We start from the raw sequence: 45,144 nt of genomic DNA, 5'->3' as shown, positions 1-45,144 counted from the left end.
AACGACGGGATCGAGGTCATCGCCAAGCCGACCGACCGTCAGCCCATAACCGCCGCCGCCTGACCGGCCCGGCCGTCACCAAAATTTGGCGATAGCTCGGCGGAAGAGGACTACTGCTGCGGCGGTTAGCACGGCGAAAGGCCGAAAGCGAAAGCGTCCGTGCATGAAGCGACACGGCCTGCCCCCTAGCGTCATCAGCGAAATCACAGGCGAGAGTAGCACGAAGTCTAGTGCTGAGTTTGATCCAACGCTTTGAGCAAGGTGTGGAGAAACGCGCTGGCATGGTCATAATTTGCATCCTCGTCCGCTACCGCGCGAGCGCGTGGACCGAGCATGCTGCCGACAAGTTCCGGTCCAGGTGCCTCAATGCGCTCGGACCACTGATCGGGGACGTGATCGGAGCCAGTTCCGCTCGACGTAGATAGCTTCAGCAGCCGAGATGCACGATCGTGCTGCTTATTATGCCGGGCCGCGAATGCATAGAGGGCAAATAAGCTCCGGAAATCATCGCGGGATACTGCTCGCATGAACATTCTCCGACGTGAAAACAACGGTCAGCGAATCACAGTGATACTATGCGCGCTTTTTCGCCGGCAGATATATAACGAAAGTGTTCAGTTGCCCGGCGATCAAGATGCAAGTTAGACCCGGCGGTCGCAAGCTAAACGACCGCCGGGTTTCACCGCGCTGGTATCACCGGGGTACGCTGTCAGTTTTTCTGCTTTTGGCGGCACGTGTCGGTTCGGTCTACGACTCTCATTGCATCAGCAGCTAACTGTTGCGCGGGTACACCGCAGCTCGGCCGCGATGCGGGCTCATTGGAGCGGACGCGGGTGTTGGAGCATTAGCCGGGCACGCATGCTCCGGGGGTAGCCCTGCGGGCTCCTCGCCCGCGGTCTAATTTCTTGTCAACCGTGCTAGCAGCCTGACTGCGTCATTGAAGGCGACCCACGTCATAGACGTGTTGGTCTAGATCCGTCGACACTCGGATTGAGATACTGCCTACGTCCGCCCAGGCGCGAGCTGTTTTGGCGATCTGCTCTGCTTCCTTGAGTTTGGCGAGGATCTCGGCAAGGAAAGCTTTGATGGCAGGTTCTGCATTTTCGACATCATGCGAGCCGTTCTACGAGGATGATCGGCTCAACAAAGCTGGCCTTGACCCCTCCGTTGGTTCGGAACGCCATTGCCATCTGCTCGTTGGAAGTTATTGATTTCCGTTAGTAACAGGAGCCGTCGGAGCTGCGCGCCGTTCAGCAGCGCTTCGAAGGGGGAGCTCGCGCGCCTGGACATAGGACGCAACCACGATCAATCAAGCTTCTGGATCACAATATAGCTCGGAGGCGCCGCGTCAATGAACGGGCCTCTCGACCGCCGCCAACTACAAACCGTCACCGCCGTACCAATCGAGCTCGAGGTTGTGTCCCGCACCTCAACTGCTGCCGGGGGAGAGTCTTGATCAGTATCGCACGCTTCAGAGCAGCCACCTTTCAGGACATCGCTCCACGGTCAGCGATCGAATGGCTCCTTGCCATCGATATAGCTGAACTATCCTAGGAGATGCAACGCTATGGCGTGCCGCGACATAGGCTCCTGAACACCCATCGTCCGAAGGCTGTCGAAGTCTCGCTCGCCGCATTGCGAGGCGCGACCCGGCGCGACCTATCCGTCCGGTCAATCAGTACCTTGCAGCTCGGGCACGATTCCCGTCACGTCAATGTTGTTGCTCATCTTGCGGCCAAATTTGTGGTGCAATCGGTAGAGGGAACTTTAAGCGAGCGAGCGGCGGCCCGGGCACCGGCTCTCGCCCAAAAGCGACAGATCAAAGCCAAATGACTGAAAGTAGCAAGGCACACCGAAGCAACGCATTACCGAGGCGAAAGAACGCCTACCGATCCCCGCACCGGTAACGCCGAAGATCAAGGCGGCTAGAGGAAAAGCCGAAGGAACGATGCCAAGAGCTCTCCAGGAACAACTTGAGCAGGTTGAGCGCGATATCGAATTATACGCGGAATTTGATAAGGCTGAGAAAGCTCGGTTCAATCGCGAGTCATACTTATGGACTGCAGAAGATCGCATCGAGTGGCAGGAGACACAATCTGAAAACGCTCAAAGACTTCGTGAATTACTCGAACAGCGTGACGCTTTGCGCCGGCAGCGACCTGTAAAGTGGCTGTCAAGCGCAGAGTTGAAACTATCATTCTAAGTACGTCCACCCTTCTTAGTCCGACAGTTGCCTGGTCGCTGTTCTGTTGGGATCGGGATTGGCATTGCAGCGGGCTATGTTTTGCCGGCGTCCGCCGCAAGTTTTTTGGCCTTCTCGTTCTCCACCTGCTCTTCGACGAACATGAGGATCATGCGGCGAGTAGCTTCGTCTTTCACGTTCTGAAAGGCTTTGATCAACCGCAGCATCTGAAGGTCTTCGATATTGTTCGGTATCAATTGTTCTCGGGTGAAAGCGCAAGCGTGATGGGGCAGCGCGCGCTTACAATCGATGTGCGCGATCGAAGTGTGCCACAATTCGGGGCCAGTTCTCGGCGCATCAGCCCGCCGCTGTTCACGACATGCCGGCCACGTGGTGCGTTTTCGCGCGGATGGAAGCCGCTGACGATTTAAGGCTTCCGTCGTGCCGCCCAGCTGCGCCACATCGGTCTTTGTCTGTGAAATAACCCTGCGCGGACCGTAGTCGCTTCGGCCCTGAGCAGGCGCAGTCTAAGGCTCTGAAGTTCGGTAAGCTCTGAAACGAGCGTATCGACACGCTGTCTCAGAAAAATGGCCCCATCATATGCGGCAGCTGATTGCTCATTGCACGCCCCTACAGAATACACCTTGATCAAAAAAAGTCAGGAACAATATGCAATAGCGGTACAACCTATGAATTTACATGAGTCAAGCGGCACCGCAGCGACGTGCGCGAACACCTCGAAAAAGCTCCAGCACCGCCTCGTGGCGAATTTCTTAGGCACGGCGGCCAGTGCAATTGACCCGAATTACGCGCTGTCGGGTGTTAGCATTGGTTTGGCTTGCGCCCTCAGGCGCAACCGAGCGGTCTAGCCCTGTCGCTCGCGCTGAGAGCAATCGCGGCAGCGAAAGGAACTTCCTGCGTCTGTCGTGATTGCTGTTCAAACTCAGGGAGAACATCCATGATCAGAAAATCCGCCATCGTGGCATTCGCATGCATTGCTTTGTCCTCACCGGCTTTCGCGCAAGGAGGCGGCGGTGGTGCCGGTGCAGGCGGAGGAGCCGGAGGTAGCGCGGGATCGGCGGCGAGCTCTAGCGTTGGCACAGGCACCTCGTCGAGCACCACTAATTCCGGAGCCTCAGCTCCCTCAGGCATGGGAACGCAGGACACCACGATTGGCGCTAGCCACAGCAATGCATCGCAGAACAATCCGAACGTCCAGCCCCCGACGCCAAACGGAACGTCGCCGGCTGCTGCACAGGCTGAGCGAAACACTGGCGTGGGTCATGCCACCAACGGCTTACCAATCGGTAGTCCCGGCACCGGTACCAGCAACGAAGATCAGAAGTAGCTTGTCCTAAGCACGCAAATCCTGGACTTTCCTGCACCTTTACTGCCCAGTTAGCGACTCGGGTTCGTGACCCTTTGCGCCGCCACCGCGTATGTACCTACGAGACAACGAGCGAAGCTTTTGCGCTGATGCAAAACTCGGTCATACGGTCATCCACCATTCAGGGATACGCCGGGCAAAACAGATCGTTTCATCCTGAAGGGCTGCGAATAGATCAGACAGCCCGCGGCCACTGTGTTACAGCCGGGAATGAAAAAAATCCTCCTCATGTCACTGCTCATCGCGACACCGGCACTCGCGCAGAGCGAACCGCCAGCTCCGAAGGCGCCATTGACCGATCGCGAACGGGTGCAGGCAGATCGCGCGCAGGCGGCCTCGGAGGAGAAGAACGCCCCAACAGCGCGCCCTTGGGACAGGGGTGCGGATGGCAAGCGGCCCTGGGATCGCGGAGCCCAGGCGAAGTAGCGGCCTTCCAGGCAAAGAGCAGCAGTCTTCCGTGAGGGCGAAGTTTCACTCGCTCGCGGGCTCCACAACACCGTTATCGAGCTATCCAGTGCAACAAAGGGGCTGCGGTGCCGTATCGGAAGTTCGCCGCTCAGCGACACGGCTCTACCTGACAGTCACTTCCACTATGATGACCGATGATCCGTGCTGCCTGCGGTTTTCGCCCGACACTGCAATTCGAAATCGGTCAGTTCCTGGGGTTGTGGGGGCTTGGTAGCGAAACGACGGGCCGGCGATCGTCACGATGCCGGCACCCGGCGCCTCCACCAGTTTAACTTCGTCCAAAAGCTGTGTTCTGCCGCGCAGGCCCTGCAGGCATTCGGTCCCGGAGGAAATGGAAATAGTCCAATACACGGTGTCGGAAAGCAGTGCGAAACGCTCCGCGCGGGAAACGCATTCGCCGGCGGTCGCAGCATATGCTTGTAGCCAGCAGCCAGCGAAAAAGCAAAGGCTCGCAGCGCCCGTCTTGGTTTTCATGCGGTCGCTCATCCGATCGTCATCGTTGGATCTGCTCAAGTCGACCTCAAACAAAACCGCCGCCACTGGCTGCCCAGTGCGGCGGCTTATAGTGGAACGCAGCTGCTAGCTAAACGGCTTCGACTCTCACCGAGCGTACCAATACCCCCACCAGCGTCGCGACACGGGTCGTGCTTCCGCCTTAAGCGCCGCGACTTCTTCGACAGAGCGAAGATAAGGGCCGTAAATCGCAGGCGGGTAAACATCATCCCAAAACACGTAACCGGTCCGGACGTCGGCCGCTCGATGATGCGACGGAGCAAGCGCGAGCTCCGCGGCTGGAACGGCGGTCGTGGTCGAAGCGAGGCTAAGGACACCAAGCACACTAAGAGCAATGAATGGAGTAAGGGTACGGACGTTCATTGGATTGATCCCTCTCAAAAAATGGGCGGGAAATAATGCGACGGCTTGCAAAAGGTTGCAAGTGCAACGTTTCGCCGAATGGCTGCGGTAGCAGGCTCGTGGGAGCCCGGAAATGTCACAGCAATGTCAAGATCTATCACGGAGGAGCACAAGCGCCAAGCGTCTCCCGAGCCGCAGAAATTGCTGGCGGAAAAGCGCGCGGCCCTGCGCTTGCGACGCGTCTGAACCCTGTTCTTGAGGGAAGATGCCGGAAAGTTCCCTGTTGTCTGCCGCCCGCAGGGAAGCTGGTCGGTGCACACAAAATGTCGAGAGATGAACAATGTTTCAGCGTTGTGAATCATCATGTCGACACAACTCGCCAGTGAGATTGCATTCAGAACCATTGGGGATGGATTCGATGACTCTGACTGTTGCCTCGATCTTTCTTGCTGGCCTGCTCGTCGGGTACGCGCTGCGTGCCTGGCCTTCGCAAAGGCGCCTCGAAAAATCCTTGCGTGGCAGGTCGCGCGGCTCGGCACCGCAGACCACAACATTCGGACACGCCCGGCGCGCCTTCTAAGTCTGTGTCCGATTCCGGTGGATACGGGCTCACATGATCATCCTGACATTTCACGGTTCGCAAGGGACTCTCGGAAAATGAGTGATGTCGAGAACGATTCGCCGCGCCGGTATATGGTGGATGGCTGCGGGCAACGCGTGCTGGTTGGGCTGACAATTGAGGAGACCATTGAATTCGAGACGCTGGAGGGCTCGACGGCGCGCAGCCTCTATCATGTGCAGGATCCGTGGAGTGAGCGGCACGTCAGCGGCCGGAGTCACCGTGAGGTCCGCTGGCGCGAGTTGTACGCCAAACACGAGCAAGCCTGGAGCGAGTGGATAGCCCAGAGCCGCGCCCGCTCTACTGACGATTCTCGTCTTCTGAACTGACGGGCCAGTCTTGGCCGCCGCCTCAAAGCTTACCTGATGGGATCTGGACGCGCGGCGCTTGCGCTCGCGTTGTTTTGCATTTGCCGGCGAGATCTAGAATGCGAGCACGCGGCTGCCCTGGATCGTCATTAGCGTGAGATTGCCTGTCGCATAGGCACCTGTGTCGATATTGGCTCGATTTGCCAGCAACTCGACGCTTCGCACCGGCGTATGACCGTGCACGATGTACTTGCTGAATTGCTCCTCGCTGTGAAGGAATTCCTCCCGGATCCACAGCAGATCTGCCTCCTGCTGTTCGGACAAGGCCACGCCCGGCCGAACGCCGGCGTGAACGAAGAAAAAATCCCCGCACGTAAAGCTAAGCCGTAGGTTATCGAGAAATTCGACGTGCTCAGGCGGCATCGCACGCAACAGCGCGCGCAGCAACGAGGCTGGCTCATCCCGTTGTACCCCTGGTGTGAGTCCATAGGACATCAGCGTTTGGGCCCCACCAACGCGAAGCCAGTCGTCGAATAGAGAGGGGTCCTCCATAACATTGACCAAAAAAGCTTCGTGGTTGCCTTTCAGGAAAACGGCGTTCCCGCGGCGGCTGCGTTCGATGAGGATGTCGAGTGTCGAGCGCGTATCGGGACCGCGATCGATATAGTCGCCCATGAACACCTCTATCGCATAGCCCGGCCGGCTATTGGCGATATCTGCATCGATGACCCGTAGCATTTGCTCGAGCAAGTGCGCGCAGCCGTGGATATCGGACATTGCGAAAATCCGAACTCCCTCCGGTAGCGTCGGCTTTTTCTTGGGCGGACGAGATCGGAAAAGTGAAAACATGAGGAGCCCAGGTCCAAAAAGCAGTTGACCGAGTTTTGGTGAGGAGGAGTGGGGTTCGAGCCGGTCGAGATGTTACTCTGAAAAGTTCCCGGTGCGAGGTGCGCCTTCTATGAGGTGCACCTTCTATAGGGTCATCGTGAGGCGAACGCGAGCACCGACCCCATCGAGGAGACGCGGAAGTCCAGAGTTTTCGAGAACCGAATTTGTTCCCGCGGTGGCATCTTTTTTAGATTATTTTTGTGGGCTCATTCGTTCCTGGACATAACCTACAATTGATAGCCGCGCAAAACACAAGTGAAAGTTGCCCGTGAATTTTGTCACGTACGTCGGAACTGAGCAAAGGAGCTACGCATACGCTTCTGCGATTGCTAACTAAATATGGCACGACATCAGTGCGTCAAAATATTGCCTACGACAAGTTTGCAACGAAACCGCCGCGAGTACATGCGCAGCGATGAACCTTAAGGCTTACGATGCAAATCGCAGCGCCTAACGCATCAAAAAATCGGCGTCGTCACACAACACATTCCTGCATCGCAAAAATCACGCGTGCAATGCCACAATATCGCTGCGATCACTTAACACGATCTGCCGCGAAGGTCACAATCTTCACGGTCGCGACGAGTATCCTGCGCTTCAAGGATTGCGTCTGCTCCTGGAAGCAATCTCAATTGACATGTAGAGGTTAAATGGCTGTAGCAACGTACGGTTCCGATGATGTCGAGCCAGTCGCGTCAGCGCGTGGCGCCGTTCTGCATCGCCCGTTTCAGGTCTTCATCATTGCGGCCGACTTCCTGCTGATCCTGCTTTGCTATGCCGCGGCTTCCCTGTTCTATAGCGGCATTGTCGGTTCCAGTGCTGACGGTGCGTCGATTGGTGCAGGACTGATCGTAGGCGCAGTGTTTGTTGCGATCGCCTATTTCCATGGAGTGTACGCGACACATCGCTTGCTGAATCTCGTCTGGCAGTTGCGGAAAACTGTCATCATTTGGCTCGCGTCACTGACGATTCTTGCCGTCGCGGCGTTTCTACTGAAGTCGACGGACAATCTCTCCCGCGGCACCATCATCGTCTTTGCCGCTGTCGGAGGCCTCGGACTGGTCAGTCTCCGCTTCGCTTGGCAGCTTACACTCGGCACGAGTTTTGCGAAGGGGCGATTGGTGGATCGCAAGGTTGTGCTGCTCAGCTTAAAGCCGCTTGATTTCACCGCAACCCGGTTCAAGGACCTGCGCAGGAACGGGTTCGATGTCGTGCGCCACTTCGTGCTTGGCAGCGATAACGGCGACAGCGCTTGGGAGAAGCAGATTCGCGACGTCATCCGGCAGTCCGGCACGGCTGACGTCGACGAGTACCTGCTTGCAGTCGACTGGAATGAGCTCCCGATGTTGCCCAAACTTGGGCAACATCTACGCGCGGTGCCCCAACCGATTCGCGTGCTACCAGATAATTCGATCGCCGATCTCGTCTCGCGCCCGTTCTTGCCGGTCAGCGGCACGGTGGCGATCGAAATCCAGCGACCTCCGCTTACCGTGTTCGAGCGCCTGCAAAAGCGCTGTCTCGACGTAGGGGTAGCCTTGTTGGCGCTCGTCATACTTGTACCACTGCTTCTGACAGTGGCCGTTCTGATCAAGCTCGGGTCGCCAGGAGCTGCCATCTTCCGCCAGTCGCGCCGAGGGTTCAACGGCAAGCCCTTCAAGATCTGGAAATTTCGGACTATGACTGTCTGCGAAAACGGGCGGACGATTACCCAGGCCACCAAGCGGGATGCTCGGGTCACCAAGATCGGGCGTTTCCTTCGAATGACAAGCATCGATGAATTGCCACAGCTTTGGAACGTGTTGCGCGGCGACATGTCCTTGGTCGGGCCGCGCCCGCATGCGCTCGCCCATGACAATTACTATGACGAGATCATCAGCAACTACGTATACCGCCATCACATGAAGCCTGGCCTCACAGGCTGGGCTCAGGTCAATGGCTTCCGTGGCGAAACGCCGACCATCGACCTGATGGAAAAGCGAGTGGAATATGACGTCTGGTATGTGAGGAACTGGAGCATTTGGCTCGACCTCAAAATAATGGCGCGGACCGCATCCACTGTGCTGTTCCAGAAGGAGGCCTATTAGCGCCTGCATGAAGCGTATGGAGAAGCAACCAGGATCGTCCGCAGTCTTGCGTTAACCTCGCATTAACTCTTTGCGCCGCCGTCCTAAGTCTCATGTCCCCGCGCCCTCTTCCAAAGTCGCATGATTGCATCACGTAGTGCGATCAGCGGAGAGGCGAGGACAAAAAAGGCTCCCATTGCAAGTGATACGAAGGCATGGCGAAGGGAGGATGGTTCGTCGTGATCGAACCGGTCTTGATGCTTGTCGATCGGCACCGGCGCAAGAGTCTTTCCCGACGCGTCGGGTCGAGAGCGTGACTTGCGGGCAGGAACCACAATCAGCACGAACAGAACGTTGAGCAGCAGCCACACGCTCAATATGATAAGTATCGTAAGCATCAGTCTTACCGAAAAAGCAGGATTGAGCGAGGGTAAAGAATTCCTGGGAGCCTCGGAAGGAAAGGGGACATCGCGGATTAGGGATCGGCCGGCTCGTTCCGGCGCTCTGGAACGAAGCGGTCACGAGACCTTTTATGTGAGTTGCGCCACGGCTACCTTTATCAGTTCGGGCAAAAGTCGGTTACGGCAACAATCGTCGTTTGTGGATTCCGGGCAACTACGGCCTGCGACTAACGCGACGAGTCATGCCTTTGGGCGGAAGCGCTTGGCCGCACGGAGCCGCTCGCTTGGGGCGCTCAGGCCTCAAGGCGGAGCACAATATCGTCAGAAACAGCCGACGAACGATGTCGGCGCAACAGCTCTGGGGCCCTCGACACGCACGCATTCAGGCCCGCATGGTCACGGTGGAAGCATTCGCTCGAGACGAATTGATTGATTGCGCCTGCGATCGAACCAGCGGCTGCATAATTGCAGTGCAAGGAACGAGCCAATTTTGTTGGTGCGGCGCCACAATGTCGCTGTTTTTGGCAAGCAACCTTCCTTCGCAGCCCGCGCGAATCCAAGCTTGGATGGCATCAGTTTGATGCAGGCCACTCGCGTTGTTCTCGCCCTTTTCGCCCAAAATTCGTTGTGTTTGTTCGCTTTTGGGTTCGTGCGGCTATCGCCGTTGAAGTGAAGGGATTCGAGATGCCTGCAACTACGTACGGCTCAGATAATCTTCGCGTATCGACGTCGAACCGCGGCAGCCCACTGCAGAGACCGTTTCAGCTTTTCATCATCGCGGGTGACTTCCTGCTCATCCTGCTGAGCTGCAGGGCTGCGAGCGCGCTCTATCGCCAGTTCATGAACTTGCCGATCGATCCGGATGCTTGGATCGGTGCTGGAGTCATAGTCGGCATTGTGTTCATCGTGGCCGCTTATTTTCAGAGCGCCTATGATAGCCACAGATTGTCGAATACGCTCTGGCAAACTCGCAAGCTCCTCGGCGCCTGGCTGTTCGCGCTCGCGACGCTCGCCGTCCTCGCCTTCCTGCTGAAGTCGGCGTCCGACCTATCCCGCGGGACAATCATCCTGTTCGCAGTGTTGGGAGCGGTCGCGCTCATCACGCATCGCGTGATCTGGCGCTACTGCCTGTCGTCGGCCTTCGCCAAGGAGCGGTTGCTCGACCGCAAGGTCATCCTGCTCAGCCTAGCGCCGCTGGATTTCACCTCCAACCGCTTCAAGGATCTTCGCAAGCACGGTTTCGATGTCGTGCGTCATTTCGTGCTCAACGCGGAAATGGACCAGGACGACAAGGTCTGGAATCAGCAGATCTCGGATGTGATCCGGCAATCGCGCGCCGCCAACGTTGACGAGTACCTGGTGGCAATCGACTGGAACGAGCTGCCGATGCTGCGGAAGCTTAGCCAGCATCTGCGGATGGTTCCGCAGCCGATTCGCCTTTTGCCGGATTTGCCGATCGCGGATCTAGTTTCGCGGCCGTTTCTGCCGGTCGGCGGAACGGTTGCTATTGAGTTTCAGAGGCCACCCCTGACGCTCCTCGAACGGCTTCTGAAGCGCAGTCTCGACGTTGGCTTTGCGTCCTTCGCCCTTCTGATGCTGGCGCCGCTCATCATCACGGCCGCGATCCTGATAAAATTGGATACGCCGGGTCCGATCGTCCTTCGGCAGTCGCGTCGCGGCTTCAAAGGCAAGCCGTTCGAGATATGGAAGTTCCGCAGCGTGCGCGTGACCGAGAACGGCTTCGCGATCACGCAGGCCACGAGGCACGACTCGCGGGTCACTCGAGTCGGACGCTTCTTGCGCAAGACCAGCATTGACGAGCTGCCCCAGCTCTGGAACGTGCTGCGAGGCGAGATGTCCCTGGTCGGACCGCGCCCGCACGCGCTGGCCCACGACAGCTACTACGACCAGCTAATCAGCAAATACGCCTGCCGCCAACACATGAAACCCGGCCTGACCAGCTGGGCCCAGGTCAACGGCTGGCGGGGCGAGACGCCCACTATCGATCTGATGGAGAAGCACGTCGAGTGCGACGTCTGGTATGCGAGAAATTGGAGCATCTGGCTCGACATCCGGATTATTTTTCGGACCGCAGCAGCGCTGATGTATCAGGAAGTCTAGGAGTCCGTCCCAGATAGGGATTGCGATGGGCATTTGATGCAGGCTCTCCGGCTCGGGTTGCGGTTGCGAGGGTGAACAGCTTCAGTAGGTTGTGGGCGGTGCAGATCATGGGGCCCACCCACCACACTGCGCACCGCGCTCAACCGCGCAGTGCCGCAAGGAACGAGGCATCGATCGATCCAATAGCGTCTTCCAGGAAAGCCTTCCCGAGATTTGATGCCCGCCGATAAGCCGACACGAGTGCCCATTTCGACTCATGCCGGCGGGTCAAGATAAGCTGAACGTCGTTGCGTACCAGGTCCTTGACGTCTGGAATAGCAAGCGCATCGAAGCGGCTCGCGATGTCGATCCGCACTGGCATCAACCGCGTGTCGTTTGGCGCAATAAAGTACGCCATCTTTAGCGCCTCAACCACGACTGGGTCGTGCGGGTCGCGCTGGGCTCGAAGCAGCGCCAGCGCCAACCAGAGTTCAGGATTGTAAGGCGAGATTGATAGTGTCCGGCTGACTCTGTCGACGGCATCGGCGTGCCCCGTCGATCGTACGGTCGCCGGCTTTTGCTGGCCTGACTGGATCGCCTGCAGCGCGGCGATCAAGGCATGATTGCTCTCCAGCTCCGATCTGAAAGGAGAGAGTGCTGTCAGCAACGAGGGCACGTCACCAGTCCAGCGCGAGCTGATCCTGGATGCATCGGCAGGAAATGTCGCGCGCTCCAACGCCGTCGCCTCCGCTATAGCCGAGACGATGGCGTGGGATCCGATGATCAGCGCCAACGCAGTCAGAAGAATGCGAAATTTGCTCGAGGAGGTCATTTCTGATCGACTAAGTTACTGTAAAGACAATCTTATGGCGCGGGCAGGCTGCCCCTAGCGGTTGGCGCCGCTGGTCCGACCCGCAGATTGTGCAAGCCCAAGTCCGACCATCACCGACACGATGGTTTGGATCGTGCGGCTTGAGAGGCTTGTATCGAGGAAGCTCTCGCAAAGTACAACCAGAACGCCGGCTGCGGCCGCGGCCGCAAAGAAGAAATCGCGCCCTCGCCGAACGGCGCCGCGAAAAGTGACGAAGAAGAGCTGGGCGGCGAAGCATGCCAGGATCACAATCGCAAACCGTCCTGACTCAATAGCCACCAAGATCGCGGTGGAAGGAGGTACCGCCGAGGCGGCGGCGCCAAACTCCTGATAGGCTGTCGAAGTCAGCCCAAATGTCCCGACGCCGTTTCCCAATATCGGTGCATCAAAGAGCAGGTGTTTTGCCGGTGCAACCACTTCAGCAGGGAGCCTTACGAAACCGAGGAGATCCAAACCAGCGGATCGAGAGTGCGGCACCGCCATGAGGCCGGCGACTGCTGCAAGGACTGAAAACAAAATTGCCGATGGCCAGGAGCGAAATCCCAAATGGCGAACAGCGGCGATGAAAACGAGGACAGTGAGCCCCCAGCCAGTGACCGCCAACAAGGCGCCTCGTTCCAGGGCCGACATTGCGGCAAATGCCGCGGCCATTCCGAATAGTCCGGAAAGAACCCCGATCCACAACTGAGTCGAGGCCGGGTTGCGGATGTCCTGTTGGTGCAGGTGGCGTTCGAGTGCCCTGGCAACGAGCGCGCCATTTGCCAAAACTGCCAAAGCGGCTGCTGCGGGAAACGGGCTCGTAGCCGTGCCTGTTTCGGGAATCGTTCCGCCGAACAAATCAAGTCGGCCGAGCAGGACTTCGACCGACATGAAAGTCGTTACCACGCACAATACGATCAGGATCGTGTCGGCCCTTTGGCGATCCTTGGCGATGATGACGGTCGACACCAGCAGCGCCATGTCGACCAGATAATGAAACAGACTCTGCAACGTCGCACCGGGATCAACGCTGATGCGGCCCGGTAGCGATGGCTGGTTCAATGCGATCGAAGTCGCGGACCAGATGGGGTTTGCGAGCAAAAAAGTAGGCACCGGAACAAGTTGCAAAGCCATCCAGATGACCGGAATCAGGAAAACCGGCAAAAATTGCTTCAGCGATTGCGCGGCAGATGTGCCGGATTCCGGTCCTCTTACCGCAATGGCCAACATCGCGGCAGTAACAAGCGCAACCACGTGCCATGCAAAGATGCCGTTTGCGTTTGCCAAGATCGGAGTCGCAGCCAATAATGCGATTAGAACGCAATGAGCAATCGATAAACCGTGAGACTTTGAAGCGGAAAGTGAGTTCATCGTGACAAAGGCCGGACGTTGCTGGCTAACGCACAGCGGAGCATGCGACGGCAACGCCGTCTTGCTGACTGCGATGATTGTTGACAGTGTGAATCATCGCCAGTCGGCGGCACGCCAATCTGGCCAAACGCAGTCAGTTTGCAGGGATTGATCGGCATGAAAGTTCTGTCGTCGGCGGAATTATCGAGCGTGGCAGTTGCGCTGCAAGTAACCTAGAGCCGTAGCCAGTCCTGCGATCGGCACCGCTCCACGGATAGCAGTTGGCGGAGCCCCGATTTCGACCGAAAGCTCGTTTGCGTTCTGCCAGTCAATGGTAGCAAGCTTCGCAGCGTCGGCGGGCAGTAGCAATGCCAAGCCGCCCTGGATCACAGATGCTTGGAACTCTGTACGCTTTTCTCCTGCTATCAACGTCACGTTCGGTCGCGTCGCGCGGGACAGTGGTTCGAGAACGATGAACACAACTTCGATACCGTCCTGCCCGCATTGCAGGTTCAGGCCTGCAAGGCGCGTATCCGACTTGGCGCTATCGACGACATGCATCACTGAGATGGCATCGGCGCCGCCGTCAGGATTTTTGCTCTTCACCAATCGCCATCCGCCCTCCAGCTGTGTCGATTGGCTACCGGACTGGACCTGCCTGAAGGCCTCTTCGTCACAACGTCGACGCTGCTCGGCGCTAACGCCCGACGCGCAATTCAAAACGCCCGGACGCGGCGGCTCCGCTCGGCTGGAGCGATCGGTTAGGACCAAGAGACCAACGCAGAGCACGATTACCCACATGGGTATAAACGCAGACGTAAGCCCCGCTAGAGCCAAATTCTTCATGTCGTACTCGACGGTCGGATCAAAAACATAGTTCATTGCACCGTAGAACTTTGTCGCCGCTGAGCGGAACTGCCAGACAAGGGCATTCGGCTCCATGCCGTGAACGGGGCACCTGCGAACGAGTGGCTCGCACGCCCGCACGCGGCATTGGCTGATTTAAGACGGGCCCGATGCCGTGGTCGCGCCCGCTCTGTTGCGCGAAGACGAATAAATCCGCATCGAATCCGTCTTCTTGATCAGGTTTGTCGCTCAAGCCCGGCGGGGCCGATCCGATCTGGTCAGTCCGCATCCAATCCGGCCGCTGTAGAACACCCTCCACGTCCAGATGAAGCCTTTATGTCAATCGACGTAACCATACCTCTTGTAGTACCGATTGCGATAGTAGGCTCCGCCGTACGTATCGTAGCGGCTCATCACCGACACGTTCACTTTGTTAAGAACCGTACCGAGCAAGCGGTCGCGCACAATCGGCGTTTCACTTAGCACCCGCTCGACGATATCGACTTTCGACCTCGCCCATTCGATGACGAGTATATAGGAATTGGCCAGCCCTCCAGTCGCCCGAACATCGACGACCGGCGCCAGCGGGCTAAGATCGAGAACGATTCGATCATAGTGTTGGCGCAGCTGTTGGAACAGGTGCTCCATTTGCGGGGACGCCAGCAGATCGCTCGAATTCGAGAAGCGCGATGTAACGGCACAAGGAAGAAAATGCAGGTTTGTCTGCGGATCGATCCAGACCACATCCTTCCAGTCGGCTTGGCCCACGACGATATGGATCAAGCCAACCTGCGCAGCCGGCGTAAGTCTTGCGGTGAGGCTCGGATTGCGAATATCGCCGTCGATCAGCAGTGTGCGGCAGCCACTTTGGGCAAGCGTCTGTGCCAGCGCTTCGCTGATGGTTGACTTGCCCTCGTTGGGAAGGGCGGAGGTAATTCCCATAACCTTGTTGGACGCTGAACCGTAATTTGCAAGATCGCTGGCCAGCTTGATTGATCGAAATCCCTCTGCGAAGCGCGAAAACGGGGCATTGATCACGTATCGCCCGACGCTCTCCTCAGTCGAAAGCAGACGGTCGCGATGCGGCCGCGGCTGGCCAGAACCCGGTGCCGATCCCTGGAGTGGCAACATCGCGCCGGGTCCGCCATAACCCGGCGGCGCCTGCTGCGGTGTGGGCTTGCCGCGTTTGCCGAACCGCCAGGCCGCTTTGCCGGGCTGTGTAGAAGTGGCGTTGACGGCACCTTGCTCTATGGCCGGAATTGAAGCGAGACAGCTTGTGTGCACGAACTGTTCGACTTGAGAAGCGGTTCGGAAGACGCGATCCATCATGTCGAGCAGGACTGCGACGATGCCCGCAAGAATCGATCCGCCCACGAACGCTGCAAGCAGGATGAGTGTCGTCTTCGGCGAGGTCTTGTTGGGAAGATTCGACGCAGCCTGGGTGATCACCCTCGCTTCGGTAATGGGAAACGACTGCTGCTGAACCGAGACCATGTACAACTGCAGGAAGTTGTCAGACAACGCGCGGGCGCTCTGCGCGTTGCTTTCCAGATCCCTCAGGATGATTTGCGCTTGGCCGGTATTGTTCGACACCGCGATGGTATCATTCAAGCTCTTCTGGCTTGACTCTTCGCGTGACTTGGCGATTTCAAGGTCGCTTTTGTACACCTCCGCCGTACGTCGCAGTTCGTCAATAATCGAGCGTCGAATTTCGCGCATCTGGTTGCGCAAATTGACAACGGCCAGATGGGCCGATCCATACCGGTTCGACCAATCCGCCTGCTTGGCCGCGTACTCGAGATAGGTCTGGCGCAATTTGGTGATCACCGGGTTGGCCATCGTCTCGCTCACGGTCGCCAAGTCATTCAAAATGACCTTTGAATCCTCGTTGTCCGCATTCAATATCGCTGTGATGCGTTCGAGCTTGGCCTGTGCCTCGGCACGCTGGCTACGAGCAGTTGTCAGCGAAGTGTTGATTTCGGCGAGTTGCTGCTCGGTGAGCAGTCGCCCGCCTGCGTCGATGATATTGTTTTTGGCCTTGAAGTCGGCGACGGTCCGTTCGGCGGTGGACGCCTGCGACCGCAGTTCCTTCAATCGATCCTGCAGCCAGACCGCCGCGCGCCTAGAGGCCTGATATTTCGACTCGAGCGAGTCCACGATATAGTCGTCGGCGACCGCGTTGGCGATCTGCGCGGCCTGCTCCTGCGATAACGCCTGAAAGGAGATCTCAATAACATAGCTCACGCCGACCCGCTTGATGCTGAGGCCGTTTGCAAAGCGCGCGAGAGCTCCGCGCAGCAGTTGTTCTTGCGTGGGAGGCTTCGATTCGGAAAATAGTCCGGAAATCGTGTTGCTGATGGTGCTGAGCACTCCGGCACCGTCGCTCATAAACTCTGACGACTCCACAAGCTTCAGGTCCTTGATGACCTTGGAAGCGATCGCTTCGGACTTGAGGAGTTCGACCTGACTATCAACCATCGCCGAGTCGATCGGGTTGTCGGTGCCGGTTGTCTGCGCTTGCGTCTGCAGGCCCTGCATTTTGCGGCTATCGATCATCAGGATAGCGGTTCCGGTATATCGTTTTGGTGCCGTGAACACGTAGACTCCGGCAAGACAGATGCACAGGAGCAGCGTGAAGATCATCACGGGATACTGCCGGCTGACCAGCGCAAGCGCAGAAGAGATCGTCTGCTCCAGCGACGGGGCCTCGGCCGCAGTGGATTCGATCTCACGAGATGTGATTTTGGTTTGAAGCATCCGACTCGCCTACGTGAACGTGTTGTAGATTGCAACGCGTGGCAGCAGGCTCGTCTTGCCGCCGCACTGAATCCGTGAACGTGTAAAGTGCCGCATCCAACGGCCTGACGTCAGCAAGAGTTCGACGCAGCGGATACAGTGGTCGAGGTCCCAGCGGTCGAAAGTTGACCGACGCCGCCGACACTATTGGTGGAGCAGCCAGTCAGATTGTTTGAGCAATTGGGGGCTAAGGGATTCTCGGCAATGCCGCCGGGCGCCACTGCCTGTTCCGATCGCCGCAAAATCGTCACAATGTGCATCTCCGCCAACCCGCCCAGGACCGCGACTTTGAGGATGAAGACAATTTGCACCGCTTTAGAAGGTCATCGTTCGCCGATCCGCTGGATAGGGATCTATCAGCATCCCTGCCAGCAGATGGAACAACGCGGACGAACCAACAAATTCTGCAATGCAATATCGGCCTGAGTGTGGCCGATGGGCGAGCAGGTGGATCGAAAACCGCAATGGGCAAGAACGCATTCTCAGCCTTCCGATCGAGCGCGAACGACAGGACAGCGAGGGAGCCTGTTTTCGGAGCATTCGTGGCGATGGCCAGCATCGGTTACGAAGCTCCTTGGTGAATTGAATTCGTCCGGATGCTCGAAAAATCAAGCGGTCGACATCTCAATCAAAATCCTTGCTGGAGGACTCCTGTTTCCATTCCGCAAGCGAGCTTGCCAGGTCGTAATCGAATCTGAACCCGCTTGCGACCAGCCGCTTCGGCAAAATATTGGTAGAAAACCACAACTTTCTGATCCGGTCGCGATTTATGCCGCTCTTGATGCCGACAGCGTGCAGTATCTCGAATGGAAGTACCGCGAGATTCATCAGCCATATCGGAATGGTTATCGTTGGCTTGGCGTAATCGGCGGCTTGAGAGAAGGCAGAGCAAATCTCGCTGATGGTGTAACGGTGCTCGTAGCAGAAATTGTAGATCGAAAGACTGTCGTTGCGGAGCGCCATGAACAACATAGACGAGACCAGATCCTTCACGTAGCCGCACGACTTGATCGTGTCGGTTCGGCCGGGATAGATGAAGGCCCGCCTCTCGAGAAGCCTCGACAATCGCGTGAAATTGCCCCGCTCGTAGCGTCCGTAAATCACGGCGGGGCGAACGATCGTGAGCCGCCTGTCCGGGGCCTCCGACTGCCACAGGCGATGGATCGCTTCGGCCGAGAATTTGGAGCGTCCATAGGCGCTGACCGGGGCCGGCGTCGCATCCTCGTCGAGCGGGGCTTCGGTCGGGCCGTAGATAGATATCGAGCTGGTGAAGATGACATTCCGGCTGCCCGTCTCCCTCGCAAATCGGCAGACGTTCACCGCGCCGAGCACGTTTGTATAGTAATAGTCACCCTCCGGGTGACCCGGAGTGACGTGGATCGCAGCCAGGTTGAAGATGTCGGCAGGCATTCCGCCCCCGAGCTTCGGATCGATCGGCTCACGAACGTCATGATGGACATATTCGACGCCATCGACCTGCGCCCTCGGCTTGCCGATATCGACCGAGACGATCCGGTTATAGCTCCTGGAACCGACCAAACGCGTCATCAGATGTGTACCGATGAAGCCTGCGCCTCCGAATACGATAGCCTGAGTAGGATTGGACATGTGCTCGAGGTCAACGTGAGTGAGGATGCTGAATCAAGTGCGAAGAATTTCGGTCCGGGCGTAATCGACTGAGCGAAGAAGATCGATGAGTTGGACTACGTGCTGTTGCAAGAGCTGTGCCTGCAAAGAGCACGACCGCTTGACGTGCCGAGCGTTTGCTGGATGTCGAAAGCTTCCCGCTGCTGCACATAAGCGGACAATCGGGACAGCAGTTGGTTGGCCATCCGTTGATCATGCGGCGATAACATGATTGTGACCCGTAGTGCGTGTGACGTTCTCGAGATCATCGGTTCTGCCAGAGTCATCGACAATGCCACGATGCCTGGCAGCATGAGGTGGACAAGGAGCGAGTCCGCGAGAAGGTCGCATATTGCTCGTAACAGTTGTGGACTGCATTCCAGCCAGGACCGCTCGTCTGCATCGGCGAGCTCAATAGAGTTCGCGATACTCAAATTGAAAGCTGGTTGACCCAGCCGCGACCCCCAGCGTCCTCTGCAGCTTCTGGTAGCCTGCGAGCGGAACAACGATGCAATCGGAACTGCCGGCATAGCAAACCTGAACCCGGATCGATTCGCCGCAAATGTTTTGAACCAGAACAATTTGGTCGATGATCTTAGGATTCATAGTTTGCGGATGCGTCAACGGATTGACCGATATGCAAAGCTTCCCGTCCGGCGTCTTGTGATTTGGAGCGTAAGTGCCTTCCATGGGCCGGATTGAACTCGAAGGCCGAGTTGAAATGCCGGAGCCGCCATACATCGGTGGAGATGTGCGGCCGTAGCCCGAAAGTTGTGCATCGGCCGTCGTTGCGAGGAGCGATGAAACGACCGCCACGCATATCGCCACGAAACCATCTGAGCTCGTCGATTGGTCGTCACACATCTTCACTACACATCTTCACTGCTCGTTCTGCATGGATAGCGTTGCAGTTGCGGCAACAGAATGACAAACAAATTGTTCCATCGATCGCGCCAGATCGAAATGTGCCTCTTCCTTGTGATGGAAAGCCCATGCTAGAGAGTGCACTCTTCGTAGACAGAGTGTCTGGTCATTGAACATCTGATACTGTGTCGGCAGTCATACTGTGTCGGCAGTCATATGATGAGTATCCTCAACGCGAGTATTCTCGGCGTCCAATGCTGAAGCAGACAACAAGACACACTGTGGTGCGGGGCGCTAAACTGGCGAACCTACCGAGCCTTTCCGTGATCATTCCGAATCACAACTACGCCGCTTACGTGGGATCGGCGATCCGCAGCGCACTGGATATACGATGGCCGAAAGTCGAAGTGATCGTCGTTGATGACGGTTCGACGGACAATTCGCTTGACGTCATCAACGAATTTGCAGACGAGGTCGCGATCATCAGTCAGGCGAACGCCGGGCAGATGCCGTCTTGTGTGAACGGCTTTCGCAGATCCTTCGGCGACGTCATCATATTTCTCGACTCGGACGATGCCCTGCATCCCGATGTGATGACGGAGATTGCATCCGTCTGGTCGGAGGTCGCGAGCAAATATCAGTTTCAGATGCGCGTTATCGACGCAAAGGGGCAGCCGACTGGAAATGTCCTGCCGCAGTTCTTCTCCCGTCCGGCCTCGGAGGACATCGGCAGATGGATGGCGACGACCGGTGCCTATCCGACGCCGCCGGGGTCGGGAAATGCCTACCCGAGATGGTTTGTCGAGCGTGTTTTCGGCTTTGAATCCGACTTTGTCGACCGGGCGCCGGACAGTTATTTGCTGGCGGCCGCTCCCGCGTGTGGCCATATCGTGACGATCACAAAGCCCTTGGCAGACTATCGCGTGCACGGCCTCAATCACGGGGCCTTCCTTCAACTGGACGATACCCGCTTTGCGAGAGAGATCGACCTCACGCGGCGGCGCTACAAATTCTTTACCGAGATCGCGAGCAACGAGAAACTACCGGTGGCGTCCGATGCGCTCAACAGAAATGTCATATTTCTTTGTTTGCGGACCGCGTCGTTCAAGCTGCGGCCAGATCTCCATCCACTCGCCCAGGACAGCTCATTGCGTATCGCTGCCGATGCGCTTCGGGCCGTTGCGACTCCGCAAGGGTTCTCGATATCCCAGCGCATATCGTTGCTGGGCTGGATTTTGTGCGTACTGATCAGTCCGCGGCACTTTCGACGTGCCCTGGTGAGTTTGCGATACGTGCCTGCCCAGCGGCCGAAATGGTTGCGCGCTTTGCTCGGTCTATTCCGCGTCATTCGATGATCGGGGCAGGGCTGGACTGCATCCGTTGGACCGAAGCTGGACGGCGGATCGACCTCAGGCCAGCGCTTGGCGGCTGCGACCATACGCACAGCATTGCCATCATGATCAGAAATGGAGCCATGGCGAGGTTGCCGCCGCCGAGCTGATAACAAGCCAGCATCGTCAATGCGAGCATCGAGTTGTCTTTCCTGAATATCGAGAGGAGGAGATAAAACAGAAAAACTATAAGCCCGATAATTCCATAATCTGCGACGAGCTTGAGAACGGGATTTCCGCTGCCGCCAAAATAGGCAGGCGACCGCTCCAATCCGCCGGGCCCCGAGCCGATAAGCACTCTGTCGGTCTGAAAGAGATAGTTCCAGGTCTGTAGTTGTGCCACGTAGCGTGCATAGCCGCTCGACTTGGTTGAACTGAATTCGTCCAATCTATTAACGATAGGATCGAAGGGTTCCGGCGCAACGAGGTAGGCAGTTCCGATTATCAAGACAGCCGTCGCTCCAATGGCGATAACGCGCAGCGATTTGAGCGGAGCAATCAAGGGATAGACGCCGAGGGACACGGCGAGCACCAAAAGGCCCGATCCGGATCGAGTCAGGACGTATGAGATGGCGTACAGCGGAAGATAGCTAAATCGCCGCAATAGGAAGACATCGACGATTACACCTATAGCGAGCAATTGGGATAGTGCTCCGGGCTCCATCGGGAAAAACCCGTTCGCGCGTCGATTCAAGGACCCATAAAATTCGACCGCATTTTGGTTGTACGCAGACTCAACGAGGACCGGGTCAAGCGCCGGGATTGCATCCTTGAATGAGAAGATGCGTATGCCGCCGAACTGGAGGACAATCTGAACGATGGCCAGAACGGCGCACAAGCGAACATAGAACAGGAAAGTGGGAAGGACAGCCTCGTTCGAGAATCTTGTTGAGGGTCCGAATAGGAAGATCGAATTCGTGACAAGAACCATCGCAAGCGACGCCGGGCTGGTCTCCACACCGCGATCAGGGGATTCGGCTGCAGCGACTGCGCTGACGAGAAACCAGATGACGACAAGTCCGAACGCGAGAGTCTGCGGCCCGCGAAGGCGTACAAGACCAACCCACCATCCCCACGCCACGAGCGCAAAGAATCCGAACAACGAAAAGAAGATCTGTCCGGTTCCTACGAGGAGTCCGAAGCGCTGCATGCAAATGCACAGAATGAAGGCGATATGCGCGAAAATGACGCTGTTGCTCTCGTCACTTGACGCTGCTGCAGCGCGCTTGTTAGACGAGCTTCTGGCTGGGAATGTATCGAGGCTCACCATGTTCGGACTCGTCGATTCCTGTTTCTTGGCGCCTCGGTTGGTAGTGTCCGCTTGGGCGGCGCAGGACAACAATCGCGATCGACCTTGGTCTCGCTCGTGAGGCTGTTAACCCTCTATACTAGAGCCGGTAGCAACTTCCACATGGAACACGACACGAGCGCAAGATTTAACCCTTACGTTCATGGCGCCAGAGGTCTGTTTTGCCTCATGGTATTCGTCTATCACGTTGTTCATTCCGGACTCCCGACGTTCGAGTTGTTTGCCAGGGGGCTGTTTGGAGAAGCGCTGCAGACCGGAAAGTTCGGTGTCGAGTTTTTTTTCGGCATCAGCGGAATCGTCATTCTGCCAAGCCTGTATCGAGCATCCTCGGTCGTGACCTTTATCCTTGACCGCTATGCGAGGATTCTTCCGGTCCTCTGGGCGACGGTTATCGCGATTGCGATGTTCGGCTGGGTTTCAGGAAAGGGTCAAAGTCTGCTGCTGGTGGGCGCAAATCTGTTGGCGCCGCCTCCATTTATTGACGTCATTCAAATCAATCCTGCTGCGTGGTCGCTCGGATACGAATTCCTGTTCTATGGCGTATGCGCCGTCGTCTTCCTGATCAGCCGTTTCAGTCGGCCGCTGGCGTTTGCACTGGCCGCCGGTTCGCTGATCTTCGTCGTGTACTACCCCCGTGCGCTCCTGATGATAGGCGGCGTGCTTGTCGCGGAGAAATATCTATCGTCGACGTTATTGCAATCCCTGGCGAAATACCCGGCTATCTTCTTCGTGCTGTTCTTGACTGTCTGGAGAGGCCTCGAGCTTGTCAGCGCAGCGGATTACGTGGGCTTTGTGACGCCGGCGCACCTCTCATTCCATGACTGGATCTCCGCATTTCCATTTATCGTTCTTGGCGGCCTCTTTGGGACCATTTTCTTGCTGGGCATGTCCCGCGGAAACGGTCCGTTCGGAAGAATGCTCAGTTGGCCGGTCATGCAGTGGTTGGGTACGATCAGCTTCAGTTTTTATCTCTGGCCGCCGCTCGTCATGGCCGGGGTCAAGCTAATCATGTATCGAACGGGTATGGTCGATGCGTTGGGCCACGGGTCGCAACTGGTGTTCTTCCTGGTCTCGCTTCCGCCGTCGCTTGTCGTTGCAAAGGTCAGCCATCGGTTCCTTGAAGTAAAGGCGACGGGACAGATTCGAAAACGGATTGACAGGATCTCTAAGGTGAAGCCGGCAGTCCGGCCGATCATGGAGGACGCGACAGCGAAGGAGGGAACCTGATCGGGGGAGCAGTCAAATGTTCTTGAGTGGTCGACAAATCATCGCCTCAAAACGATCGCAAGTTGAACATCTGCTCGGGAAAAAGCAGCAGGGCCGTGTGCTTGAGCGTGCCGGCTCGCGACGTGGCAGCGTCACCGTTGCCATCGTCTTTGCGCATTGGACCGGCACAGCGTCCCCGCCGGAGCCAACAGCCGAACCGAAAGGATCTCGATGATGATCGCAGTCGCGCGCAGGCAAGTCCTTTGTGTTGCCTCGATAGTTCTTGCGCTCGGATCAGCAGCGCCGGCCTGGAGCGCCGGCTGGGAGCTGGTGTTTTCGGATGAGTTCAACGGCGACAAGCTTGATCGAACCAAATGGGCGACCCGGTACATCTACAACAACGAAACGCTGGACCGGTTCAACGACGAAAAGCAGCGCTACCGCGACAACCACGTGGTGTCCGGAGGTGTCCTGAGCCTGACTGCAAAAAAAAATGAGTCGTCGGACACGTTCGATTCCGCGATGATCAGAAGCCACCAGACATTCTATTACGGCTACTATGAGGCTCGGGTCTTTCTTCCGAATGCGCGGGGATCGTGGCCGGCATTCTGGCTCGAAGCCGATTACGACATCGATGGAAAATTTTGGCATCCACCGGAGATCGACATCTTCGAGTACGTCATCAACGGCGTGGAAGACAAGCCGAACATGCTGCACTCGAACGCCATGAGCAAGGACAAGTGGACGCCGCAGTCCTACACCTACGTGGACAACTCGTTCGTACTCAGGTTTCAGGACATGGTCAGCAAGGAGGACCTGAACAAGGATTGGCATATTGCCGGTTTCGTTTGGGCGCCTGACCGCATTTCGTTCTTCTGGGACGGCCGCCTCATCTATACGCGCACCTACCAGTGGCTCAGGAAGGACGACCAACTGGGGCCGCCGGCGCACATCGATCTTAATTACGCTGTCGGCGGAGCGGCTTGGGCAGGCCGGCACGGGGTCGATGACGCGGCTTTCCCGCAGACGTTCAAGATCGACTACGTTCGTGTGTGCCAGTTCACGACGTCCGAGCGGGGAAGCCGCAAATGTGGTCCGAGCGATGTGACACCCGATCCGAATGATTTTGGATATACGGCAGCGCTCAACGATATGCCGAAGCCAACTTTCCTCAACGTCACGAAGGCGGTAGCGGATAAGAAACCGAATGCAGGGGTATTGTCGCTGACCACGACCGATCCGCTCAAGATCGAAGTTCCGATCAAGATTCCGGATGACTATCCGACAAATCGAACGCTTCACGTATACGTCTTCGACGAAACGACCGGCGCCATCGTCGCATCGGCGAAGAAGCCGCTGCAACCGGTCTCTCGCAAGGAAGGGGAAGGTGGCGCCAGTGTGATCGAATTTGCGCTGCCGGCCGTGCCGCGCGAGGGAAACTACCTGCTGGGCAGCAAACTGACCGCTGACGTTGCCGGCGAGGTTGGCCCCAAAGAAGTCCCCGTTGCCTGCGACACTACGCTGATCCAACCAAAAAAAGCCCGATCTTGCCGTCTATTGTCGCTGCATGTGGGACGCTGATCGGGAAGGGTGGATCCGGCGCAAGTACAACTCGTCGTGATCTGGATCAAGCCGAGTAGCGCTGGTTCGGATCGGCAAGCTGTCCGATGTCGGTCTGAGTTTTGCTTTGGCTGTGGCAGGTGAGCCCCCTTCGTGCGGGCTTACCTGCCACAGTCGGTGTCTTGCAAAGGTGTAATCGTCCATGAACTCCAAGGTTCGGGCCGTCAGGCAAATCCTCCGTGGTGCGTTGCGCGGCAGCCCGAGCCGGCTCTGCGATCATCGCACGTGGCGAAGCGAACATCCGCACACCTGGCTGACTGCAGTCGAAGAAGAGGTGCTAGCGCGGAGGGCGCCGGTTCGATTCGGCAGCCGCGACGCAGGGTTCGGTGAAAGCGTTGACAACAGAATGCCTGAGCTGGGCGTTCTCAGCCTGAATAATGCCCGCATTCTCGGTCCCGACGGTTGGCTCGTGACAGAAGATGGATCGCTGCTCTACGAGAGCACCTGGTACGGATCTTCTTTCTCGCGCCATCCAAGATCAATTGCCTACGGGACACCGCTGCCGCTGAGTGGCACCTGTCTAGCGCTGGCGAGTGATTTCGGCGGAGGGAACTATGGGCACTTTCTCCTCGATTGCCTGGGACGCCTGGCGCTTTTCCAGAACAGTGGCCTATCGCTCGATGATGTGGATTATATCTATTTGCCCAAACCGACGTCCGAAACAGCAGCCAAACTCGTTCGCCGGCTCGGAATTCCAATGCACAAGTGCGTGTGGGCAGGCCAGGACGATATCCAGGCCGATCTCGTGATCGGCACTTCGTTTCCGGGCTTGCGGCGGAACTATGCGCCGTGGCTCACTGAGTTCTTCCGCTCACAGGTAGCCAAGTCGCCGCTTCGTCACGACAGGCGCGTATACGTTCCGCGCAAAGGGCAAAGGAAGGTCGCCAACGAAGCCGAGCTGATGCCTGCGCTGAAAAAGTTCGGCTTCCAGGTCTACGACTTTGCTGATGTCGAGGATGAAGCGACGTTTTTCTCGGAATGCTCGATTGTCGTTGGCCCACATGGTGCAGGCCTGACAAATCTCGCATTCTGCTCACCCGGGACAAGGGTCCTCGAGCTGATACCCTCAGACCACGTGCATCCCTACTACTACACGATCGCAACATCCGCGGGCGCGGAATATTCTTACATTGTGGGACCCAGCAAGGGAACGCGCCCGCAGGGCGCGTTTGGACCCAGTCCATTCGATTTCGAGGTTGCGCCTGACATCTTCGAGCGCGCGCTGGAAACCATCTGTCAATGAATGAGCGTTGAAAATGGTCGCTGCTGGTGCGCATGCGGGGCTTCCTTTGTCGAAAAATTCAATCGCCATCGGAGCTGCCTGGATCGGCGTGAGCCGGCTGGTAGTCGCCAGTCTCGGCTTCCTGAACACGCTCATATTGGCGAGAATGCTCACGCCGGAAGATTTCGGCCTGGTTGCCGTCGCGACGGCCATCATTGCTATCCTGACGTCGATGACCGAACTGTCCCTGACATCGGCGCTCATTCACCACAAGGATCCAACTGAAGACCAATTCCACGCCGCGTGGACGTTGAGCATGGCTCGCGCTTGCTTGCTCGCACTCCTGCTGTCGTTGCTCGCTTATCCGGTGTCGTTGTCCTACGGCGATGGCCGTTTGGTTCCGATCCTGTTGGTCCTGAGCTGCTCGATTGCGATATCCGGTCTTCGGAATCCGATGCTCGCAATGATGCAGCGTCAACTCGTCTTTTGGCAGGAATTCGTGACGAGCATCAGCCGGGCGCTCGCAACCATTCTGGTCTCCTCCGGGATCGCCATTTGCTTCAAGAGCTATTGGGCACTGATCGCCGGGGCCGTCGCCGCCAATCTCGTCGACGTCGTCGCCTCCTATTTGATCCGGCCGTTCCGGCCAAGATTCCGGATAAAGGGCAGTCGCTCCCTGTGGTCGTTCTCTGTGTGGCTATCACTCGGACAGGCCGTCAGCACGCTGAACTGGCGTTTCGACCAGATCATCATCGGATATTTCCTCGGGAAATCCGCCCTGGGCGGATATGTGCTGGGCAGCGACCTGGCCGCCACGCCGACAAGAGAAGCCACAAACCCGCTCGCAGGAACGCTGTTTCCCGCGTTCGTTAAGCTGAGGGACGACAAAGCCGCCCTGCAGCGAGCTTATCTGTCGGCGCAATCAATCCTGTGTGCGATCGCCTTTCCGGCGGGGTTCGGCTTCGCGCTGATCGCCGATCAGTTCGTGCCGCTTGCTCTGGGTAAGGCCTGGGCAGGCGCGACGATCGTGATCCAGCTTCTCGGTGGCGCAATTGCGTTGCATACGCTCAGCGGGACCGTCCAGCCCCTTGGTCTGGCCCTTGGGCAGACCCGCAGATTATTTCATCGCGACGTTGCGATCCTGATCGTAAGGCTGCCTGTCATCGTTGCCGGCTTGTGGGTAGGAGGAATACTTGGCCTGCTTGTCGCTCGCGTGGCGATTACACTCGGCGGTGTCGTATACAACATGGTCCTCGTCCGCGAACTGATCGACACTTCTGTCTCCCGGCAATTTCTCGTGAATCTGAGGACCGTTCTGTCCACCTGCACGATGATCATTGCCGGTCTTCTGACGAATTGGGCTTTCGTCACATTTTTTGGCCATGAGTCTCACGTCTATGCTCGATTGATCGCTGTAGTTCTCGTGAGCGCTCTTGCCTATGTCGGGTCACTGTTTGGAGTCTGGCGAGCGGCAGGCTCGCCGACTGGGCCCGAGCTTGAGATCCTGCGAATCCTCGTCGCAATCGCCAATAGGTTTGGGAAATTGGGAAAATCGTCAATGACAACCGTGCAGCCGGGTGAGCAATTATGAATGAAAGGTCGAAGCGCCGCGTAGCGCTGATTACGGGTATCACCGGTCAAGACGGTGCCTATCTCGCCGAGTATCTGCTCGGCCTGGGCTACACCGTCCACGGCATCAAGCGGCGATCGTCCTCATTCAACACCGCCCGTGTCGATCATCTCTATCAGGATCCGCATGCCGGCAATGTGCCGTTCCTCATGCATTACGGCGACATGACGGATTCAACGAATCTGATCCGCCTGATGCAGCAGATCCGGCCGACCGAGGTCTACAATCTGGCCGCGCAGAGCCACGTCGCGGTCAGTTTCGAGAGCCCGGAATACACCGCGAACGCGGATGCGATCGGAACGCTGCGGTTGTTGGAAGCGATCCGGATTCTCGGCATGGAGAAGGAGACGCGGTTTTACCAGGCGTCCACCTCCGAGCTCTACGGCCTCGTGCAGGAAGTGCCGCAGAAGGAGACGACGCCATTCTATCCGCGTTCGCCTTACGGCGTCGCAAAATTGTACGGCTACTGGATTACGGTGAACTACCGTGAGGCCTACGGCATGTATGCTTGCAACGGCATCCTGTTCAACCACGAGAGCCCGATCCGCGGCGAAACCTTCGTCACCCGCAAGATCACGCGCGGCGTCGCCCGCATCGAGACGGGCCTCGAAGAAATGCTCTATCTCGGCAATATCGAGGCTAAGCGCGACTGGGGCCATGCCAGGGATTATGTCGAAGGCATGCACATGATCTTGCAGGCCGACGGGCCCGACGATTTCGTGCTAGCAACCGGGGAGACCCGCTCGGTGCGCGAGTTCGTGGAACTCGCCTTTGCCGAAGTCGGCCGCAGTGTCGAATGGCGCGGCAAGGGCGTCGAGGAAACCGGCATCGACAAGAAGTCAGGCAAGATCGTGGTGCGGATCGACCCGACCTATTTCCGTCCCACCGAGGTCGATCTCTTGATCGGCGATCCCAGCAAGGCGCGCGAGAAGCTCGGTTGGAAACCCAGGACCCCGTTCGCGCAACTGGTCAAGGAAATGATGGCGGGCGATTTGCTCGAGGCCAGGCGAGAGGTTGCCAATGGTAAGCACTCCGTTTGAACTGGCCGGTAAGACCGTCTTCGTCGCCGGCCATCGCGGCATGGTTGGCGCCGCGCTGGTGCGGCGGCTGGCAGAGGAAAATGTCGAGCTGCTGACGGTGTCGCGGAGCGAGGTCGACCTGCGCGACCAGGCCGCTGTCGACAAATGGTTCGCTGCAAAGCGTCCGCAGGCAGTGTTCCTTTCTGCCGCCAAAGTCGGCGGCATCGTCGCCAACAACACGCTGCGCGCCGAGTTCCTTTACGATAATCTGGCGATCGCAACCAACGTCATTCACGCCGCGCACGTCAATGGATGCGAGAAGCTGATGTTCTTCGGCTCATCCTGTATCTATCCCAAACTCGCAGCCCAGCCGCTGCGCGAAGAGTCGATGCTGACCGGCCCGCTGGAGCCGACCAACGAGCCTTACGCGATCGCCAAGATTGCGGGCATCAAGATGATCGAGGCGTATCGCAGCCAGTACGGATCGAACTTCATTAGCGTGATGCCGACCAATCTTTACGGTCGCGGCGACAATTATCATCCCGAATACAGCCACGTCGTCGCGGCGTTGATCTGCCGCTTCCACGAGGCCAAGATTTCGGGGGCGAAGAACGTCGAGGTGTGGGGCACCGGCACGCCGCGGCGCGAATTTCTCTTCGTCGACGATCTGGCGGACGCCTGCATCTACCTGATGAAGACCTATTCGAGCGGCGAGCTCGTCAACATCGGCACCGGCGAGGACATCACGATCGCTGAATTCGCTCGCGTGGTCGCGGCGATCGTCGGCTATTCCGGCGAGATCAGCTATGACACCTCGCGCCCCGACGGCACCCCGCGCAAATTGCTCGACGTCAGCCGGTTGGCGAAACTGGGTTGGCGGGCCAAGACCTCACTTGTGGATGGGCTCAAGCTGGCCTATCAGGCGTATCTCAGCGAAAACGCGCAGGCGGCGGAGTAGGGAGCGCTACCGCTTTGTTGTGCGGGCCAACGGTCGCGTGAACGCGCGCCCGTTGTCGGCAGTTGGCGCGATTGCATCGGGGCGATCACTCCGGGGCGAACCAGCAGTTCGGCAGCGCGACGTCGTCTCTGTTTGCGACGTTTCTCCTGTCGAGGTCGTGAGGAAACCTTCTCGCAGGCGTCCGACGAGAAACGCGATCCTTGCGCAAGAACGAGAATTCCATGATCGGGGGGACCTTGAAGTCCCTGTATTCGATCGGTTTGAAGTAATTATTGGGATGGATGTGTACGACGTCGAAGTGCTTGGTGATCTTCTTGAAAACGGCTCCGATGAGTTTGAGACCGATGGGATTGAGAAGCCTGTCCAAGGAATGGAACTCGATAATCATGATCCTGAAGCGGTTCAGGTACTCTGAGCTCGTTTCGATGAGAACCTCGTATTCGCCGCCCTCAATATCCATCTGAAGAATGAGGTCGCCGGTCTGAGGGCCCTTTCTCGACATCCAGTTCTCTAAAGTCATGAACTTGGCGTTGTTTTCGTTCCCGAGGAATTTCTTTTCGAAATCCAGCAGATCATTCTGGATCGCGGGTGCATCCACTGAGAAGTCAGCCAGGAAACACGGTATGCCGCGTCTGGCGAGCCCGAGCTCGAAATCAGAGACGTTGTAAACGCCCGGCGAAAAGCAACCGACGCATCCATCCAGGTCGTCCGGAACCAGATAGCCACCATCAGCCGGTCCGCCCAGTCGAATCAATTTCTTGTCCGTTGCCACAGGGAAGAGGTCCCGGAAGTACTCCCTGAGCTCCTCCTCCTTTGAGGTGCCGGATATCATAAGGTCGTTATCGAGCAGGCGTGACTTCACATAGTCCTTCAACAAACCAATCATGCGGTTGACTCCGAGCTCGCTAACGCATCCGGGTGCCGCTTGCTGCAAGAAGCGGCACTCCGGGTAGGTTCGTTGCCTATGTTCGTTGCGATGAACACATTTGCCTGCCTTAAGACTTCAATAGATTCGATTTTTGTCATGAATATGTGCGGTGCTGTCGGTAATCGGGAGCGTTGCCGACACTGCCTGTGGCTGCTAAGCGGATCTATTCCGTTCTCTGGAATCTGATCTGTTCCGCGCCGGCGAGGGACACCAGGGGACGCGAGAGGATGATTGAGGCAGAAGCCGGCTGAGCGCGAAAGATCGAATCTGATGCCTGACGCAGGAGCCCGGCACCGCAAACTGTCCGGCACTCTCGCTGGCAGGCAGATGCTGTAGCAAATACCTCGCGGAACGCGGAAGTGGATTTGTCGAATGCGGATTTTGGGTAATGCATCAGAAGCCGTTCGATGCTGTGATGCGACCGGCGGCACCGAAGAGTTCAGGACGATGGCCGAAAATCCCATGAAGGGTTCTCGTACCCTCATCACGGAATTGCAGAGTGAGATCGACAGGGTCATCGGGCCTTATCTGGAAGGCGTCGACGACTTTGCGCTGGTTGACTTCCCGAACCATCCAAATGTGGGAGACAGCGCCATATGGTTGGGTGAAGAGACCTATCTGCAAAAGAAGCTGGGAAGAGCGCCGTCCTACGTGTGCACCTACGACACCTGGGCAAAGGAGGATTTTGAAAGAGCGGTTCCTGCCGGACCTATCCTCATCCATGGCGGCGGCAATTTCGGTGACCTGTGGCCAAGTCATCAGGAGTTTCGTCTCAGGCTTCTATCGGAGTTTCCCGACCGCCAGATCATCCAGTTGCCGCAAACCATACACTTCTCCTCGAAGGCAAGCCTCCAGCGCGCCGCGGACATCATCAACGCTCACAAAAAGTTCCTGATTCTGGTTCGCGACGTGCAAAGTTTGAAGGTCGCCAGAGAGGAATTCACGGCGCCCGTCGATCTCTGTCCGGACATGGCATTTTGCCTGGGGCCGCAGAGCTCGCGAGCGGCAATAACGAGGGATTTATTGCTGCTGCTTCGAACCGATCACGAGAAGGTAGAGCGGCCGCGTTCTCGTCCGCTTCCGAACTTTGCAGTTGTCGAGGACTGGTTGACGGAACAGCGCGGCTTGGGAAAGTGGTTGTTTCTCAGGGCGCTGCTTGAGACGTCCCTTCTCGCGTTCAAAGGCAGGATGCCATCCGAGCTCGACGCGCGCATTCGATGGTTTCACCTTTTGGCGTCGAACCGCGTAGCGCGTGGAATGAAGCAGGTTGGATCGTCGGCCTATGTGATCACGGACCGGCTTCACACGCACATATTTTGCGTGTTGTTAAATGTCCCGCACTCGGTCCTTGACAACAATTATGGAAAGATCAGCACTTTTGTCGACGCCTGGAGCAAGCCCTTCGAGAAGTTGGGCCGACCATTGAGCACGAGTGTGGACGAGGCGGTGGCAACCTTTCTGGATATATGCAAGGGCGCTCCAGCGTCGCCGAATCAAGGATGACGGTCGAGCATCATCTTCCGTCCAAGCGGCCCGCGGGATCGTGCGCGTCGACGGTGAATGCGGTCGCCCTCGTTGTTGTCTGGCCCGCGTTGTTTGTGCAGGAGATTGTCAGGGTGCTGACCCCTGTTGCCGTTGGTGCGCCGGTGATGAGTCCGGTGGAGGCGTCAAAGGAGAGACCCTGCGGTAGTCCTTTAACGGACAGGATTTTCGGCATCATGACGCCGGCGTCGCACTCCCCATAGATATCGTGGCGGTAGCGGTCGCCCGCGGCGGCCGAAAGGGGGCCGGTCGTCATTCGTGGGCCGCGAGTGATGGAAAATCGCAGGGGTTCCATCGTCGAGCCATCAGGCTTGTAGCCATAGACGACCACGTGAGACCGCCCGGCATTGCCTGTGCCGGCGGTGAAGTCAGCCCTGATCGTGCGCGAGGCCGCGTCGTACGAAATTCCAGCCGGGAATTGCGCAAACGTCGTCTGCTCCGCCATGCCTGGTTCGGAGCTGTCGTAGGGTACGATCTGAACGAATTCGGTGACGCTTGCATCACCCCAGAGGGCCTTGGCGCTCGGGAGCACGACCTTGCCGTTGCCGTCATAATCGACATTAAGGCCTTCGACAGAAACCAGCGGCTTCCAATGCGCGACGCCTGCCGTCCGCCAGCCGCGGATCCAGTCCACATCGATATAGGCGGTCGCCGAGCCGGCCCACGCCGCGGCGTCATACGCCTCGCCCGCGAACGTATTGTTGAATATGTGTGACGTCAGCAGCACAAATGAGGGCATATTCTTGGTATTGGAGTCCACGCCAACAAACTGGGACCGAAGGGCACCATCGACGTAGAGCTGGGTGCTTCCGCCGTTTCGAAAGACGAAGCTGAAGACGTGGAACGTATCGTCCATATAGTCGAACGGTCCGGCACTGTTGTCGGTCGAGATTGCCCCCGACGTGTGGACGATATTGCTGAAGTGCATCCCTTGAGAGTTGCACTCCAGATCCCACTCGTTGCCGGTTGGATTGAGCACGGGTGTGACGGAGTAGGTCCAGAATGCTGGATGAAAGCCAGCCGGATTTGTAAGCCTGGAGCTGAACCTGGCACGTATCTCGATGATGACGGCATTGGTGGTCGGGTAGTATGCAAATGCCCCGGCGGTATGAATCATTGCGGAGAGATTTGGGCGGATGCCTCCGTTGATGGACCGGTCGGTCGGTGTAAGGAATGCCTGCTCGCGCACTGTTGCCTTGCGCGCCCCGAGCCGCAGCACTGAACTGGAAACCGACATGTTGTCGAAGCCGACCGCGACGCCGCGGTTACGGTCTTTGTAACCTGTCGTTAGCGGGTCGGCATCAAAGGCTGTCCCTAGCGACGTGGTATTGCCGCGGATGCCTGGATGATAGGCGCCAGTCGGGAAGAACCTGCCCCGAGGGTTTGCCGGACCAACGATGTCGAGGGTCTCGAAATCGTCACCCCAGGACAGCGTATAGCCCGCGTACAACCCGCTGCCATTCTGGCCGACGACGGCGCCACCGACGATCTGGCTGCTTCGCTTGAAGGGCGTGATGGATCGCAGGCGCTGTCGCACACCATCGTTGCTCAGGCCTAGATAAAGTGCTGAGCCAGCAACAAACAACCATGCGACGAACAGTGCTGCCATGGTGCCGTTGATTCGACGCTTTGATGGCATCCACGCCTCTCTTGCCTGACCGTCATGATTTTCGCGGCGTACACATTCACTCGCAAGTGAGGAACCTTCGGTTCGCACCAAGGCGTCCGAATTCGGACCATTCTAATATATAGCCGCAGATGTCGTGCTGACGGGGATAACAATGTGAAACATCGTCGCGAGCATGGCAGCCCTGGGCGCTTGCCTCCTCCTTGTCAGCAGAGACAAGTTCGCGCTAATCATTTCGAGATCATGTGCAATGCGGTTCCAAGTTGACAGCGCAGGACTGACTAATCAATGGGCAGCAATCTCAGAGTTGTGGCGATTAGTTTGGCCGGTTCCCAGCGCCGCGAGCGCGCGAGTGCAAATCTGGACGCGCTTGGTATTCCGTGGACCTTCTTTGATGCCCTGCGTGTGCCAGCCAAGGGGCTCCCGCAATATGATGAAGCGCGGGCCATCCGCTTTTGGGGCAGGGGCCTTTCACGAGCCGAGATCGGCTGCGCAGCGAGCCATATGAGCATCATGGCGCAACTGGGGGCATCAGACACCGACGATTCATGGACACTTGTGGTGGAAGACGATGTTGTTCTCGACGCCGGATTCAGCTTTCGATCGCTTCCGGATATCTGCAAGGCTGCCGACATCGGTTATCTGCGGCTGTATGGGCGACACATGGCGCCGTGCAAGCACGTAGCTTGGCTGGATCAGCGGGAATTGGTGCGGTTTGAGCGCGCGCCAATGGGAACGCAGGCCTATCTGATCTCCAGCCGCGCAGCGCGTCGATTCATCGACAGCGTGACGACGATCCATCGGCCAGTCGACTGGGAGATGGATCGCTTCTGGGCAAATGGGCTGTACAACTATGGCTTGTTTCCATTTCCGTGCCTTGAGCTGACGCTGCCATCGTCGATTGCAAAAGCGGCCGAGACGGTCCGTGAGCCTACTGCGCTTGACAGGGCGGCGTGGTTTGCGTGGAAATCGAAGGAATATGTTCTGCGCTTGTCGGAAAATATTCGCCTTCGCCGGTCCGACAGGCGGATTCGCGTCCGCCTTGCCGGCGTAACCAGTCTTTACGGGCCAATGCCGGAGACAATTCGCAGGATCGAAAGCCTGTGATTGATGCCTAGGCGTGCGATGAGGGTCTGACGAGGCGGGTTGCCTTTGCGCCATCGCGCATTCAGGCGTGCGTGCGTCGGATAACGCTGCCGAACCTCAGGAGCGGCCTCAGGAGTTCTGCTCTGTTGAACCGGAGCATGATCAGCCGGTATGCAAGCCACGATGGACTCAAGAATAACGCAGTGAACCAGACGATATGAGAGGCGGCGGTCCGCCATTGTGTCGTCTCGGTCAGGGCCAGCCATATGCCACGACGCAGAAGCGAGCTCGACGTGTCCGCATCCTCGCCGACATACCTCAGTCTCAATTTACGCGACGCCAGGCGATAGTTGATAAAGACGATCTCGTTATCGATTGGCCTTGCCGATTGCACATGTACCGACTTCCTGTCGCAATGCGCCTTCAGGATATCGAACTCGGCAACGCGAAACCCGATTTGCCTAGGGAAATCGGGAAAGCGCTGCGCGCGGCCCTTCGCGTCGTTCCGGCTGATATTTCGACCATGGAGTCGATATTGCCCCAAGGTTGCCTGCACCGTGACGACGTCCCCGTAAAGAGGCGCAATCGAGTTGAGAGCGCCATCGTATCCGACGGGCGGATTGAGAGGGATGACCTGACGAAGAAACTCTCTGGAATACGCGTTTCCCGACATGACCGGCCAGATGTACGTTCCCGACCGGATAAATTCTGCATGCACGTCCTGTGACGTGTACGATGTCGGAAACGCACAAAATGAGCGTCCAAGAGGCGTGCCAGCGCCGTCGATGAGTGCCAGATTGAATTGAACTTTCGAGAGACCCTCGCGCCAGTGTGCGACGACATTTTCCACTGCTGTCGGCATCAGGATATCGTCCGCATCGAGGAACAGCAGCACATCGCCTGTCGCTTCGCGATACCCAACTTCGAATGCTGCGATGTTGCCTTGATTTGCCTGAAATATGGCTCGAATCCTGTCACCATACCCGGCGATGATCTGACGGGAACCGTCGATCGAGCCATCGTCGACGACAACGATTTCATCCGCTGGGCGCGTCTGATTCAACGCGCTGTCGATTGCCAATCCGACATACCGTTCGTAATTGTAGACTGTTATGACGATGCTAATCTTCAACGTGTGTCGCTCAGGAAATCCGCCAGTGTCACCGAAGGCTATCAATCCATGCGTTGATGAGCCAGAAGTAATTTCACGGTCCGCAAAGCATGGTTGGTGAGACAATCGCATGAAAATCGCTCTGATCGATCCGTCACTGTTTACCTGGCCGTATGATCTTAAATTAGCCAAAGGATTGACCGATATTGGGCATGCAGCCAGCATTGTCGGGCGCCAGCTTGGGCAGAAGCCGTCCGTCGACGAAGTGCGGTTTCTTGACCGGCATTTTTATCCTGGGATGCAGTCGCGCTTTTTCAAGAAACTTCCGCGCAACGTGCAGCTGGGACTGAAGGGTCTCAGTCACGCTGAATCAATGGCTCGGCTGATCAGGCGCTTCAGGAGAGCGCCGCCCGATGTGATCCATTTCCAGTGGGCGCCTCTGGCGATCGTTGACAGCCAGTTCGTTCCCAAGTTCAGAAAGGTCGCGCCAACTGTGCTGACCGTTCATGACTCGAATCCGTTCAACAACAATCCGAGCTCGCGGATACAGCGGATTGGCGCGCTCAAGATTCTGCATTGCTTCGACCATCTTATCGTTCATACGACCGTTGCACGCGATCGCCTATTGGGCGTCGGTATCCCGGACGAGAAAATATCCGTTATCGCGCACGGATTGCTGACGGATCATATCGCCCGACCGGCCGACGAGCCTTCGACCGGGGGCGGGCGCGTTCAAATACTCCTATTCGGCAAGATAAAGCCCTACAAGGGCGTCGACGTCATGCTTCGCGCGCTTGCGCTGCTTCCTCGAGAAGTCAGGAAGCGTTGCGTGGTGAAGGTCGTGGGCTGGCCGGAAATGCCGATGGAGCCGCTGTTTGCGATGGCGAAGGATCTGCAGCTCGAAGAGTATGTCGAATTCGACCTGCGTTTCGTTCCGGAAGATGAAGTCACTTCGCTGGTCGCGCGCGCGGACATCCTGGCTTTTCCGTACCGTGATATCGACGCGTCGGGTGTACTGATGCTGGCGATCGCAGCGGGACGTCCGATTGTCGCGTCGAACCTTGGAACGTTTTCGGAATGGCTGAGCGATCAGGCAGAAGGGACGCTCGTTCCTCCAGATGATCCCGTCGCATTGTCCCGGTCGCTTGAGCGCTTGATCAGCGATCCTGATTATCGAAACTCCAAGAGTCAAGGAATGCTGGATCTCCGCGACTCCGTGCCGACGTGGACCTCGATTGCACGCCTGACCGAGTCCGCCTATGCGAAGGCGGGCCAGCGTGTGGGCGCAGATGCCAGCGCCCAGGTTCTTGAGGCTTCACGAAACTGAAGGGGTCATCTGCCAGGTGGTCTGGCGGATCGACAGGATGCCCCAGAAAAAGCCCAGCGCCCAGGCGAAATGCATCACGACAGCGGCCGGCAAGGCGAGCAGTCCGCAGATTGAGCGATGCTTTCCTGCAATCATCACTGCGGTCAGTGCCAGTATCGCCAGATAGGCCGCCGGCAATGCCAACAGCGCTGGCACCAACGGAGACAGCAGAATGGCGCAAACCGTGAGTGCAACATGAGTGGGCACTAGGAACTGACGCAGTCGCAACGATCCGGGATGCCGTCTCACGGTTCTCGATCGACCGCGACCATAGTTGAAGTATTGCTTCGCCAGGCTCACGAAACCTGATCGCGGTCGATATGAAAGGCGGATGTCCGAATCCAGAAATATCCGGCCGCCGATTGCACGCAGCCTGCAGTCAAACTCTGCATCTTCATTATGAGTGAAGGTTTCGTCGTAACCACCCGCCCTGCGGAACGCGTCAACGGTCATGGCCGCATGATGTCCGTGGTCGACAAAGCCGCTTTGCGTTCCGCCGCGATGTGCCGATCCGCCTGAACCGACCTTCGTGTCCGAGACCCAGGCGACGGCTTTCTGTAGGCAGCCGTCGCCACGCGAGTCCATGGGGACCACGACCGAATCGGATTTGCGCTCGTCCAGGGTCTTAAGGAGGCTCGAAACATAATGAGCCGGATATTCGCAATGGGCGTCACACCGCACCAGGGCCTGCGCGCCCGTACCGTAGACCTGGACGGCCAGATTGACGCCGGCGCTCTGTAGCCGCTGGGGATTATGCAGCAGATTGACGCCGTCAATCTCGCTGGCGAGAGCGCGGACAATGTCAGGCGTCCCATCCGTGCTGCCACCATCTGCAACCACTATTGTGCGGTCTTCGAGGAGACTGTCCCGCGCCAGGTTACGGACAACCGTCTCGATGTGGGACGCCTCGTTCAAGACCGGTATGACGATCAGGACTTTTCTAGACACGGTTTAGCTGCCCACTTGCTTTTTTTGTTCAATCCGTTGGCAGGCGCGGGAACGCTAATTGTTGATGCACGCCAAGGGACAAGCAACAGTCGGCCAAAACAATGGCCAACTCGTGACCTCTCGACTTGGCTTCTTGGTGTCTCGGCAAATGAGCGAGTATGACGACTGAGGTGCCTTAAAACCGGCGATCTATTTTGCGTATCTGCTGTGTACCCGATCGCCTGAAGATCGGAAGCGAACTCGAATGGGAGCTATAAGTGAGAGTTGCTGTTGCCGTCTTCGCCTCATTGCTTGCCGTATCTCATCCTGCATCGGCTGATCCGATGACGCTGGAGTTTTCTTGGCACGGGGCGCAGGGCTGCGTCACGCTCTTCCCAAATCCCGAGATTCGTCTGCGCAACGTTCCTGCAGATGCCACGTTGATGTCGCTCACGCTGGCGCAAGGCGCCCGGGAAATGGGAGGCCAGGACGTCCCGGTTCCCGCTAATGGCATTCTGCCATCGGGGAGAATCCGGACATTCGGTCCTTGCAAGCCCGGTCTATATGAATGGACTGCCCTGGCGAAATCGTCGACTGGGCAAGTTCTGTCCGAAGCGCATCAAGAGCGGTTCTATCCCGCTGGCGAACCCGCAACGGGACAATAGTTTCGCAGCTAGGCGCCGCGCCAAGGACGTGATTGCGTGCGGCCGACGTCTGGCGAGCTCGAGTACCATTGTTGCTGGAAGTTTCGCGATTGGAACCGGAGCCAAGCGCCGCTTCCAGTATCCCGCATAGCAGCACTGATTTCTCGACATTGGAACAAAACGACCGCTCGTCTGCGTTGAAAGCGAGTTGTGTCGAGCTGGTTTCACCCGCCCCCGTATTGACACGTCCTTGAGTGATAGGCGATCCACCTGTCACTAGTTTTGTTCTCCATGCTTCAAATTGTGTCGAATCAATAAGGCCCATTTGAACGTGGTTGTCGTTGGCTGTCGTGCAAGGAGCACGCAAGGGAGCACGCAATTCATGACCACAATCAGCGGCACCGCCGGTGCTGACGTCCTGTTTGGCGGCAGCGGAAACGATCTTCTGACCGGAGGAGCAGGTCAGGATACTTTCGTCATTTCGAAGGGGTATGGCTCCGATACCATCACCGACTTTCAGGCGGGCGTCGGCGGCGACGTGTTGCGGGTGCAGAATTACGGATTTGCGACGTTCGCCACGTTCCTGGCCGCAGCCACGCAAGTGGGCTCCGATACGATCGTAACTCTGTCGTCGACCGAGACGCTTACCCTGCAAAATGTCGCGCTTTCGACTTTGGTTGCAAATAATGTCGCGCTGGATAATCCGCTGCCGGCAAGTGGAACCGCGTGGAACTGGGCGGGTACTGTCCCCGCAGGCGGCACGCTGACCACTGGTGCCACAAATGACGGCATGGAGGCCGGCGGCACGGGCGTGACCCTTATTGGCGGAGCCGGCGATGACACCTATTACGTCTACGACCACAACACCAAGGTCGTCGAGCAGGCTGGAGAAGGTATCGATACGATCCGTGTCTGGAACATCAATGGATACAGCCTCGTCAATGCGCCGAACGTCGAGAACCTGATCCTGACGGATAGCGTTCCGTCTCCCGCCACCGGCAACGATCTCAACAACATCATCATCGGCAACGCCGGCGATAACATGATCGACGGCGGGCGGGGCAACGATGTGCTGACTGGTGGCGCCGGTCGTGACACCTTTGTTGTGACCACGGGCAACGGAAACGACATCGTCACCGACTTTCAGGTGGGCGCGGGCGGGGACATCCTGCAGCTCAACAACACGGGCTTCAAGACATTCGCCGATGTCACGGCGGCGATGAAGCAGGTCAGCACCGACGTTGTCCTGACGATCGCCAGCGGCGAGACAATAACGCTCGAAAACACCAGCCTGCAGAATCTCAAGGCGGCCAATGTAAATATTGTCAGTCCCCTGACAGGATTGGTCCAGACCTTCAACGACGACTTCAACACGCTTTCCGCGGGGCAGGATCCCAGCCTGACCTGGCGAACAAGCTATGCCTGGAGCGGAGCAGCAGGCTACGGGCTGGCTGGCGAGCAGGAAGTGTATGTCGATCCCAGCTTTTCCGGGCTGCCTGCAACGCAGGCATCGACGTCGCTTGGGTTTAATCCTTTCTCGATTCGGGACGGCCACCTTGTCATCACGGCGCAGCCCTTGCCCACGAGTGCCACACCTTATACTGGGAGCGCCATTTTCTCGTCGGGCATGATCTCAACCCAGAACAGCTTTACCCAGACCTACGGCTATTTCGAGATGACGGCCACGCTGCCCAGCACAACCGGCGCGTGGCCGGCGTTTTGGCTGTTGCCCAGCACTGCCAATAATCTCAATACCGAGATCGATGTTCTCGAAGCCTTTGGTCAGGATCCTAGCCAGGCCCACTGGGCCATTCACTCACCGTACGCGCCCGCGACGAATGGCGGGTGGGCAAATACAGCCAACCTGACCACCGGAGAACACACATTTGCGCTCAAATGGACGCCTTACGACCTGACGTTTTTCGTGGACGGGAAGGAGGTCGCACAGCAGGCCACACCCGCCGACATGAATACGGCGATGTACATGATCGCCAATCTCGCGATGGGTGGGAGCTGGCCGGGTAACGCCGCTCCAGGATCGACGGCGACGATGACCATCGATTCGATCGAGGCCTATCAGTTGCCGGAGTACACGCTTGCCAACTACGCTCTTCTCACGAGCGGCACCCCGACCAACACGATCGCGGGAAGCGCGGCTGCGGATACGCTGACCGGCACTTCCGGCAATGATCTGATCGGCGGCGCCGGAGGCCCCGATACCATGACCGGCGGTGGCGGCGACGATACCTACGTGGTGACCGATTCGGCTGCGAAGGTTGTCGAGGCCTATGGCGGAGGCGTCGATACGGTGCGCTCCTCGGTGACGTACGCGCTTTCCAGCTACGTCGAGAATCTGACTCTCACCGGCTCGGCGGCGATCAACGCCAGCGGCAATATCCAGTCCAACATCATCATCGGAAATTCCGCGGCGAACGTTATCACCGGCGGACTCGGTAATGATATTCTGACCGGCGGCGGCGGCGCGGATACCTTCGTAGTCAACTCCGGCGACGGTTCGGACATCATCACCGACTTCTCGCCGGGATCGAGCGCCGGACACGACGTTGTGCAGTTGAACGGCTTTGCCTTCACCTCATTCGCCGACGTGCAGGCGGCGATGAGCCAGGTCGGGGGCGACGTATATCTGAAGCTGACGAGCCAGGATACGCTGGTGTTCCGCAACACGACGATCTCGGCGTTCAGCAGCGACGATTTCCAGTTGCCTGCAACGCTCCCTGTCGGCGGGACAATTACGTCCTGGATCAGCGGAAAAGCGAGCAGCCGCATGGTCTACGGCACCGCGGCGAACGACAAGCTCACGGCGGTGAATATTGATGACACGCTCGTAGGCTGGAAGGGCGACGATACCTATGTCATCGGCAACACGAACCAGAAGATAGTCGAGAATGCGGGCGGCGGCATCGACAGCGTGGAGGCATGGACATCGTACACGCTGCCGGCCAATGTCGAAAATCTGACGCTGTTGATGGGAGGGCTCACCGGCGTCGGCAACCAAATGGCAAACCGCATGGTCGGCTCGAGCGGTGACGACATCCTCGATGGCGCCGGCGGGAATGACTGGCTCTCCGGAGGAGCCGGGAACGATACGTTCATTTACAATGCAGGCAGCGGCAACGATACGATCGCGGATTTCCACGTCTTCACGAGCGCGACTGCCGAACACGACAAGCTGATCCTGAAAGGCTATGACAGCGGCGCCTATTTGACCCATGTGAACGACGTGTGGACCGTTCACTACGCGGGTGGAGCAGATACGCTGCGCATTGCCGGCATCACCAGCTTGACATCGGCCGACTATTCATTCGTGTCCGCGACGAATGTGCCGATTGCCACGACGCCTATCAACGTGCCGACGATCTCGGTCACCAATGACAACGGTTCGATCGCGTCGGGCCTTACCAACTCAAATCACCTGATCCTGACAGGCCACGCGCAGGCAGGTCTGACCGTCGAGGTGTTCGACGGAGCAAATCAGATCGGCACGGCGATCGCCGACAACAATGGCACGTGGAGCTATGCTACGGGAACACTGATCGATGGTAGCCATGCGTTCGCGGCTGCCGCTACGGACGGCGCGGGCAATATCACTGCGCGCTCCGCCAGTGTAGACATCACGATCGACACGGTTGCCCCGACCGTCCCCACGGTCACGTCGTTCTCGCCCGACAGCAATATTGCTGGCGACGGTGTCACCAACGTCAATCACGTAAATCTGGCCGGGACTGCTCAGGCAGGAGGCACGGTGCAGATCTTCGACGGTGCGACGCTGATCGGAACCACGGGCGCCGATGCCAATGGAGCCTGGTCATTTGCGACGGGAACCCTGGCGGACGGCAGCCACGTCTTTACGGCCAAGGCCGCGGATGCCGCCGGCAATCTCAGCGCGCCCTCGGCCGCTTTGAACGTAACGACGGATACGGCTGCACCAATTGCGCCGACCATCGTATCGGGCGCACCCGCGGCTTCGAACAGCATGATCATTTCCGGTACCGCGGAAGCCGGAAGCTCGGTGAAATTGTACGAAGGTTCGAGCTTGCTCGGCACAGGTGTGGCGGGGACCAATGGCGCCTGGAACATCACGACCGGGTCGCTTACGCAAGGTCTACATAAGTTCACCGGGACCGCAACTGATGTGGCTGGCAATCTGAGTGCGCTCTCGAACGCCTTCAGCCCGACAGTCGGTACGGTGATTGAAGCGGCCGGTATGACAACGCTCACCCAAGTGGGAAGCTACTTCTATCTGTCGACTGGCGGCTCATCGGTTCTGCTTAAGAATGGCGGAGCGGCGGTTGTTGCGGGGCAGCTGGGCTCATGGGTGCCGGTCGGTGCGGAAGCATCATCGAGCGGCTACCTTGTCGCCTGGAAGATTCCTTCCACCGGACAGTTCGCGATCTGGGACACCGACAGCAACGGCAATTTCGTATCCAATTATCTGAACAAGGTGTCCAGCACCGACCCGGCGCTTGAATCAAGCGAGACTCTCTTCCACCAGGATCTCAACGGCGATGGAGTGATTGGTCTTCCACCAGCGTCCCAGCCGGTTTCAGGCACGACGATCGAGGCGTCCGGCTCGACTAGCCTGGTTCTGGTCGGCAAGAATTATTTGCTCGACTCGATGGCCAGCGGCACTGGGCCGAGCTTGAAATCTGGTGGTATCGCGGTTGTGTCCGGACAATTCGGCGTATGGACGCCGGTAGGCGTGGAGCAGACGTCCAGCGGTTATGACGTGGCCTGGAAGATCCCGGCCACGGGCGAACTCTGTGTGTGGACCACGGACAGCAATGGCAACTATATATCGAATCTCCTGAACAAGGTGTCCCCGACCGACCCTTCTCTTAAAGCGGTCGAGACGACTTTTTTTCAGGACCTCAATGGCGATGGCGTGATCAATACGTCATCGACCGTCCTCAAAATCTCCGGAAATGTCGTATTGAGCCTGGGCAATATGACGCAGGCCGCAACGCTCGACGCCGGCGCCACACTCGAATTGTCGGGCGCTGCTTCGGGATCGATCACCTTCAAAGCGTCGACAGGCAATCTGGTGCTGGACCACGCCGCGCAATTTACGGGGACGCTGATCGGTCTGACGGGCGATGGCACAGCCGCCAATTCCAACCATATCGACCTGAAGGACATCGCGTACGGAGCGGGAACGTCGGCGTCGTTTTCCGGCAACACAGCCGGTGGCGTGTTGACCGTGGTCGATGCGCAAAATCACACCGCACAGATTTCGTTGGTCGGTGACTACACAAAGTCGACGTTCAATATCTCAAATGACGGAAATGGCGGCACGCTGGTCATCGATCCTCCGAAGGCCAGCTTTGATTTCGCGTCCGTTCCGGCGTCGCAGCCCAGTGCGACTGCAGCGGCTGTCATGGCGGCGCGCCTGGGAAGCGACGGTTTTGTTTTCGAGCAGTCCGCCGCCTCGAAGGGCGCCTATGAGTTCGTTAGCGAGGCGTTCCATGAATCGGCAGGGATAACGCCTGTTTTGGAGGCCACTCGCCCGGAGGCCGACCTCAGCCTTCATCAGGCCGACCTCGTTCACGCGGTGGCTCCCATCGATGCCCATCTGGCGGAATTGCACAACTTCCTCCTTCGCTGAAGGTCTTTGCGAACCGGATGACTGCGGGCGTGAACCGTCAATCGACCTGATCAGATCGGCAGGGCGAATTCAGCAAGGTGAACTCAATCGCTGCTCAGCGCGCATTGGGTCTGACTGCTGTTAAGGTTCCGGTCTGCTGACAGCCCCGGCTTGCGGCGGTTCCTGCAGCCCGGGGCCTAGCCTGCATTTCTCACAGTGCTGACTGATTTTACAACGCGGGTTTGATGGATCAGTGTACTCGTCCGAGGACGGCCGTCTTGCGAGTTCATCCGGTCTGTAGCTGACTGTCGGTATGGATATCCTTACTGATAGTCGCCAAGTGCGTCGCCTTG

29 protein-coding genes are annotated in these 45,144 nt (G+C 57.8%); 15 read left to right on the top strand and 14 right to left on the bottom strand.

Translation table 11 applies throughout. The annotated features are described in order from the left end of the window. Positions 1-2,277: 2,277 nt before the first annotated feature. Positions 2,278-2,643: a hypothetical protein gene (locus IVA82_RS24075; RefSeq protein ID WP_247387002.1), complete on the bottom strand. Its 366-nt coding sequence runs from the start codon at positions 2,641-2,643 to the stop codon at positions 2,278-2,280. 1,496 nt (positions 2,644-4,139) lie between these two features. Further along, entirely contained in the window at positions 4,140-4,511 is a 372-nt protein-coding gene (locus tag IVA82_RS24070; protein ID WP_247387001.1) for a hypothetical protein, read from the bottom strand. 1,038 nt (positions 4,512-5,549) lie between these two features. Here IVA82_RS24070 and IVA82_RS24065 point away from each other — a divergent pair. Further along, on the top strand, positions 5,550-5,840 hold the full coding sequence (locus IVA82_RS24065) for a hypothetical protein (RefSeq protein WP_247387000.1): 291 nt from the start codon (positions 5,550-5,552) through the stop codon (positions 5,838-5,840). Positions 5,841-5,933: 93 nt separating this feature from the next. Here IVA82_RS24065 and IVA82_RS24060 read toward each other — a convergent pair whose 3' ends face one another. After that, the gene (locus tag IVA82_RS24060) at positions 5,934-6,668 is read right to left on the bottom strand and encodes a metallophosphoesterase family protein (RefSeq protein WP_247386999.1); all 735 of its coding nucleotides are present in this window, start codon (positions 6,666-6,668) and stop codon (positions 5,934-5,936) included. Between the two features lie 689 nt (positions 6,669-7,357). On the opposite strand from IVA82_RS24060, the gene IVA82_RS24055 reads away from it, so the two are divergent. Together IVA82_RS24055 and IVA82_RS24050 are read left to right on the top strand one after the other, a co-directional pair. Next, positions 7,358-8,791: an undecaprenyl-phosphate glucose phosphotransferase gene (locus IVA82_RS24055; protein ID WP_247386998.1), complete on the top strand. Its 1,434-nt coding sequence runs from the start codon at positions 7,358-7,360 to the stop codon at positions 8,789-8,791. A 1,064-nt stretch (positions 8,792-9,855) separates the two neighbouring features. Beyond that, positions 9,856-11,292, top strand: coding sequence for an undecaprenyl-phosphate glucose phosphotransferase (locus IVA82_RS24050; RefSeq protein ID WP_247386997.1), 1,437 nt, complete (start codon positions 9,856-9,858; stop codon positions 11,290-11,292). A gap of 139 nt (positions 11,293-11,431) precedes the next feature. On the opposite strand, the gene IVA82_RS24045 is transcribed toward IVA82_RS24050, so the two are convergent. The 6 genes from IVA82_RS24045 to IVA82_RS24020 form a co-directional block, all read right to left on the bottom strand. Further along, positions 11,432-12,064, bottom strand: a complete 633-nt coding sequence (locus tag IVA82_RS24045) for a hypothetical protein (RefSeq protein ID WP_247386996.1) — start codon at positions 12,062-12,064, stop codon at positions 11,432-11,434. 93 nt (positions 12,065-12,157) lie between these two features. After that, a complete protein-coding gene (locus IVA82_RS24040) occupies positions 12,158-13,408 on the bottom strand; it encodes a hypothetical protein (RefSeq protein ID WP_247386995.1) in 1,251 nt (416 codons plus the stop codon). 264 nt (positions 13,409-13,672) lie between these two features. Then, positions 13,673-14,413, bottom strand: coding sequence for a hypothetical protein (locus IVA82_RS24035; RefSeq protein ID WP_247386994.1), 741 nt, complete (start codon positions 14,411-14,413; stop codon positions 13,673-13,675). 243 nt (positions 14,414-14,656) lie between these two features. Beyond that, positions 14,657-17,074, bottom strand: a complete 2,418-nt coding sequence (locus IVA82_RS24030) for a polysaccharide biosynthesis tyrosine autokinase (protein ID WP_247386993.1) — start codon at positions 17,072-17,074, stop codon at positions 14,657-14,659. A 663-nt stretch (positions 17,075-17,737) separates the two neighbouring features. After that, complete coding sequence (locus tag IVA82_RS24025; protein WP_256469704.1) at positions 17,738-18,721, bottom strand: NAD-dependent epimerase/dehydratase family protein; 984 nt, start codon at positions 18,719-18,721, stop codon at positions 17,738-17,740. A 429-nt stretch (positions 18,722-19,150) separates the two neighbouring features. After that, entirely contained in the window at positions 19,151-19,555 is a 405-nt protein-coding gene (locus tag IVA82_RS24020; RefSeq protein WP_247386991.1) for a hypothetical protein, read from the bottom strand. 302 nt (positions 19,556-19,857) lie between these two features. Between IVA82_RS24020 and IVA82_RS24015 the strand changes: the two genes are divergently transcribed. Beyond that, positions 19,858-20,958 carry a glycosyltransferase family 2 protein gene (locus IVA82_RS24015; RefSeq protein WP_247386990.1) on the top strand — a complete coding sequence of 367 codons (1,101 nt, stop codon included), beginning with the start codon at positions 19,858-19,860 and terminating at the stop codon, positions 20,956-20,958. Here IVA82_RS24015 and IVA82_RS24010 read toward each other — a convergent pair. Then, positions 20,948-22,264 (bottom strand): hypothetical protein, encoded by a 1,317-nt coding sequence (locus IVA82_RS24010; RefSeq protein ID WP_247386989.1) that lies wholly within the window; start codon positions 22,262-22,264, stop codon positions 20,948-20,950. The genes IVA82_RS24015 and IVA82_RS24010 overlap by 11 nt on opposite strands. A 141-nt stretch (positions 22,265-22,405) precedes the next feature. Here IVA82_RS24010 and IVA82_RS24005 point away from each other — a divergent pair, with 141 nt between their 5' ends. The 6 genes from IVA82_RS24005 to IVA82_RS23980 all read left to right on the top strand — a co-directional run bounded on the left by IVA82_RS24005 (position 22,406) and on the right by IVA82_RS23980 (position 29,958). Then, on the top strand, positions 22,406-23,530 hold the full coding sequence (locus tag IVA82_RS24005; protein ID WP_247386988.1) for an acyltransferase: 1,125 nt from the start codon (positions 22,406-22,408) through the stop codon (positions 23,528-23,530). A gap of 210 nt (positions 23,531-23,740) precedes the next feature. Continuing rightward, positions 23,741-25,090 (top strand): glycoside hydrolase family 16 protein, encoded by a 1,350-nt coding sequence (locus IVA82_RS24000; protein ID WP_148744790.1) that lies wholly within the window; start codon positions 23,741-23,743, stop codon positions 25,088-25,090. A 181-nt stretch (positions 25,091-25,271) separates the two neighbouring features. After that, on the top strand, positions 25,272-26,372 hold the full coding sequence (locus tag IVA82_RS23995) for a glycosyltransferase family 61 protein (protein WP_247386986.1): 1,101 nt from the start codon (positions 25,272-25,274) through the stop codon (positions 26,370-26,372). Positions 26,373-26,385: 13 nt separating this feature from the next. Beyond that, on the top strand, positions 26,386-27,942 hold the full coding sequence (locus tag IVA82_RS23990) for a lipopolysaccharide biosynthesis protein (protein WP_247386985.1): 1,557 nt from the start codon (positions 26,386-26,388) through the stop codon (positions 27,940-27,942). Further along, the gene (gene gmd / locus IVA82_RS23985) at positions 27,939-29,021 is read left to right on the top strand and encodes a GDP-mannose 4,6-dehydratase (RefSeq protein WP_247351167.1); all 1,083 of its coding nucleotides are present in this window, start codon (positions 27,939-27,941) and stop codon (positions 29,019-29,021) included. Before IVA82_RS23990 ends, gmd begins: the two co-directional genes overlap by 4 nt. Continuing rightward, positions 29,002-29,958, top strand: coding sequence for a GDP-L-fucose synthase (locus IVA82_RS23980; protein WP_276578030.1), 957 nt, complete (start codon positions 29,002-29,004; stop codon positions 29,956-29,958). Before gmd ends, IVA82_RS23980 begins: the two co-directional genes overlap by 20 nt. Before the next feature lie 85 nt (positions 29,959-30,043). Here IVA82_RS23980 and IVA82_RS23975 read toward each other — a convergent pair whose 3' ends face one another. Then, positions 30,044-30,844 carry an FkbM family methyltransferase gene (locus tag IVA82_RS23975; protein WP_247386984.1) on the bottom strand — a complete coding sequence of 267 codons (801 nt, stop codon included), beginning with the start codon at positions 30,842-30,844 and terminating at the stop codon, positions 30,044-30,046. A gap of 414 nt (positions 30,845-31,258) precedes the next feature. On the opposite strand from IVA82_RS23975, the gene IVA82_RS23970 reads away from it, so the two are divergent. Then, entirely contained in the window at positions 31,259-32,389 is a 1,131-nt protein-coding gene (locus IVA82_RS23970; protein WP_247386983.1) for a polysaccharide pyruvyl transferase family protein, read from the top strand. 10 nt (positions 32,390-32,399) lie between these two features. On the opposite strand, the gene IVA82_RS23965 is transcribed toward IVA82_RS23970, so the two are convergent. Then, entirely contained in the window at positions 32,400-34,067 is a 1,668-nt protein-coding gene (locus tag IVA82_RS23965) for a putative Ig domain-containing protein (protein WP_247493588.1), read from the bottom strand. A gap of 276 nt (positions 34,068-34,343) precedes the next feature. Between IVA82_RS23965 and IVA82_RS23960 the strand changes: the two genes are divergently transcribed. Beyond that, positions 34,344-35,162 (top strand): glycosyltransferase family 25 protein, encoded by an 819-nt coding sequence (locus IVA82_RS23960; protein WP_247386981.1) that lies wholly within the window; start codon positions 34,344-34,346, stop codon positions 35,160-35,162. 61 nt (positions 35,163-35,223) lie between these two features. On the opposite strand, the gene IVA82_RS23955 is transcribed toward IVA82_RS23960, so the two are convergent. Continuing rightward, positions 35,224-36,273, bottom strand: coding sequence for a glycosyltransferase (locus tag IVA82_RS23955; RefSeq protein ID WP_247386980.1), 1,050 nt, complete (start codon positions 36,271-36,273; stop codon positions 35,224-35,226). 109 nt (positions 36,274-36,382) lie between these two features. Here IVA82_RS23955 and IVA82_RS23950 point away from each other — a divergent pair, with 109 nt between their 5' ends. After that, positions 36,383-37,579: a glycosyltransferase gene (locus IVA82_RS23950; RefSeq protein WP_247386979.1), complete on the top strand. Its 1,197-nt coding sequence runs from the start codon at positions 36,383-36,385 to the stop codon at positions 37,577-37,579. Here the strand turns inward: IVA82_RS23950 and IVA82_RS23945 are convergent. Continuing rightward, positions 37,568-38,566, bottom strand: coding sequence for a glycosyltransferase family 2 protein (locus tag IVA82_RS23945; protein WP_247386978.1), 999 nt, complete (start codon positions 38,564-38,566; stop codon positions 37,568-37,570). The genes IVA82_RS23950 and IVA82_RS23945 overlap by 12 nt on opposite strands. Before the next feature lie 257 nt (positions 38,567-38,823). Between IVA82_RS23945 and IVA82_RS23940 the strand changes: the two genes are divergently transcribed. Beyond that, a complete protein-coding gene (locus IVA82_RS23940) occupies positions 38,824-39,210 on the top strand; it encodes a hypothetical protein (protein WP_247386977.1) in 387 nt (128 codons plus the stop codon). Positions 39,211-39,571: 361 nt separating this feature from the next. Next, positions 39,572-44,812, top strand: coding sequence for an Ig-like domain-containing protein (locus IVA82_RS23935; RefSeq protein WP_247386976.1), 5,241 nt, complete (start codon positions 39,572-39,574; stop codon positions 44,810-44,812). The last annotated feature ends 332 nt before the right edge of the window (positions 44,813-45,144 follow it).

The organism is Bradyrhizobium sp. 142 (assembly GCF_023074015.1).
In the GTDB taxonomy this organism is placed as follows: Bacteria; Pseudomonadota; Alphaproteobacteria; order Rhizobiales; family Xanthobacteraceae; genus Bradyrhizobium.
Note: the sequence above shows the minus strand (reverse complement) of the source record. Positions and strands in the feature narration are given on the sequence as shown.

Bases quoted from the DNA above. Each gene is read 5' to 3' on its own strand.
- IVA82_RS24070 (WP_247387001.1), bottom strand. From the start codon at position 4,511: ATGAAAACCAAGACGGGCGCTGCGAGCCTTTGCTTTTTCGCTGGCTGC.
- IVA82_RS24065 (WP_247387000.1), top strand. From the start codon at position 5,550: ATGAGTGATGTCGAGAACGATTCGCCGCGCCGGTATATGGTGGATGGC.
- IVA82_RS24060 (WP_247386999.1), bottom strand. From the start codon at position 6,668: ATGTTTTCACTTTTCCGATCTCGTCCGCCCAAGAAAAAGCCGACGCTA.
- IVA82_RS24055 (WP_247386998.1), top strand. From the start codon at position 7,358: ATGGCTGTAGCAACGTACGGTTCCGATGATGTCGAGCCAGTCGCGTCA.
- IVA82_RS24050 (WP_247386997.1), top strand. From the start codon at position 9,856: ATGCCTGCAACTACGTACGGCTCAGATAATCTTCGCGTATCGACGTCG.
- IVA82_RS24035 (WP_247386994.1), bottom strand. From the start codon at position 14,413: ATGGAGCCGAATGCCCTTGTCTGGCAGTTCCGCTCAGCGGCGACAAAG.
- IVA82_RS24030 (WP_247386993.1), bottom strand. From the start codon at position 17,074: ATGCTTCAAACCAAAATCACATCTCGTGAGATCGAATCCACTGCGGCC.
- IVA82_RS24025 (WP_256469704.1), bottom strand. From the start codon at position 18,721: ATGTCCAATCCTACTCAGGCTATCGTATTCGGAGGCGCAGGCTTCATC.
- IVA82_RS24015 (WP_247386990.1), top strand. From the start codon at position 19,858: ATGCTGAAGCAGACAACAAGACACACTGTGGTGCGGGGCGCTAAACTG.
- IVA82_RS24010 (WP_247386989.1), bottom strand. From the start codon at position 22,264: ATGGTGAGCCTCGATACATTCCCAGCCAGAAGCTCGTCTAACAAGCGC.
- IVA82_RS24005 (WP_247386988.1), top strand. From the start codon at position 22,406: ATGGAACACGACACGAGCGCAAGATTTAACCCTTACGTTCATGGCGCC.
- IVA82_RS24000 (WP_148744790.1), top strand. From the start codon at position 23,741: ATGATGATCGCAGTCGCGCGCAGGCAAGTCCTTTGTGTTGCCTCGATA.
- IVA82_RS23995 (WP_247386986.1), top strand. From the start codon at position 25,272: ATGAACTCCAAGGTTCGGGCCGTCAGGCAAATCCTCCGTGGTGCGTTG.
- IVA82_RS23990 (WP_247386985.1), top strand. From the start codon at position 26,386: ATGGTCGCTGCTGGTGCGCATGCGGGGCTTCCTTTGTCGAAAAATTCA.
- gmd (WP_247351167.1), top strand. From the start codon at position 27,939: ATGAATGAAAGGTCGAAGCGCCGCGTAGCGCTGATTACGGGTATCACC.
- IVA82_RS23980 (WP_276578030.1), top strand. From the start codon at position 29,002: ATGGTAAGCACTCCGTTTGAACTGGCCGGTAAGACCGTCTTCGTCGCC.
- IVA82_RS23975 (WP_247386984.1), bottom strand. From the start codon at position 30,844: ATGATTGGTTTGTTGAAGGACTATGTGAAGTCACGCCTGCTCGATAAC.
- IVA82_RS23970 (WP_247386983.1), top strand. From the start codon at position 31,259: ATGCGGATTTTGGGTAATGCATCAGAAGCCGTTCGATGCTGTGATGCG.
- IVA82_RS23965 (WP_247493588.1), bottom strand. From the start codon at position 34,067: ATGCCATCAAAGCGTCGAATCAACGGCACCATGGCAGCACTGTTCGTC.
- IVA82_RS23960 (WP_247386981.1), top strand. From the start codon at position 34,344: ATGGGCAGCAATCTCAGAGTTGTGGCGATTAGTTTGGCCGGTTCCCAG.
- IVA82_RS23950 (WP_247386979.1), top strand. From the start codon at position 36,383: ATGAAAATCGCTCTGATCGATCCGTCACTGTTTACCTGGCCGTATGAT.
- IVA82_RS23935 (WP_247386976.1), top strand. From the start codon at position 39,572: ATGACCACAATCAGCGGCACCGCCGGTGCTGACGTCCTGTTTGGCGGC.